This window comes from Arthrobacter sp. Y3221087, assembly GCF_059089905.1.
In genome coordinates, this window is the sequence record NZ_JBNHFE010000010.1 from 1 (window position 1) to 55,852 (window position 55,852).

54 protein-coding genes and 2 pseudogenes (1 of these 56 cut by a window edge) are annotated in these 55,852 nt (G+C 65.1%); 35 read left to right on the top strand and 21 right to left on the bottom strand.

Features of this window, described 5'->3' with window-relative positions:
* Positions 1-195: 195 nt before the first annotated feature.
* Entirely contained in the window at positions 196-696 is a 501-nt protein-coding gene (locus AC5RUO_RS18655; protein WP_494104298.1) for a DUF3592 domain-containing protein, read from the top strand.
* Here the strand turns inward: AC5RUO_RS18655 and AC5RUO_RS18660 are convergent.
* Positions 684-2,255: a serine hydrolase domain-containing protein gene (locus AC5RUO_RS18660; RefSeq protein ID WP_494012082.1), complete on the bottom strand. Its 1,572-nt coding sequence runs from the start codon at positions 2,253-2,255 to the stop codon at positions 684-686. The genes AC5RUO_RS18655 and AC5RUO_RS18660 overlap by 13 nt on opposite strands.
* Before the next feature lie 392 nt (positions 2,256-2,647).
* Between AC5RUO_RS18660 and AC5RUO_RS18665 the strand changes: the two genes are divergently transcribed.
* The 3 genes from AC5RUO_RS18665 (at position 2,648) to AC5RUO_RS18675 (ending at position 5,426) form a co-directional block, all read left to right on the top strand.
* On the top strand, positions 2,648-3,910 hold the full coding sequence (locus AC5RUO_RS18665; RefSeq protein ID WP_494012081.1) for a GmrSD restriction endonuclease domain-containing protein: 1,263 nt from the start codon (positions 2,648-2,650) through the stop codon (positions 3,908-3,910).
* A 70-nt stretch (positions 3,911-3,980) separates the two neighbouring features.
* Complete coding sequence (locus tag AC5RUO_RS18670; RefSeq protein WP_494104299.1) at positions 3,981-4,730, top strand: excalibur calcium-binding domain-containing protein; 750 nt, start codon at positions 3,981-3,983, stop codon at positions 4,728-4,730.
* Between the two features lie 54 nt (positions 4,731-4,784).
* Positions 4,785-5,426: a hypothetical protein gene (locus AC5RUO_RS18675; RefSeq protein ID WP_494012079.1), complete on the top strand. Its 642-nt coding sequence runs from the start codon at positions 4,785-4,787 to the stop codon at positions 5,424-5,426.
* 48 nt (positions 5,427-5,474) lie between these two features.
* Here the strand turns inward: AC5RUO_RS18675 and AC5RUO_RS18680 are convergent, their stop codons facing one another.
* On the bottom strand, positions 5,475-5,621 hold the full coding sequence (locus AC5RUO_RS18680) for a hypothetical protein (RefSeq protein ID WP_494012078.1): 147 nt from the start codon (positions 5,619-5,621) through the stop codon (positions 5,475-5,477).
* 83 nt (positions 5,622-5,704) lie between these two features.
* Between AC5RUO_RS18680 and AC5RUO_RS18685 the strand changes: the two genes are divergently transcribed.
* From AC5RUO_RS18685 to AC5RUO_RS18705, 5 genes are all read left to right on the top strand, one after another.
* The gene (locus AC5RUO_RS18685; RefSeq protein WP_494012077.1) at positions 5,705-6,031 is read left to right on the top strand and encodes a hypothetical protein; all 327 of its coding nucleotides are present in this window, start codon (positions 5,705-5,707) and stop codon (positions 6,029-6,031) included.
* Positions 6,032-6,253: 222 nt separating this feature from the next.
* Entirely contained in the window at positions 6,254-6,475 is a 222-nt protein-coding gene (locus AC5RUO_RS18690) for a hypothetical protein (RefSeq protein WP_494104300.1), read from the top strand.
* 81 nt (positions 6,476-6,556) lie between these two features.
* Positions 6,557-7,342 carry a DinB family protein gene (locus tag AC5RUO_RS18695; protein WP_494104301.1) on the top strand — a complete coding sequence of 262 codons (786 nt, stop codon included), beginning with the start codon at positions 6,557-6,559 and terminating at the stop codon, positions 7,340-7,342.
* On the top strand, positions 7,329-7,835 hold the full coding sequence (locus AC5RUO_RS18700) for a mycothiol transferase (RefSeq protein WP_494012074.1): 507 nt from the start codon (positions 7,329-7,331) through the stop codon (positions 7,833-7,835). The genes AC5RUO_RS18695 and AC5RUO_RS18700 overlap by 14 nt, the downstream gene beginning before the upstream one ends.
* A 42-nt stretch (positions 7,836-7,877) precedes the next feature.
* Positions 7,878-8,321, top strand: a complete 444-nt coding sequence (locus tag AC5RUO_RS18705) for a VOC family protein (protein ID WP_494052502.1) — start codon at positions 7,878-7,880, stop codon at positions 8,319-8,321.
* A 4-nt stretch (positions 8,322-8,325) separates the two neighbouring features.
* On the opposite strand, the gene AC5RUO_RS18710 is transcribed toward AC5RUO_RS18705, so the two are convergent.
* The 3 genes from AC5RUO_RS18710 to AC5RUO_RS18720 form a co-directional block, all read right to left on the bottom strand.
* Positions 8,326-9,393 (bottom strand): glycerophosphodiester phosphodiesterase family protein, encoded by a 1,068-nt coding sequence (locus tag AC5RUO_RS18710; protein WP_494012072.1) that lies wholly within the window; start codon positions 9,391-9,393, stop codon positions 8,326-8,328.
* Between the two features lie 688 nt (positions 9,394-10,081).
* A complete protein-coding gene (locus AC5RUO_RS18715; RefSeq protein WP_494104302.1) occupies positions 10,082-10,861 on the bottom strand; it encodes a methyltransferase family protein in 780 nt (259 codons plus the stop codon).
* Between the two features lie 123 nt (positions 10,862-10,984).
* On the bottom strand, positions 10,985-11,719 hold the full coding sequence (locus AC5RUO_RS18720; protein WP_494104303.1) for a hypothetical protein: 735 nt from the start codon (positions 11,717-11,719) through the stop codon (positions 10,985-10,987).
* Between the two features lie 182 nt (positions 11,720-11,901).
* Between AC5RUO_RS18720 and AC5RUO_RS18725 the strand changes: the two genes are divergently transcribed.
* The 6 genes from AC5RUO_RS18725 (at position 11,902) to AC5RUO_RS18750 (ending at position 19,185) form a co-directional block, all read left to right on the top strand.
* Positions 11,902-12,546 carry a DUF1295 domain-containing protein gene (locus tag AC5RUO_RS18725; RefSeq protein ID WP_494104304.1) on the top strand — a complete coding sequence of 215 codons (645 nt, stop codon included), beginning with the start codon at positions 11,902-11,904 and terminating at the stop codon, positions 12,544-12,546.
* Positions 12,547-12,627: 81 nt separating this feature from the next.
* Positions 12,628-12,963 carry a cupin domain-containing protein gene (locus AC5RUO_RS18730; protein WP_494104305.1) on the top strand — a complete coding sequence of 112 codons (336 nt, stop codon included), beginning with the start codon at positions 12,628-12,630 and terminating at the stop codon, positions 12,961-12,963.
* A gap of 390 nt (positions 12,964-13,353) precedes the next feature.
* A complete protein-coding gene (locus AC5RUO_RS18735; RefSeq protein WP_494104306.1) occupies positions 13,354-14,310 on the top strand; it encodes a glycosyltransferase family 4 protein in 957 nt (318 codons plus the stop codon).
* A 107-nt stretch (positions 14,311-14,417) separates the two neighbouring features.
* On the top strand, positions 14,418-15,470 hold the full coding sequence (locus AC5RUO_RS18740; RefSeq protein ID WP_494104307.1) for a 3-oxoacyl-ACP synthase III: 1,053 nt from the start codon (positions 14,418-14,420) through the stop codon (positions 15,468-15,470).
* Positions 15,464-18,154: an alpha/beta fold hydrolase gene (locus AC5RUO_RS18745; RefSeq protein ID WP_494104308.1), complete on the top strand. Its 2,691-nt coding sequence runs from the start codon at positions 15,464-15,466 to the stop codon at positions 18,152-18,154. The genes AC5RUO_RS18740 and AC5RUO_RS18745 overlap by 7 nt, the downstream gene beginning before the upstream one ends.
* The gene (locus AC5RUO_RS18750; protein ID WP_494104309.1) at positions 18,151-19,185 is read left to right on the top strand and encodes an NAD-dependent epimerase/dehydratase family protein; all 1,035 of its coding nucleotides are present in this window, start codon (positions 18,151-18,153) and stop codon (positions 19,183-19,185) included. Before AC5RUO_RS18745 ends, AC5RUO_RS18750 begins: the two co-directional genes overlap by 4 nt.
* 7 nt (positions 19,186-19,192) lie before the next feature.
* On the opposite strand, the gene AC5RUO_RS18755 is transcribed toward AC5RUO_RS18750, so the two are convergent.
* The 3 genes and pseudogenes from AC5RUO_RS18755 to AC5RUO_RS18765 all read right to left on the bottom strand — a co-directional run.
* A complete protein-coding gene (locus AC5RUO_RS18755; protein WP_494104310.1) occupies positions 19,193-20,377 on the bottom strand; it encodes a metallophosphoesterase family protein in 1,185 nt (394 codons plus the stop codon).
* A 175-nt stretch (positions 20,378-20,552) separates the two neighbouring features.
* Positions 20,553-20,911 (bottom strand): annotated as a pseudogene (arr, locus tag AC5RUO_RS18760) (NAD(+)--rifampin ADP-ribosyltransferase).
* 138 nt (positions 20,912-21,049) lie between these two features.
* Positions 21,050-22,699: pseudogene (locus AC5RUO_RS18765) on the bottom strand (LuxR C-terminal-related transcriptional regulator); the annotation flags it as partial.
* 115 nt (positions 22,700-22,814) lie between these two features.
* Here AC5RUO_RS18765 and AC5RUO_RS18770 point away from each other — a divergent pair.
* A complete protein-coding gene (locus tag AC5RUO_RS18770; protein ID WP_494104311.1) occupies positions 22,815-23,201 on the top strand; it encodes a hypothetical protein in 387 nt (128 codons plus the stop codon).
* A gap of 307 nt (positions 23,202-23,508) precedes the next feature.
* Positions 23,509-24,189, top strand: coding sequence for a DNA alkylation repair protein (locus tag AC5RUO_RS18775; RefSeq protein WP_494104312.1), 681 nt, complete (start codon positions 23,509-23,511; stop codon positions 24,187-24,189).
* An 8-nt stretch (positions 24,190-24,197) separates the two neighbouring features.
* Here AC5RUO_RS18775 and AC5RUO_RS18780 read toward each other — a convergent pair whose 3' ends face one another.
* Complete coding sequence (locus tag AC5RUO_RS18780) at positions 24,198-25,067, bottom strand: alpha/beta fold hydrolase (RefSeq protein WP_494104370.1); 870 nt, start codon at positions 25,065-25,067, stop codon at positions 24,198-24,200.
* Between the two features lie 98 nt (positions 25,068-25,165).
* Positions 25,166-25,816, bottom strand: coding sequence for a TetR/AcrR family transcriptional regulator (locus AC5RUO_RS18785; RefSeq protein ID WP_494104313.1), 651 nt, complete (start codon positions 25,814-25,816; stop codon positions 25,166-25,168).
* A 63-nt stretch (positions 25,817-25,879) separates the two neighbouring features.
* Between AC5RUO_RS18785 and AC5RUO_RS18790 the strand changes: the two genes are divergently transcribed.
* Together AC5RUO_RS18790 and AC5RUO_RS18795 are read left to right on the top strand one after the other, a co-directional pair.
* The gene (locus tag AC5RUO_RS18790; RefSeq protein ID WP_494104314.1) at positions 25,880-26,329 is read left to right on the top strand and encodes a nuclear transport factor 2 family protein; all 450 of its coding nucleotides are present in this window, start codon (positions 25,880-25,882) and stop codon (positions 26,327-26,329) included.
* A complete protein-coding gene (locus tag AC5RUO_RS18795) occupies positions 26,326-27,216 on the top strand; it encodes an SDR family oxidoreductase (RefSeq protein WP_494104315.1) in 891 nt (296 codons plus the stop codon). Before AC5RUO_RS18790 ends, AC5RUO_RS18795 begins: the two co-directional genes overlap by 4 nt.
* Here the strand turns inward: AC5RUO_RS18795 and AC5RUO_RS18800 are convergent.
* A complete protein-coding gene (locus AC5RUO_RS18800; protein WP_494104316.1) occupies positions 27,213-28,118 on the bottom strand; it encodes an MBL fold metallo-hydrolase in 906 nt (301 codons plus the stop codon). The genes AC5RUO_RS18795 and AC5RUO_RS18800 overlap by 4 nt on opposite strands.
* The gene (locus AC5RUO_RS18805; RefSeq protein ID WP_494104317.1) at positions 28,108-29,181 is read right to left on the bottom strand and encodes a Gfo/Idh/MocA family protein; all 1,074 of its coding nucleotides are present in this window, start codon (positions 29,179-29,181) and stop codon (positions 28,108-28,110) included. Before AC5RUO_RS18805 ends, AC5RUO_RS18800 begins: the two co-directional genes overlap by 11 nt.
* Positions 29,182-29,372: 191 nt before the next feature.
* Here AC5RUO_RS18805 and AC5RUO_RS18810 point away from each other — a divergent pair, with 191 nt between their 5' ends.
* The 8 genes from AC5RUO_RS18810 (at position 29,373) to AC5RUO_RS18845 (ending at position 35,561) form a co-directional block, all read left to right on the top strand.
* A complete protein-coding gene (locus tag AC5RUO_RS18810; RefSeq protein ID WP_494104318.1) occupies positions 29,373-30,434 on the top strand; it encodes a Gfo/Idh/MocA family protein in 1,062 nt (353 codons plus the stop codon).
* 116 nt (positions 30,435-30,550) lie between these two features.
* Complete coding sequence (locus AC5RUO_RS18815) at positions 30,551-31,435, top strand: ABC transporter substrate-binding protein (protein WP_494104319.1); 885 nt, start codon at positions 30,551-30,553, stop codon at positions 31,433-31,435.
* Positions 31,432-32,250: an ABC transporter ATP-binding protein gene (locus AC5RUO_RS18820; RefSeq protein WP_494104320.1), complete on the top strand. Its 819-nt coding sequence runs from the start codon at positions 31,432-31,434 to the stop codon at positions 32,248-32,250. The genes AC5RUO_RS18815 and AC5RUO_RS18820 overlap by 4 nt, the downstream gene beginning before the upstream one ends.
* Positions 32,237-33,043 carry an ABC transporter permease gene (locus tag AC5RUO_RS18825; RefSeq protein ID WP_494104321.1) on the top strand — a complete coding sequence of 269 codons (807 nt, stop codon included), beginning with the start codon at positions 32,237-32,239 and terminating at the stop codon, positions 33,041-33,043. The genes AC5RUO_RS18820 and AC5RUO_RS18825 overlap by 14 nt, the downstream gene beginning before the upstream one ends.
* A 64-nt stretch (positions 33,044-33,107) precedes the next feature.
* The gene (locus AC5RUO_RS18830) at positions 33,108-33,932 is read left to right on the top strand and encodes a GntR family transcriptional regulator (protein WP_494012049.1); all 825 of its coding nucleotides are present in this window, start codon (positions 33,108-33,110) and stop codon (positions 33,930-33,932) included.
* Positions 33,919-34,656, top strand: a complete 738-nt coding sequence (locus AC5RUO_RS18835) for an amidohydrolase family protein (RefSeq protein WP_494012048.1) — start codon at positions 33,919-33,921, stop codon at positions 34,654-34,656. The genes AC5RUO_RS18830 and AC5RUO_RS18835 overlap by 14 nt, the downstream gene beginning before the upstream one ends.
* Positions 34,653-34,988: a hypothetical protein gene (locus tag AC5RUO_RS18840; protein WP_494104322.1), complete on the top strand. Its 336-nt coding sequence runs from the start codon at positions 34,653-34,655 to the stop codon at positions 34,986-34,988. The genes AC5RUO_RS18835 and AC5RUO_RS18840 overlap by 4 nt, the downstream gene beginning before the upstream one ends.
* A gap of 129 nt (positions 34,989-35,117) precedes the next feature.
* On the top strand, positions 35,118-35,561 hold the full coding sequence (locus AC5RUO_RS18845; RefSeq protein WP_494012046.1) for an SRPBCC family protein: 444 nt from the start codon (positions 35,118-35,120) through the stop codon (positions 35,559-35,561).
* A 109-nt stretch (positions 35,562-35,670) separates the two neighbouring features.
* Here the strand turns inward: AC5RUO_RS18845 and AC5RUO_RS18850 are convergent, their stop codons facing one another.
* Positions 35,671-37,257 (bottom strand): SulP family inorganic anion transporter, encoded by a 1,587-nt coding sequence (locus AC5RUO_RS18850; RefSeq protein WP_494104323.1) that lies wholly within the window; start codon positions 37,255-37,257, stop codon positions 35,671-35,673.
* A gap of 300 nt (positions 37,258-37,557) precedes the next feature.
* On the opposite strand from AC5RUO_RS18850, the gene AC5RUO_RS18855 reads away from it, so the two are divergent.
* Positions 37,558-37,878 (top strand): GYD domain-containing protein, encoded by a 321-nt coding sequence (locus tag AC5RUO_RS18855; protein WP_494012044.1) that lies wholly within the window; start codon positions 37,558-37,560, stop codon positions 37,876-37,878.
* Between the two features lie 71 nt (positions 37,879-37,949).
* On the opposite strand, the gene AC5RUO_RS18860 is transcribed toward AC5RUO_RS18855, so the two are convergent.
* Positions 37,950-39,047 (bottom strand): LacI family DNA-binding transcriptional regulator, encoded by a 1,098-nt coding sequence (locus tag AC5RUO_RS18860; RefSeq protein ID WP_494104324.1) that lies wholly within the window; start codon positions 39,045-39,047, stop codon positions 37,950-37,952.
* Between the two features lie 364 nt (positions 39,048-39,411).
* On the opposite strand from AC5RUO_RS18860, the gene AC5RUO_RS18865 reads away from it, so the two are divergent.
* The 5 genes from AC5RUO_RS18865 to AC5RUO_RS18885 all read left to right on the top strand — a co-directional run bounded on the left by AC5RUO_RS18865 (position 39,412) and on the right by AC5RUO_RS18885 (position 46,893).
* Entirely contained in the window at positions 39,412-40,692 is a 1,281-nt protein-coding gene (locus AC5RUO_RS18865; protein ID WP_494012042.1) for a sugar ABC transporter substrate-binding protein, read from the top strand.
* A gap of 78 nt (positions 40,693-40,770) precedes the next feature.
* Positions 40,771-42,387: an ABC transporter permease subunit gene (locus AC5RUO_RS18870; RefSeq protein WP_494104325.1), complete on the top strand. Its 1,617-nt coding sequence runs from the start codon at positions 40,771-40,773 to the stop codon at positions 42,385-42,387.
* A 119-nt stretch (positions 42,388-42,506) separates the two neighbouring features.
* Positions 42,507-43,316, top strand: coding sequence for a sugar ABC transporter permease (locus AC5RUO_RS18875; protein ID WP_494012040.1), 810 nt, complete (start codon positions 42,507-42,509; stop codon positions 43,314-43,316).
* A complete protein-coding gene (locus tag AC5RUO_RS18880) occupies positions 43,313-45,166 on the top strand; it encodes a glycoside hydrolase family 13 protein (RefSeq protein WP_494104326.1) in 1,854 nt (617 codons plus the stop codon). Before AC5RUO_RS18875 ends, AC5RUO_RS18880 begins: the two co-directional genes overlap by 4 nt.
* Complete coding sequence (locus AC5RUO_RS18885) at positions 45,163-46,893, top strand: glycoside hydrolase family 13 protein (protein WP_494104327.1); 1,731 nt, start codon at positions 45,163-45,165, stop codon at positions 46,891-46,893. Before AC5RUO_RS18880 ends, AC5RUO_RS18885 begins: the two co-directional genes overlap by 4 nt.
* A 294-nt stretch (positions 46,894-47,187) precedes the next feature.
* Here the strand turns inward: AC5RUO_RS18885 and AC5RUO_RS18890 are convergent, their stop codons facing one another.
* Together AC5RUO_RS18890 and AC5RUO_RS18895 are read right to left on the bottom strand one after the other, a co-directional pair.
* Positions 47,188-48,846 (bottom strand): thiamine pyrophosphate-binding protein, encoded by a 1,659-nt coding sequence (locus AC5RUO_RS18890; protein ID WP_494104328.1) that lies wholly within the window; start codon positions 48,844-48,846, stop codon positions 47,188-47,190.
* Between the two features lie 118 nt (positions 48,847-48,964).
* The gene (locus AC5RUO_RS18895) at positions 48,965-49,468 is read right to left on the bottom strand and encodes an Lrp/AsnC family transcriptional regulator (protein ID WP_494104329.1); all 504 of its coding nucleotides are present in this window, start codon (positions 49,466-49,468) and stop codon (positions 48,965-48,967) included.
* Positions 49,469-49,561: 93 nt separating this feature from the next.
* Here AC5RUO_RS18895 and hisC point away from each other — a divergent pair, with 93 nt between their 5' ends.
* Together hisC and AC5RUO_RS18905 are read left to right on the top strand one after the other, a co-directional pair.
* Positions 49,562-50,659 carry a histidinol-phosphate transaminase gene (gene hisC, locus AC5RUO_RS18900; protein WP_494104330.1) on the top strand — a complete coding sequence of 366 codons (1,098 nt, stop codon included), beginning with the start codon at positions 49,562-49,564 and terminating at the stop codon, positions 50,657-50,659.
* 57 nt (positions 50,660-50,716) lie between these two features.
* Positions 50,717-52,129, top strand: coding sequence for an amino acid permease (locus tag AC5RUO_RS18905; RefSeq protein ID WP_494104331.1), 1,413 nt, complete (start codon positions 50,717-50,719; stop codon positions 52,127-52,129).
* A gap of 64 nt (positions 52,130-52,193) precedes the next feature.
* On the opposite strand, the gene AC5RUO_RS18910 is transcribed toward AC5RUO_RS18905, so the two are convergent.
* The 5 genes from AC5RUO_RS18910 to AC5RUO_RS18930 all read right to left on the bottom strand — a co-directional run.
* Entirely contained in the window at positions 52,194-52,475 is a 282-nt protein-coding gene (locus tag AC5RUO_RS18910; RefSeq protein WP_494104332.1) for an HPr family phosphocarrier protein, read from the bottom strand.
* Positions 52,476-52,528: 53 nt separating this feature from the next.
* The gene (gene ulaA, locus AC5RUO_RS18915) at positions 52,529-54,022 is read right to left on the bottom strand and encodes a PTS ascorbate transporter subunit IIC (RefSeq protein ID WP_494104333.1); all 1,494 of its coding nucleotides are present in this window, start codon (positions 54,020-54,022) and stop codon (positions 52,529-52,531) included.
* A 75-nt stretch (positions 54,023-54,097) separates the two neighbouring features.
* A complete protein-coding gene (locus tag AC5RUO_RS18920; protein WP_494104334.1) occupies positions 54,098-54,370 on the bottom strand; it encodes a PTS sugar transporter subunit IIB in 273 nt (90 codons plus the stop codon).
* A 40-nt stretch (positions 54,371-54,410) separates the two neighbouring features.
* Complete coding sequence (locus tag AC5RUO_RS18925; protein ID WP_494104335.1) at positions 54,411-54,869, bottom strand: PTS sugar transporter subunit IIA; 459 nt, start codon at positions 54,867-54,869, stop codon at positions 54,411-54,413.
* Positions 54,870-54,985: 116 nt separating this feature from the next.
* Positions 54,986-55,852 carry the 3' portion of an ROK family protein gene (locus AC5RUO_RS18930; RefSeq protein WP_494104336.1) on the bottom strand. 372 nt of this gene lie beyond the right edge of the window, so 867 of the gene's 1,239 nt are visible here — the last part of the coding sequence; its start codon lies beyond the right edge, outside the window — the gene reads right to left on this strand; the stop codon is at positions 54,986-54,988.

Consider the following 55,852-nt stretch of genomic DNA (forward strand, 5'->3'; position numbering starts at 1 on the left):
CGGAAGCTAAGACCCACAGCGCCGATGGTACTGCACCCGGGAGGGTGTGGGAGAGTAGGACACCGCCGGACAACACATCACGGTCGAGGCCCCAACCGCAGGTTGGGGCCTCCCGCATTTAAGCCTCCCGCATTTAAACAACCAACCGCATTTGGACCACCATGGGGATGGCTTTCATCCGGCAGAATGGGGCGAGTGAATGCCCGCAGAGCTGCCGTGAAATCGAGAATGTCGTCCCTGAAGCAGGTGCTCCGTACGCTGGTGGGCGTGATGGTCCTCCTCATCGGTCCAGCAATGTTTGTCCTTGGCCAGTACTTCATCAATATCGACGAAGAACTGGCCCTGACCGGGACGCAGACCACAGGCACCATTGTCGATTTCGACGACGTCAGCAAAGCATCGGATCGGGATATCGAGGTAGAGTTCATATCCCTTGACGGGGCCTACCACTACACCTGGGCACCGGTGGACCATGACCAGCACCCCGTTGTGGGGGAGGACGTCACGGTCATCTATAGAGAGCAGGATCCGGGCCATGCGATCGTCTCGGGTTACGAAAGCCAAGGCGTATGGCTCCGCGGCGCCGGCACCGTAGTTACGGGAATATTGGTGTTGATCGCTTTGCTCGTCGCAGTGCCGTTACTTTTGGGCAGGTTCAGGCACAGCAAACAAACCGAATCCCGTCAGGCCGGGTGAGCTGGTCCAGTGGGGTTCTCTGACACACGCGCCGACCGAATCAACAGCCAGACGGTCCGGGGGATCGGCCAGACGATGGCCAGGGCGAGTGCCGGCACCAGGAACAGGCCGACGTCGGGAAACTGCCGGATGACCACCAGCAGATGCGTATCGAACCTGGCCGGGGCATAGTCCAGGCTCAGCCACAGGACAAAGGCGTCGAGGGCCAGGGCGGCCACCACATAGGCGGCGGGAAAGCGCGCAGGTCCCTGCCGGAGCAGGAACCGCGCGCCCAGCCACAGGCTCAGTAGCTCCGCGAGCAGCAGTCCCAGGGCCACCGCCCAGCTGTACCGCTGGAGCCAGTCCTCGTGGATGACGGCCGGCACCGGTTCCTGGCCGTGGAGGATCCGGAGGATGTTCGTGTCGATGGCCTTCAACCGTGACGGTGCAGCGGCGTCGTTGGCATTGATGACCAGCGCGAGGCCCAGCCCCGAGGACGGGACCATGCCCAGGTAGGTGTGGCTGTTGCCCCACTCCCCCTGGTGCTCAAGGAGTCGGGGCAACGCCTCCTCGGGGACGGCCGGACCAGGGCCGGCGGACTCTACCAGCGGCCGGGTGAACCAGCCCATGGCGTACTCCTTCGAGCCTTCAACTTGCACGCGCGGCTCGAACATTGTCTCCACGCTCCCGGGCCGGAGGATCTCCGACGTACCGTAACGGCCGCCGTCGAGCAGGGCGATCAGCTCATGGCCCAGGTCCTCCGCGGAGGAGTACAGCGTGGACGAGGGCATCCCGGACGAGGGAGCGGGCACGTCCGTCTGGCGCCAGAAGGAGCCGAACCAGCGGGAGTATCCTGCGGCGGCGTTGCCGGCGCGGGCGGCGGCACGGGTGGGGTGGGTGTGCGCCATGTCCAGCGGCTCGAAAACGTGGTCCTCCAGGTACCGCCCGAACGGTTGCCCGGAGACCGTCTGTACCAGCAGGCCCAGGATGTTGTAGTTGGCGTTGGCGTAGTGGAATGCCTCGCCCGGCTTACGAGCTAAGGTGGCGTCAGCCAATGCCCGGACCTCTTCTTCCAGGGCCTCCGGGCCCTGGTCGAGGGAGGCTTCGAACGCGGTGTCCCTGGACGCCATGCCGCTGGCCTGGTGCAGCAGGTGCCGCACCGTGATGGACGGGGAACGGCTGTCGTCAAGCGTGAACCAGGGCAAGTAGGCCTGCACCGGCTCATCCAGCCGCAGCCGGCCGGCCTCCACCTGTTGCATCACCGCGATCGCGGTCAGTGACTTGCTGGTGGACGCGAGCAGGACCGGCGTCTGGACCGTCATGGGCCGTCCGGAATCATCGGCGCGGCCGAACGCAGCCGAGTGCACCTGCTTCCCGTCCTGCACGACGGCGACGGCGGCACCGGGGATTCCGAGGGCGTTGATCTGCTCCCGGAGGAAGGCATCGAGGGCGTCGTAGGTCTGCTCCTCGGTGGCGCGATCAACAGCGGGAGCCGAGGCGGCAGGGGAGGGGACGGCAGCAATGCAGGCAGCCAGCAAGCACAGCAGGAGGCAGCGTGACCACACCTCACGAGTCCGCATGCCTGCACCTGCACTTCGGCCGCTTTTCCCTTCACGGTAGGGCGGACAAAAGGCGAAGACAAGCATCGTCCGGTTCAGCGGATCCCCCAATTGTTAAGCCGAATAATTCAAGTGCGACAGGCAGGCTCAAGATCTGCTCAAGTGCTGCGCAATCTTCGGCGAGGAAAGCCGGAATGCGGAACTTCCGTGCAGCCGGACTAATAGGCTCAACCACGAATCATTTGTCGCGTTTAGCAGCAAGCCCGGCAATTGCGGGGCCTTTTCGGGCTCAGATAGCTGGGGAAATGATGTCCGAATACCAGGCCCTGAGGGGTCCTTACCAACCTGCGCCCAAACCGCCGCGCAAACCGCTCGCTTCCACAATCATTGTCGGAGTCCTTACCGCTCTTTTCGTGCTTTTGGGGTCGCTGAGCAGCGGACTTGGCGGTGCGCTGGTGTTCCTGGCCATCTCGGCCGGGCTCACAGGCCTGTACGTCCTTCTGACCGGACGCCGGTCCTGGGCGTGGCTGCCTGCAAAGCGGAAGGCGGGCGCCGTTGCACTCGCCACATCGTTCGCCCTCCTCGTCGCCGGCGGCGCAACCATGCCGCGGGTTTCCACCGCGGACCTGGAAGCGGCCGCCTCGGGAAGCACGGCGCCGGCCGCCACGGCCACGGGGAGGCCAACCACCACAGCCAGTGCGACGCCGTCGTCCGCCCCCACCGCGAAGGAGACAGGCGCACCGCTGGATCCCGAGACGCCGCACCTGGTGGCGCACGGCACCCCTGTCACCGCTCCGAAGGAGCAGCCCGCGTTCGCCACCCGGGCGGTCGACCTGCTGGCCACCCTTCCCATCAAGGGCAGGGCGCCGAAGACGGGGTACGACCGGGCGCTGTTCGGCCAGGCGTGGGCGGATGTGGACCGCAACGGCTGCGACACCCGCAACGACATGCTCAAGCGCGACCTCGCAGCTGTCAGCTACATGAACAGCGTCCCCTGCAAGGTGAAGTCGGGCATGCTCAACGATCCGTACACGGGCACGAGCATCAATTTCCTTCGCGGGCAGGCCACCAGCAGCGCCGTCCAGATCGACCATGTGGTGGCGCTCAGCGATGCGTGGCAGAAGGGCGCCCAGCAGCTGACCACGGAACAGCGGACTGCGTTCGCCAATGATCCGCTGAACCTGCAGGCGACGGACGGCCCCACCAACCAGAAAAAGGGCGACGGCGACGCCGCCACCTGGCTGCCGCCGAACAAGGGCTTTCGGTGCGAGTATGTCGCCCGGCAGATTTCCGTGAAGGCCACCTACGGGCTGTGGGTGACCCAGGCGGAGCACGACGCCATGGCCCGGATCCTGGCCGACTGCAGCGGACAGCTGGCGCCGACAAACGCGGAGCCTCCAGCTCCGTCGCCGGCACCGGTCGTGGCGGAGCCTGCACCCGCGCCTGTGGCACCGGCTCCCGCGGCCCCGGCTCCTGCTCCGGTTGCGCCCGCACCTGTCCCGGTTGCTCCGGCACCCGTGGCTCCGGCGCCCGTTCCTGCTGTGCCGGCTCCAGCGGCTGCCTACTACGCCAACTGCACGGCCGCCAGGGCTGCCGGCGCGGCTCCGCTCTACGCCGGGCAGGCCGGTTACCGCGCCGGGCTGGACCGCGACCTGGACGGCGTGGCCTGCGAGTAGCGCGCCTATTTGTCTTGGGGTTCCGCACGTCCCAACTGCATCAACATCACAACCATTCCTAGGGGGAAAAATGACCTTCAATCCACAGGCTCCGAGAGGAGCCATGAAGAAGACGCTGGCAGTTGTTGTGCTTGCCGGCCTGATGCTGACGGGCTGCGGCAGCAAGCAGGAGGCAACGGAACCGGCGTCGGCGGCAACTGCCGTGGCCACGGCTGCGGCAAAAGTCACCGTTCCCGGAGTCGTCGGCCTGACGCTCGATAAGGCGACGGAGCAGTTGGAAGACCTCGGATTTGAGGTTGAGGCCAAGGACGCGGTGGACGGCAAGTCGATCTTCAAGGAGAGCAACTGGCAGGTGATCTCCCAGGACCCGGCGGAAAATGCCCAGGCTGAAGAGGGCTCCACTGTGAAACTAGGGGTCAAATCCCTTGAGAAGATCGAGGCGGAAAAGGCCGCCGCCGAGAAGGCCGCCGCAGATAAGGCGGCCGCCGAGCTGGCTGCGGTTCAGAAAGCAGCAGCTGAAAAGGCTGCTGCGGACGCTGCTGCTGCCGCACAGGCCGCAGCGGAGCAGGCTGCACGGGACGCCGCAGCCCGCCAGGCCGTACCGGTACCGGCACCGGCACCTGCCGCTCCTGCTGCACCCGGCCCGGCGCCGGCTCCGGCGGCTCCCGCTGCACCGGCCCCCGCGGCACCCGCGGCGTCTGCTCCCTACTACCAGAACTGTGATGCGGTTCGAGCGGCGGGGGCAGCGCCGCTCTACGCTCATCAGCCTGGCTTCAGGCCTGCACTGGACCGCAACAACAACGGGGTGGCGTGCGAGTAGCGGTACCGTCTGCCGCCTGCATATCACCCATCTGAGCCTTGACCGGAGAACACCTTGACAAACACCCCTACGAATCTGTTGTCCCAGGACAACACACAACAACCGCAAAACAAGGTTTGCCGCAAGTGCAGTGTTCAGAACCTCACTACCGGTGGATTTTGTCCGAACTGCGGCACATCCTATGAAGTTCGTTCACGCTGGGCAAAGGTGAACAAACGTATGGCCCTGATTGCAGCAGCGGTCGTTATCGCGGTAATCGCCGGAGTCCTAATCACGCTCAACGTACAGCGCACAAACGAGATTCAGGCAGAACAGGCTGCAGCAGCGGCGGCGGCCGAGACGGAGAACAAGAGGCAAGCCGAGGCAAAACGGGCCGAAGCGGCAGCGGCAGCAGCTAAAAAATCAGCGGATGATGCGAAACGCACGCAGCGCAAGGCGATCATCGTCGCTATGGAAGAATCGATTAAGAAGGACGCTGAATCCCGTGTCACTGAAGGGGTTTTGGACGGGCCAATCACAAGGGCGTCATGTACACCTTTGGGCGGGGGATCATCAGACGACTTGACGGCCCTGACCGGAACGTTTAAATGCATCGCCGTGAACAAAACGGAACCGGATGGATCCTCCTCCGGCTACCGTTTCTCGGCAACCGTCAATTGGAACGACGCGAGTTACTCATGGCACTTAGGTAGCTAGAATCACGAATGCCGTGGATACCAGCAAAGGTATCCACGGCATTCGTCGTTAGAGCTCGTTCCGCACTACCGCTCCCTGCGCCACCACCACCCGCACCTGCTCCAGCGCCGAGGCACTGGCAAGCGGGTTGGCGTCGAGCACGATCACATCGCCCAGGCCTACTCCCCGGTAAGCGGCCGAAGTCCGGGATCCCAAACACAAGTTGATCCCGGAAAGGGCCCGCTTACCGCAGTGATCGGGGCTACCGCCTGCCAGGCTGGACTCCTAGGGTGGGAGCCATGGCTGATACTTTCGGGTCCCTGATCGAATCGTTCAAGAACATGGGCGTCGCCCGGGCCTACGGTGCCCCTGTCCAGCTCGGAGGGGAAGAGGTCATTCCGGTGGCCCTGGTGTCCTTCGGCTTCGGCGGCGGCGGGGAGGCCGGGCAGGAGGGCGCATCCGGCGGTGGGGGCGGCGGCATGGTGCTGCCGTTGGGCGTCTACCGGAATGTCGGCGGGCGGGTGGCGTTCCGGCCGAACACTGTGGTGGCCCTGGTCTGCCTGGTGCCGGTCATCACCGCACTGGGTGGCGCAGTCCGGAGGGCAATCCGCGCGGCCAAAGCGTAAGGGAGGGAGCACTCTCGAACCCCTCGAAAAGAGGGGAAAGGGCAGGGCAAGAAGGGGGTCTTTGTCCCTTGTTCGCCATGATGCCGGTTGGTAACTTTTCCATGACGGGCGCCCGGACGAGAGCGGCTTCGTCCGTACTGCAGGGATTTGCTGGGAATCCAGTTCCTTCCGCCCCACGCTATGGGCGGTCCAGTCATCCCTGTGTCCCATCCAGGAGACAAAATGTTCAGGCGCATTTTGACAATCCTCGCCGCCCTTTTCACCGCAGCCTTCCTCTTCGCAGGGGCCGGCGGACAGGCCACCATCCCAGCATCCGAGGGCGCAGCCGTCCCCACCACCTACCCCGACTGCCCGCTCGAACGCATCGGCACCCAGCTTGTGCGCTGCGACAATCTGACGGGGGCCGGAGTGGAGGGACCCTTCTGGATTCCGGAACAGAAGTAGACACCGGAAGGCGCTGCAGGGATCGTGTCCGTGGGCTGAATGGTGCTTGAAGCGCGGGGATCCAGCGTGAAGGATACCGTCATGGCGACTTTCACCGGATCCGATGACCTGCAAGGTGCCGAGTTCCTGGATGTGGACCTGCGCGGGGCCCGCTTTGTACGGTCCAGCCTGTCCGGCGCGGTGATGCGCGGGGCGGACGTGGACCGGGTGGACATCGACTCTCCCTGGCTCCTGGAAGGCGGCGGCTCCCTGCTGGTAAACGGCGTGGACGTTGCCCCGTTTGTCGAGGCCGAACTGAACCGCCGCTTCCCCGGACGGGAACTGCGGCACGCCACGGACCCGGAGGGACTGCGCGAGGCGTGGGCGGAGGTGGAGCGGACGTGGTCCGCCACTTTGCAGCGGGTCGAGGAGATGCCGCCCGGCACCGTTGACGTGAACGTCGACGGCGAGTGGTCTTTCGCGCAGACGCTGCGGCACCTGGTCATGGCTACCGACAAGTGGCTCCGCGGCGCCGTGCTCGGGTATGGGCAGCCCTACCACCCGGCGGGCCAGCCGAACACCGAGTACGAGACGGACGGCCTGGACATGTCCGTCTTCTCGCCAACCCCGCCGCCCTATGAGGAAGTGCTCGAGGTCCGCGCCGGCCGCGTCGCCATGGTCCGGGACTACCTGGCCGGCGTCACGCCGGAGGATCTGGGCAGCAAGCGAAAAAACCCGGACGATCCCGGCTACGAGGAAACCGTCCTCTCGTGCCTGCACACCATCCTCCAGGAGGAATGGGAGCACCACCGTTTCGCCGTCCGCGACCTGGACGCCACGGCGGCCGGGAACAGCCAGAAGAAAGAGGGGGCCCATGAAAACCAGTGAGCTGCTGCTGGATGCGTTCGGCAGGATCCGGGAGACCGTGGAAGCCGCGTTGGAAGGGCTCGACGGCGGTTCCCTCACCGAGCGCCCGTCCGGCACCGGGAACTCCATCGCCTGGCTCATTTGGCACCTCGGCCGGGTGGAGGACGCGCAGGTCGCTGAGGCGGCCGGGCTGGAGCAGGTCTGGACGGGGCAGGGGTTCGTGAAGCGGTTTGGCTTACGGCTGCCGGAGCGGGACACCGGCTACGGCCACTCGAGCGAGCAGGTGGACGCGGTGCAGGCGGAACCGGCTCTGCTGCTCGAGTACTACGACGCCGTGCACCGGCAGACCAAGGGCTTTCTCGAAGGACTCCGCGACGAGGACCTGGACCGGATCGTGGATAGGCGCTGGGATCCGCCCGTCACGCTCGGCGTCCGGTTGGTCAGCACACTGGCCGACTGCCTGCAGCACGTGGGCCAGGCGGCCTATGCCAAGGGGCTCCACCAGCCCCGGTAGGCTGGCGGCATTTACGAACAGCAACCAAACCAGGAGGCCCGGATGGCAGTGGTACGGCGTTTTGACCATATCGGCATCACCGTCGCCGACCTGCAAAAAGTGACGGACTTCTTCGTGGGGCTGGGCCTCGAAGTGGAGGGCGGGCCGATGGAACTGGAAGGCGAGTTCCTGGACACGGTGTGCGGCATCCCCAACTCCCGCACTGAGATCGTCATGCTGCGGCCGCCCGGCGGCGGGACCGGGCTGGAGCTCGGGAGGTTCATCCGGCCCGACCACCAGCCCGGCTCGCCCAACGCGATGGCTAACGAGCTGGGCCTGCGCAACGTCTCCTTCGAGGTGGAGGACCTCAGGGGGACGGTGGACCGGCTGGCCGCGGAAGGTTACGGGCTGGTGGGCGGCATCGGCGAGTACCAGAACACGTGGCTCATGGCCTATGTGCGTGGCCCGGAGGGCCTGATCGTCTCCCTCGCACAACGGATCGGCTGAAGAACTACCCCTGGACCCCGTACGCCTTCGGCAGCTTCAGCCCGCGTTCCGCCATGAGGGTGCGCAGCCGCGTGGGGTAGTCGGTGATGATGCCGTCCACGCCCAAGTCCATCAGGCGCTCCATGTCAGCGAGGGTATTCACGGTCCACGGGATGACGGGCAGGCCCAGCTGGTGCGCCTCGGCGATCATCTCGGGGGTGACCGAACGGAACGTGGGGGAGACGACGTCGTACCCCTGCGCGGCTGCCGCCTTGGGAAGCGAGCCGTCGTAGTCGTCGATGTCAATGCCGCCCAGATTGCGGCTGGCGCCGGGCTGGCCCACACCCATCCAGGCGTCGCCGCTGGAGAGTGCCACCAGCGGCAGCCCGGGCGCGAGTTCCTTGGTGAGGTTCAATGAGGACCAGTCGAAGGACTGCAGGGTGGTGCGGTCGGCCATGCCGGAGGCCTGGATCTCGGCCACCACGGCGCGGGTGAGGGACTCCATGCCGGCGCCGCCCACCTGGCTGCTCTCCACCTTGGTCTCCACGTTGAAGCGGACCTTCCCGGCGTCGGCGTCGCGGACCAGCTGGTAGACATCCTTGAGTTCGGCGATCCGGTTGCCCTCGATGACCTCCTGCTCCGGGTAGCCGGCCAGCTGCACGTAGCCGCAGTTCAGGGTCTGGAGCTGTGCCAGGGACAGCTCGGCCACCCGGTCGCCTACGTACGGGAACTCGGGGTCGCCGGCGGTGGCGGGTGCGGTGTCCATGCACTTGGCGGCCTGGATGGTGTCGTCGTGCCAGACGATCACTTTGCCGTCCTGGGTCAGGTGCGTGTCCAGCTCAAGGGTGGTCGCGCCGAGCGCCAGCGAGTTGGCGAACGCGGCCAGGGATTCCTCGGTCCATTCACCGCGGCCGCCGCGGTGGCTCTGCAGGTCGAATGAGCCGTTGCGTTCGTTCACCTTCAGTGCGGAGGTGGCGGTGCCGGCAGCGTTCGACGACGGCGTGCCGGCCTCAGCGTCGGGGGCGGCGACGGCGGGGCCCGCCAGGGCGGCGATCAGCGCGGCGGCTGCCGCAGCGGTCAGGACTGTACGCATGGGTGGTTTCCTCCAGCAAGAAACGGGGCGGCCTGAAGGGCCGTTGACCCGTCCACGCTAGGGAGGGCAGGTTGCGCGCTTGGTCCCCGGAGTTGGAGAGAAAGTTAACGCAGGATGGTTGCCTGGAGACCTCAGCTGCTACCCGAGAATCAAGGCCACCCAATGCCCATATCGCTGCCGGCAAAAGCCGGGAGTCCGCGCTTGGCGCTGCAGACCGCGCATTTGGTGCTGTATTCCGTCTCCCGGACCCACTGGTGGAACGCTTCCAGCCTGTACTCGTACCGGAACCCAATTTTCTGGAGTTCATTCAGGGCCCGGCTCGCCGTCTCCCATGAGCTCCAGCGGCCCACCACACGGCACTTGTCCCTGATGACGTTGCACCCGCCATCCCCAAGTTCTGCGGTGCGGTCTTTTACGGCTGTGCGGCTCACTGCTGCCGTGCACTGCCTTGTACTCCTCTACCGTCGCCACGGTTCCTCATTTCCTCATCTGAGCCATTGCCGGTCCGGCCCCGCAAGCGGAGGACCGGACGCACTTCTAAAAGGATGGCAACTGTTCCCAACCACCTGTAGGGCAGAAAGTCCCGTTATAAGCGGACGCAACATGGCGCGTGATCCTAGACAGGGCCAGGGCTCAGCTGGAGAAGTCAGCGCCCATGCTTAGACTCTCCGGAAAAGCCCGTGGAACGCTAGGTTGTGCTGCGCTTCCTGAGCCTCGACTTCAGGATGATGGCCGTGAGCCAAGTGACGATGCTGCAGGGGGCGGCGCCCCAAAGGATGTCAGTAATGACGACGACGGCCGTGAAGTCCTTGAGCACGGCGAACCCGGTCAGCCAGTTCCGAAGGCTGGTGTTCATGCGGCTCCTTGGCTCGGCGTGGTGGGCGCACCATTGATGACGGGTGCGTCTGACTCTGCGTTCGGAGCAGCCGGAGAGGTCGGCAGATGGCTCTGCTCGTAGCGGCCTACGCCCGCGGCAGCCCGAGGTAGCGCGGCACCATTTCCGCTTGACGCGGTAGGAGGCTCCGAAGAGTCCGGCCAGCGTGGCCTCTTCGTCCACGACAACGGGGTGTTCCACCAGCAGTTCGGCCGGCATTGTCACCAGGACCCAGGACGAGCCGGCCAGAGTTCCCGCGCCCAGTTCGATGAGCAACCAGCCCACGTACATGGGATGGCGGGTGAACGCGTACGGGCCGGTGGTGACCAGTTCCTCCGGCCGTTCGAGCGCGAAGGGGCCCGGCGAGCGGCGCCGCCGTTCGGCCAGCGCCCAGATATTAAGTCCGAAGCCGGCCACCACCAGTGTGGCCCCTGCTGCCCGGTGCAGGGCCCGCCGTCCGGGCAGCGGCATGGGGCGGAGCCGGGCAAGGAGCAGGTCCGCGGCCATTGCGGTTACGACGGGGAACGGCAGTGGCAGGTTGTCGTAGGTCGCCTTGACCCGGCGGGCCAGGGAGCTGATGGCATGTCCGGCCACGATCAGGAGGTTTCCGCGGCGAAACCCGCCAGGAGCAGGGCGCTGTTGGCCGGCCGGCCGATAGGCGGCAGGTCCCCGATTTGGACGGGCGCGTCTCGGGTGCTCATGGGGATCAGGGTACCGTCAGAACAGAGGCTGGGAACTCAGACGTCTTATGGCTGGCGGGCATGTTGACGGGTCAAAGGAGTATCCCGGAAACCCGCCCCAGGCCACGGAAAGCCTCAGGTACTGCACGAGGGTGATGCCTGGTCGTCCAGCGACGCCGGATAGCAGCGGATCGCCGCTGCTATCCGGTAATCGTATGTCATGGGTGCCTCCGCTGATGTTTGCCTTGTGGAGTTCATCCGGTGCAAAGGGAAAGCTCCACCCTTCCAGGTCCTCTGGACCGGTCTCCAGGGAAGCAAACTCCCATTCGAGGGAATCAACGCCGGGCAGATAGAGCGGATCCGGGTAGTCAGGTCCGGGCGGCATGGACGATACGGGCGTGTTGGAAGTGCCGTAGTAGGAGAGGCCAATGGAAGGCAGATCTCCGAGCAGCGATACTGCACCTATTTCCGTCATGCAGGCCCTAAGAGCAGAGGGAAGAGGGCCCATGGAGGCTTCTGCATTCCGGAGCCGGCCCGCTACATCGGGCGGGGATGGTTCGATAAGGGATGTTGTGCCTGACGCCGGCTGAAACCCCCAAGCCAGGAGAAGGTCGATAATGCGCTCGATTTGCACGGCAGCCCTTCGCATCGTCACTGATGCGACCTCGTTCACTTCTTCCCGCTGCGCCGCGGGAACGGGTCCGCGCCGGTGGATCTCATCCCAGACGCCAGCCCACTCGCCATCGTTGTATCGTGCGACGAGGGATGCCATGCACCAAAGGCTACTTGACCCTGTGCAAACCCTCGGATGCCTGGGACGTGGTGGACGGGACCAATTGCGTGCTTCCGGACGGCAGCAACTGCAGCTTTCGATGCCGGGCAATACAAGCCGGCTCCCGCTCCGAAGACTTGGTGGGCAGTGTGCCGCGCAGTTCCAGGGGAGGGTCCGATCGTATGAAGGACGCAGACCGTAAGGCGCTCATTATCCTGCTGGTTGCAGTGGTGGTGGGGGTGCTCGTCGCCGTTGCGGGGAGCCAGGGCGGCGCCACGGTGGGCGGCTTTCCCCTTTTCGCCTTGGGGGTGGCGGCCGCGTTCCTGGTCCAGTGGCTGGCGTTCATCCCGGCGTTCAAGGCCCAGACCGAGACGTACTACGACCTCACCGGCGCCCTGACCTACATTTCCATCACTGTCCTGCTGGTCCTGCTGACCCCCGGCGTGGATGCCCGGGCGCTCGCCGGCTTTGTGGTCTGGGCCGCCGGCTTCGGTATCGAGATTGTTGCCGACAACCAGAAGCGGCGCTTCAAAGCGGACCCGGCCAACGAGGGGAAGTTCATCTCCACCGGCCTGTGGTCCAGGTCCCGCCATCCCAACTACTTCGGCGAGATTGTTCTCTGGATCGGCGTGCTGATCATCGCCGTTCCCGTGCTGCAGGGCTGGCAGTGGGTGGCCCTGCTGTCTCCGGTGTTTGTCGCGTTCCTGCTCATCAAGGGCAGCGGCATCCCGCCGCTGGAGAAGAAGGCGGACAAGAAGTGGGGCGGCCAGTCGGATTACGAGGCCTACAAGAAGAACACCCCGGTGCTGCTCCCGGCAGTCCGATAGTCCGGCGCCCCGGCACAGATCCTTTTCTGCCGTATGAGCCAGCCTCTGGCCCCGGCCCCGCCGCATGGGTACGGTGGCCGCATGCAGAAGATATCGATTGAGGCTCTGGCCCGCCAGCAGCTCGAGGCAGCCGTGGCGGTCTCCAGCGGGCGGGCATCGGACACAGTGTTCGGCGGCCACGAAAAGAGGCTGCGGCAGACCGTCATGGCCTTCCGCGCCGGCACCCAGCTGAGCGAACACCAGAACCCCGGCGAGGCCACGGTCTACGTAATCAAGGGATCCGTGTGGCTCAAGTCGGGCGGCGAGGCCTGGCAGGGCAAGGCCGGGGACCTGCTGATCGTCCCGGACGGCCTGCACAGCCTGGAGGCCGAGGAGGATTCGGCGGTGCTGTTCACGGTGGTCAAGACGGACAGGTGACAACAGTACGACGGCGGCGCCGGCCTTTCGCTTACCCCGTCACCGCTGCCGGGACCTTGTTGAGCCCAGGAGCGGGCTGATCCAGGGGGCCGCCTCATGAACAGCAAAACCCCATCCATTCAGGGTGAATACCAGCCAAAAGCGCTTAGCATCAGGGAAAAGCAGTAGGCACTTGTTCAGGATCCGTCGACGGATACTGGTCCGCGGCCGTCGCAGGGACGGCCCGCTCGCTTCAGGGAGGAGGCCCGGGGAATGGAGAAGGAGACTATTCACTGGCTTGGACGACTTGAAGGATGCAGCGGGTTTGCGGTTGAAGGCAGAAGCTTCGTCAATGCTCTCCGGCAGGCCGGTTACCACGTTCAAGAAACTTCGGTTTCCTCCCGCCCGGACATGGGTGCAGGACAAGGCACTGAGCCGCTTCACCGGTCAGGGCCCGGGCTGACCATCGTGCACCTGCCCTGGCATGACTACGGGTGGGAGAACCTGACCGGGCAAGTGGTGTGGCGGGCGATGTTCGAAACCGCTTCGGTGCCCGCTGAATGGCTTCCGCGCCTGGCAGAAGTGGACGAAGTATGGGTCCCGTCCCGCTTCAATGCCGGGACTTTCGCTGACGCCGGTGTGGATCCGGACAAGCTCAAAGTCGTCCCCGAATTCGTGGATAAGAATTGGTTGCAGCCGGCGGTCCGCGCTTATGACGGCCAGGGTAAATTCAAATTCCTTTCCGTCTTCCGGTGGCAACAACGCAAGGGATGGGATGTCCTTCTGCAGGCGTACCTGGAAGAGTTCAGGGCCGCCGATGATGTTGAACTCCTGTTGCGGGTGGACCCCTTTGGCCCCGGTACCGCCGACGTTCCTGCAGCCATAGCCGAAGTGGTCCGGAAAGTCAGGCCGCACCGCACCCCGACGGTGCGGCTGCTGCCGTTTCCGCTCTCGCAGACAGGGATGCAGAAGCTGTACGCCTCGGTGCACGCCTTCGTGTTGCCCACCCGGGGGGAGTCCTGGGGGCGGCCGTTCATGGAAGCTATGGCCTCGGGCCTGATCACCATCGGTACAGCCTGGGGCGGCCATCTTGATTTCATGAACGCCAACAACGCCCTCCTCATCGACTGCGAGCTTGTGCCCGTCCCGGAGTCGGCAGCGCTGGAGTGGCCATTCTTCCGCGGCCAGGTGTGGGCCGAACCGTCCGTAGCGAGCATCGGGTACTGCTTGCGGCGGGCGTACGAGGGAGGCCCAGCCATCGAACGCCTCCGGCAGAACGCGGCGGCTGCGATCAGGGAGCAGATTGTTCACGGCCAGGCTCAGGAGGCCCTGCTCAAGGAGGTGCGGAGGTTGCTGAAGAATGGCTAGCACATGCGCGTAGTGCCAAAGATGCGCGCGGTGCGCCGATTCGGTAAGGCAGGCGCCACAAAAGTTAGGCTTTGAACTTGCGGGTAAGGGGTACGGACACCCCATGCATGCAGGATCAGAACGAACAGGGGCTTGATTTGGCAGGGAATGCAACCTTCCGGCACAGCAACACCGCACTGCTTTCGGTGTGCAGTGTCGAGGCTCCGAGGATCGTGAGCTCCACGGAATTCGACCGCCGGTTGGCGCCCACCCTGCAACGGTTGAAGTTCCCGCCCCGTCTGCTTGAGCGGGTTGCCGGTGTCACGCACCGCCGCTGGTGGGCGGCAGGGACATCGTTCGATGATGCTGCCGCCGAAGCGGGCGCCAAGGCCTTGGCCGAGGCCGGCATCGAACCGTCCCAGGTCGGCCTGCTGATCAACACCTCGGTGACGCGGCGCAACCTGGAACCGTCCGTCGCCGTGAAGATCCACCACCGGCTCGGCCTGCCGTCGTCGGCCATGAACTTCGACCTCGCCAACGCCTGCCTCGGGTTCGTGAACGGGCTGACGTTGGCGGCAAGCATGATTGATTCCGGCCAGATCAAGTACGCGATGATCGTCAATGCCGAGGATGCCCAGGCGACGCAGGAGGCCACGCTGGCCCGCCTCGAGCGGCCGGAGACCACGCGCGAGGACTTCAGCCGCGAGTTCGCCACCCTCACTCTGGGTTCCGGAGCTGCCGCCGCCGTCCTGGGCCCCGCGGACCGGCACCATGGTGGGCACCGGATCGTCGGCGGCGTCATGCGCGCGGGTACGGAACACCATGAGCTGTGCGTGGGCGGCGTTGACGGCATGGCCACGGACACGAAAGGCCTGCTCGACGGCGGCCTGCGGCTCGTCGTCGACGCCTGGCACGAGGCGCGGCCTGAGTGGGACTGGGCCGCCATGGACCGGTACGTCACGCACCAGGTGAGCAATGCCTACACCCAGGCGATTATCGAGGCCATCAACCTGGATCCTGCCAAGGTCCCCCTCACGTTCCCGCACTGGGGCAACGTGGGCCCCGCTTCCCTCCCCATGACCCTCGCCGCCGAAGCGCAGTCCCTTGAAGCGGGGGACCGCGTCCTCTGCATGGGCGTCGGATCCGGGCTCAACACGGCCATGATGGAAATCGTTTGGTGACCGCCACCTGGCCCGGCGTCGATCCGGAATGGCCGCGCGAGATCGAGGTCCCCTCCACCTCCGGCGCCGACGCGCCGGGCACGGTGCGCCGCTGGCACCTGCTGGACAACGGCGCCCAGCTCGCCCGCCGGGGCCTGGTCCCCGCCGGTACATTGCTGTGCGTGCACGGCAATCCCACGTGGTCGTATCTGTGGCGAACACTGCTGGCAGCAGGGGCGCATCCGGACCACCCTTGGCGTGTTGTGGCGGTTGACCAGCTGGACATGGGCTACTCGGAGCGCACCGGCACCTTCCGGCGGCTGGCGGACCGCATCAATGACCTGGGCGACCTTACGGACGCCCTCGGCCTGGAGGGGCCCGTTGTGACCGTGGGCCACGACTGGGGCGGCGTGATCAGCCTGGGCTGGGCCCTGGCGCACCAGGAGCAGCTGGCCGGGGTGGTGCTGACCAACACCGCTGTCCACCAGCCGGCCGGTGCGGCGATCCCGCTGGCGCTGCGCCTTGCCCTGCACCCCGCCGTACATAAGTGGGGAACGACGACGTCGGACGTGTTCCTGCGCGTGACGCACTCGCTGGCCCACCCTCCGCTGCCCGCCGGCGTCCGCGAGGCCTACATGGCCCCCTACCGTGGAGCCCGGCGCCGGGCCGGGGTGGGGAACTTCGTGGCGGACATCCCCGTGGACGCCTCGCACCCGAGCTTCGCCGCGCTGGACCGCGTGGCGGAAGGTTTACGCGGGTTGAACGTCCCGGCGCTGATGCTCTGGGGCCCGCGGGATCCCATCTTTTCGGACCGGTACCTCAAGGACCTCATCGGCCGGCTTCCGCACGCGAAGGTGCACCGCTTCGAAGGCGCCGGGCATCTTGTGGCGGAGGACCGGAACATTGCTGCTCCGGTTTTCCAGTGGCTTGCCGGCAACGTTGGTGCCGGCAAAAGCGCATCCCCGGAAGCCGAAGCCACATCCGCCGGGGGTGAGGGGCCGGACGCCGTCCAGCCGTCGCCGTCGGAATTCCGGCCCCTGTGGGACCTGCTCGGCGAGCAGGCGGCAGGGCCTGCGGGAGACGATACCGCCGTCGTGGAAATGGCGCCGGGCGGTACGGTGGCCCGCTCGCTTAGCTGGCGGCAGCTGGACCGTAACATCCTGGACCTTGCCGCCGGGCTCATGGAAGCCGGAGTGGACAGCGGCAGCCGGGTGAGCCTGATGGTTCCCCCCGGGGTGGACCTGACCGTCACCCTGTACGCCTGCCTGCGGCTGGGCGCCGTGGTGGTGGTGGCCGACGCCGGGCTGGGAACCAAGGGCCTGAGCCGCGCCGTGAAAGGCGCTACCCCGGACTTCCTGGTAGGAATCGACAAAGCGCTCGCCGCAGCCTCGGTGCTCGGCTGGCCCGGCAGGCGGATCAGCGTGCGGGACCTCCCGGCCGCCAGCCGCCGTGTTCTGGGAGTGAAGGCCTCCCTCGAGGCCCTTGCCCGTTCCGGTGCCGGCCACGGTCTGGAGCTGGCGGCCAGCGTGAATCCGGATGCCCCGGCCGCCGTACTCTTCACATCCGGGTCCACCGGCCCAGCCAAAGGTGTGCTCTATACACACCGGAAGCTGGCCGCGATGCGGGACACCGTGGCCGCAACCTTCGGGATCCGTTCCGGTGCCCGGCTGGTGGCCGGCTTCGCACCCTTCGCCCTGCTGGGTCCGGCGCTGGGAGCAGTGTCGGTGACGCCGGCCATGGACGTCACGGCGCCCCGCACCCTGACGGCGGGCGCGCTGGCCGACGCCGCCGCGGCAATTGACGCCACAGTGGTCTTCGCTTCGCCGGCCGCGTTGCGCAATGTCCTGGCCACCCGGGACGGCGTGAGCGCCGCAGGGTACAAAGCGCTGGAAGGTGTTGAGTTGCTGCTGTCTGCGGGCGCGCCCGTCCCGGAACCCCTCCTGGCCGAAGTTCAGCGGCTGCTGCCCCGGGCCTCGCTGCGTACGCCGTACGGGATGACCGAGGCGCTGCCGGTTACGGACATCAGCCTCGAACAGATTCACGCCGCCGACGCCGATGCTGCCTCCGGAAGCATGGCGGGGGCAGGCAACGGCGTATGTGTAGGGTGGCCGGTGCACGGCGCCCGGCTGGCCGTTGTCCCGCTGGCGGTGGATGGGACGGCGCCGGGGTCCAATGCCGTGACGAAACCTGGTGTGACGGGTGAGATCCTGGTCAGCGCCGCGCACGTCAAGGAAGCGTACGACAGGCTCTGGCAGACCGAGCAGGAGAGTTCCAGCCTGCCCGGATGGCACCGTACCGGCGACGTGGGGCATTTCGACGCCGCGGGCCGGCTCTGGGTGGAGGGCCGTCTGGCCCACGTCGTCACTGCCCCCGGCGCCGTAGTGACGCCCGTGGGCGCCGAACAGGCCATCGAACGCCACGACGGCGTCCGGCTTGCGGCGATTACCGGCGTCGGACCGGCGGGCACCCAGGCCGTGGTCGCCGTCGTCGAGACCATCCCGCCAGCGCGGAAAGCAGGTCCTGCTGCGCCTCAGCTTGCCGGGGATGTCCGCAGGGCCGCGCTTGCGGCCGGCGTCCAGGTCTCCGCCGTGCTCGAGGTTCCCGCGCAGCCCACCGACATCCGGCACAACGCCAAGATCGACAGGACACGCCTGTCCCGCTGGGCTTCGCGGGTGCTGGCCGGCGGCCGGCCCGGGAAGCCATGAGGGTCCTCGTCACCGGGGCCAGCGGGTTGCTCGGGGGAGAAGTGGCCCGGCTGCTGGTGCGCCAGGGCCATGACGTGGCCACCTTCCAGCGCCGCCCGTCAGGGATCGACGGCGCCACGGACTTCTGCGGGTCCGTCACGGATGCTGAAGCGCTCCGGCGGGCAGTCGAAGGCGCCGAAGGAATCATCCACCTGGCCGCGAAGGTTTCCTTTACGGGCCGTGCCGCGGAGTTTGACGAGGTGAACGTCGACGGGACCCGGCGCCTGCTTCAGTGCGCCAGCGCGGCCGGGGCGCGGGATGTGGTGTTTGTGTCCTCCCCGTCCGTGGCCTATTCGGGCGCCGCCATTGCCGGGCTTGGCGCGGAGCCGGCTGACCCGCAGCATGCGCACGGCCACTACTCTCGTACCAAGGCGCAGGCGGAGCTGCTGGCACTGGCAGCCGACGCTCCGGACTTCCGGGTCGCGGCGGTGCGCCCCCACATCGTCTGGGGTCCCGGCGATACCCAACTGGTGGAACGGGTCCTGGCCCGGGCCAGCCGCCGTCGAATGCCGCTGCTCGACGCCGGCGCCGCCCTGATCGACACCACCTACGTGGACAATGCCGCCGCGGCCATCGTCGCCGCGCTGCGCCGCATGGACCACGCCCACGGCAGGGCCCTGGTGGTGACCAACGGGGAGCCCCGCCCGGTGGGCGAGCTGCTGGCAGGAATCTGTGCGGCGGGAGGCGTCCCCGCGCCGTCGTGGTCTGTGCCCGCCAAAGTGGCGCGGGCGGCGGGAGCGGTGGTGGAGAAGGCCTGGACCTGGGCCGGGCGGGATGAGGAGCCGCCGATGACCAGGTTCCTCGCCGAACAACTCTCCACCGCCCACTGGTTCGACCAGCGCGAGACCCGGGAACTCCTCGACTGGACACCTGAAGTCTCTCTTGACGAGGGACTTGCCAGGCTGGCCGAACACTATGGTTTCCGGCCGACCGCGAGGCCGCTTGTGCCGGCGGACCGCCGTCGTAATGTACGACGGCGGCACCAGCTTTAGCGGGCCCCTACTGCTGCGCTGGGCCCAGGGGATCGGGACTGACCGGCTGGTCGTTGGCCGTCAGGTCGATGCCGAAGTCCTTGGCGAAGACCAGCCGGGTGGACTTGTAGATCCCGGTGTGGTTCTCGTCGAGCTCGAAGACGCGGGCGCCGCGGAGCCGGTTCCGGTCGGCACCGGGCAGACCGTACGCCCCGAAGCCGGTACCCGGGCCGTAGCCGAGTTCCACACCGTAGTAGTTGCCCACGTAGGTGTTGACGTGGTCGTGGCCCACAAAGTAGCCGCGCACGTCCCCGCGCTCCAGAAAAGCGTTGAACAGGCCGGAGTTGAACGGGCCCGGGCACTCGTCCTCGTTCCGCTCACCCACGATGTTGTGCTTCTTCACGGCGCGCTGGTGGTCGGCGTCCGTCCGGGAGTCCAGGCTTGCGAACCACATGTTGCGGTGCTCGTGCAAGGCGATGTGGCCCCACATCAGGGACGGAATCTTCCGGCCGTACTTCTGCTCGGTGGCGATGGAGAGGTTCCGGTACCAGGTCACCTGGTCCATCCGTACCCAGTCCCAGTCCGGGTAGCCCTCGAAGTCCTGCCCGTTGATGCTATCCGGGGCGTAACGGCCGGTGTCAATGAGCCACAGTCCGAAGGCGGGATCCTTGGACTTGGAGGACTGCACCAGCAGCAACGAGTTGGAGGTGCCGGTGACTCCTTCTGTGGCGTTGCCGTTGACGTTGTACTCGTAGCTCTGCAGGAACTGCAGCATCCTGGCTTCGGTCATGCCGGTCTTCGCCGCGGAGTCTTCGTCGTGGTTGCCGAACGTGACGGCCCAGGGGATTTTCCGGCTTTCCATCGGCTTCACCACCTGGTTCAGCGCCTGCTTGACGTGTAGCTCGGTGTCGCAGCCGCCGTTGATGACATCCCCGTTGATCACCACGAAGTCCGGCTGTTCCGCGTCAAGCGTGCGGTCCATGAGCTCGATGGTGCGGCGGTCGGTCTGCTCGTCGTCCTGGGTGTCGTTGAACTGGACCACTTTGAACCGGCCGTCGGGCCGGAACGCGAGGGTGGGCTTGGGTGCCTTGGCCCCCGGGGCGGCGGTGGCTCCGGTGCCCGCGGCCACCGCGGCACCCAAGGCACCGAGGGCGCCGGCGGTGGCCAGGGCTGCCCTCCGGCTGAACGTGTGCTGGTCAATCTTGATGGTCATCGCTGCCTCTTCCGCGTCATGCGCGGCGGGAATCCCGCCGCCGTCCCAGCGACTCTAGGAAGCCACGGGAACCGGTTCCCAAACGCAGGGTGAACAGCTGCGGCTATGTGCGCAAAGGAGACACGGAACCGCCGCGGTCCATTTCCCACCCGGACGACGGCGGCGGCTGGCGGCTTCAGTCGATGGCCTCGATGCCCTGCCGCTTCAGTTCCTCCAGATGGTTCAGCATGTGCTGCAGCACCTCGGGGGAGTGCGGCTGCCAGTCCGTGACTTCGTCGAGCACGCGGAGGGGGTCGCGGGTGCGGTAGGACCGGGTGGGATTGCCGGGGAACTTCTTGTCAGTCAGGTTGGGGTCGTTCTCGAACGGGCCGGTGGGTTCCACCCGGTAGATCCTGCCGGTTCCGTCACCTGCGCTGAGCTCGGCGCCCCAGGTGGCCGCGTCCAGGGTGGCCGTGAAGTAAATGTGGTTCGCGGTCTTCCGTCCCCCGTAGTTGGGGAGGCGTAGCCCGGAACCAGCAGATCCCCGGGCTGCAGGTCGGCTTTGGTGCCGTGGAAGAAAGGTCCTGCATCGTTGGGGTTGGCCGTGTTGTTCTTTACTTCAGTACGGCGGGTTCCGGAATCAGGAAGTCCTGATGACGTGCTGATGATCCCGCGGCCGACGGCGTGCGTTGCCGCCTGGGTCCGGGAGTTCACGCCGAGCTTGTCGAATATGTTGCTCACGTGGCGCTGGACGGTTCGCTCGCTGAGGAACAACTCCGCGCCAATTGCCCGGTTGGTCAGGCCCTGCACGATCAACCGGAGCACTTCGACCTCGCGGGGAGAGAGGCCGGGCTGCGATGGAAGGTCGGGGTGCAGGAGCATGCCCTCGACCACCAGCAGGTCGGGACGGGCGCCGAGACGGGTGAAGACCTGGCGCGCCGCTTCGAGCTCAAGGTTCGCCGCCTCATCGTCCCCCACACCCCGGTACGCGGTGGCCAGGAGCACGCAGCACCGCGCCGTCTCGTAGGGGATGTCAAGGTCCCGCCACAGTCCGGCGGCCCGTCGTAGCTCGGGAAGCGCCTTCTGCCACTCCTCGTTGGCAAGAGCCAGTTCGCCAAGGGCGCGCGCATGGGCGGCGCGCACGCTGTCGGAAGCGAAATGCTCCGCGAGGCTGCCCAGCTCGGCTGCAGCGGCCGCGGCTTCCCTCGCATCCTTTGCCGAGAGGAGGACGGTCACTGCCGCAGGCAGCAGCTCCACGCGAGCACTCGGCCCCACGGACTCGCCGAGCGAACGCCGGATTCCTGCTGCTGCGGCGGGCACGTCACCAAGGGAGAGTCTGAGCAGGGCGAGCCCTGGCTGCGTGGGGCCTCCGGCGAATGCCGCCGCCCGGTAGGCTGCCTCTGCCCCGGGGACGTCACCCAAAAGCCGGAGCGATTCACCGAGCTCGTAGCGTGCATGGCCAATCAGGCGAATGCCTGCTCCCTCGGCCAGGCTCCGGCACGCCTCTTCCAGTTGGGCGAGGGCAGCCGCCCACTGGCCTGCGAGGCGGAGGTGGACGGCCCGGTAGGTCAGGCAGTTGCCGTAGAAGGGCCCGCCGAACGGAGGTACCGAATCCAGCCACTGCCCGAGGGCAGCGCTCCATTCCCGAACCCGGGAGACATCGCGGGCCTCTATCTGGCAGGTGCCGATCGCTGCGCAGAACAGCAGGCTCGTGACCCGTGGCGTCGTCTCGCCCGCCAGTACGCGGAGCATCGCATCGTCGAGCCAGTCCAGCCCGTCCGCGAGGCGGCCCGACTGGACCAGGGCACGGCCGGTGAGGAGCGTCGAAAAAGCGAGCTGGTCGCCGTCGTGCACCTTTGAAGCCCTCTCGCGGGCGCGGGCGAGGAGCATGACAGCCTCGTCATAGGCACCCGCGGCGATCCGGCCGTACGCCGTGGTGATGAGCAGCCAGCCGGGCTCTTCGCCGGCGTCGTCCGGGCCGAGCTCGCGTGCCCGTGCCATCCAGCCGTTGGCCTGGGCGAACTCGCTGTTAAGGTTGTAGGCCTCCCACAGCCAGAAAGCGGAGGCGAGCGCGGGACGCACCTGGCCGTTCGCGGCCCGCACCTCGAAGGCATGCACCAGTGCGGCAATCGCCTCGTCGCGCAGGCCTGCGATTTGTGCACACTCGGCAAAGCACTCGACATCATCGACCTCAAGGCCCGCGAGCCCGCCGGCGGCGCGGAACTCGTCGCATGCCTGCCGCCACGCGAACGCCGCGTGGAACGCACGGGCCCGCGCGAGGTGATTTGCGTCGTCGGCCACGTCAACCTCCTGATCACTACTATGCATCGTTGGACTGGGCATAACTACCCAGTGGCGGATGCCGAAGTTGGCGGGACCTGCCGATGTCTGCGCGGCGCGCCGGCGGGATCCTGAAGGTGATCCGCATGGTGCGGGTCACTTGGTTCAGGAGGCCATCATGTACGAGCCGTTTGTCTACTTGAGCACTTATACCGTGCGCGCCGGGCACCTCGATGAAGCTCTGGAGGCTTGCCGCGAGGTGGCCCGCCTCGTGGAAAGCCGTGAGCCCAGGATGCTCGTGTTCCAGTTCTTCGCCGATGAACCTGGCCGGCAGATCACCTGCCTTCAGGTCCATGCCGAACCGGAATCCATGGCCAACCACATGGCGGTGATCAGCGAACACCTGGCACAGTCCGGGACGTGGCTCGAGTCGTTCAGCAACGCGATGACCCTGGGTCAGCCCCCGGCGGTCGTGACGCAGTGGTATCGGGAGGCGGGGGAGGACCTGGCCCAGTTCCCGCGGCACGTGGCGGGGCTCATCAGGGTCGGGTCGCCTGTTGGATGAACTGAGCCGGATATGAGTCCAACTCCGCGAAGGTCCGCAAGCCCGGCACCGCCGTCGTACGCTGAATTTCAAGGGTGACGGGGAAGCAGTGCTCTCGTGAAGTGGGCCTACGCCTGGTCCTGGTAGCGGCATAGTCCTCACCGCATGACCAAGGACGGGGAACGGACGGCCCTCGTTGCGTTTCTGGCTCAGGCTGTGCTCGCCGGCGGAAACGCCGTTGGCATTCGCTTCAGCACCCGCCGGGTGCCGGAAGTGCGCTGCCGCCGTCGTACGCTGAAACCCAAATGGTGACGGACGGGGAGGCAGAGTGGCGGAAACGACGGCGGCGACGCAGCTGGACGAAGTGCTGGCCGAGCTGGCCGGGCTCGAGGACGCGAAGATGCGCGAGGTGAACGAGCGGCACGGTGATGACCACGGCGTGAATCTCAGCCAGCTCCGCGCGGTGGCCAAGCGGCTGAAGAAGCAGCAGGACCTCGCGGTCCGGCTGTGGGGGACCGGCGATACCGCGGCGCGGCTGCTGGCGCTGCTCATCTGCAAACCCAAGGCGTTCGGACGTGACGAACTGGACGCGATGCTGAGGGAGGCGCGCGCCCCCAAGGTGCACGACTGGCTGGTGAACTACGTGGTGAAGAAAAGCCCGCACGCCGAGGAACTGCGCGCCGCCTGGCTGGCCGACCCGGACCCGGTGGTGGCCAGCGCGGGCTGGGCGCTGACCTCTGACCGGGTGGTGAAGAAGCCCGGGGGCCTGGACATGCCGGGCCTGCTGGACACCATCGAGGCGGAGATGAAGGACGCCCCGGACCGGCTGCAGTGGGCGATGAACACGTGCCTGGCGCAGGTCGGGATCGAGCACGCGGAGCACCGTGAGCGTGCGCTCGGCATCGGGGAGCGCCTGGAGGTGCTCAAGGACTACCCGACGCCGGCGGGCTGCACGTCGCCGTTCGCGCCGGCATGGATCGGGGAGATGGTGCGGCGGAAGGGGGAGTAGGGGCCGGTTCAGGCGAGTGAGTGCAGGAACGCCGCAGCGTCCGCGGCCACCCTCTCCGGGTGCTCCCACAGGACCAGGTGCCCGGCGTCGGGATAGACCTTCAGCACGGCGCGCGGAATCCGGGACGCGAGAATCTCCTGGTCCTGCAACGGCAGCAGGTCATCCCTGCTGCCGTAGATGATCAGCGTTGACGCCCGGACGGCGCCGGCTTCGGTGGGCGGGGCAGCGGACGTCAGCCCGGCCAGGATCTTCTTCCACGCGTGGGCAGGCATCCGGACGCCGTCGCGCACCCGGTCCTCCAGGTACCAGCCGGGAACGGGCTGGTGCAGCGTGAACCAGGAGAGTGACCCCCGGACCCAGTCCTCATCGATGGGGTCGGCCAGCAGGTCCACCTCGTCGGCGAAAGCCGGCCGGCCCTGCAGGCTCAGCGGCGACCCCACCAGGACCAGCGCGGCCACCCGCCCGGGATGCGCCGCGGCCAGCTGCTGCGCAACGTAGCCGCCGCTGGAGGACCCGAGGACGAACGCCCTCTCCACCTCCACGGCATCCAGGATCGCCGCCGCGTCATCGGCCTGCTCCGCCAGCGAGTAGCCGTCCTCCGGTTTGTCAGCATCGCCCTGGCCGCGGAGGTCCGGCGCATAGACCCGGAAGCCGGCCAGACCGGGCAGCAGGCGTTCGAAGCAGCGGCCGGATTCGCCCCATGCGTGCAGCAGGAGCAGCGGCTTCGCCTCCGCGTCGCCCTGGATCAGGCACGGCACCGTGACGCCGGTGCGCAGGTACAGGGAACGGACCTCGGGTTCCATGGCATCAGGGTACGCCTGGTGATGCGGCCCGGCGCTTGCGGCGGGCGGCTTCAGGCACGACGGCGGCTCCTCCATGAAATTCACACCACAAATCTACTCATGGGTAGAAAAACGATACTCGAGCTCTTACTAAGTTCGAGGTCAACGCTCTTTCCGAGAAACATCCACGGCTCTCATGGGTGCCCCTCGGGGAGCAGGGAGACGATCATAAATTGGGTGACGTACTGGGCGAATCTTGGCAGTGACCAGCCCCGCTTCAACACGAGCAGTTCGTAGAGCTCCGCCGAGCTGCAAACCCAGAGTATGTCGGTCGCCTCACCCAGGGAGACGCCCTCGCGGAGGTAACCGCGGTCTTTAAGGTACCGGGCGTGGTGGCGCATCCGTTTGAGGCGCTCGCTCTCGATGTCTTCGAGCAGGCTTGCCATCTCCTGATCGCTAACGGCGGCAGAACGCATCCAAAGTCGGATCGGGGTGACCAGGGAAGCCACCTCGGCAGTCAGGGCCCCCCAGTTCCGCATGACCGTCGTCGGGTCGCTCTCACGTTCCCGCATCTCGTCAGATCGAGCGTACGCAGGGACGGGTCCGGCCCCAGCAAGCCCACGCTCGTAGAGGGCGCGCACCAGCCCCGCCTTCCCGCCGAACGCCTTGTAGACAGTCTCGACCGAAACACCTGCCTCGGAGGCGATGGCTGCTAGCGTTGCGCCCGCGTACCCGCGCTCACCAAACTGCCGCTCGGCGGCCTGGAGGATGGCATCCCTGTTTCGCCGTGCCTGCTCTAATCGTCCGCTGGAGTCGTAGCGGCGCTTACTCTTGACGTTTCCCAATATTCGTTCCATGCTTGAGTATCAGATACAGATGACTGTATCAGAATCATTCGGGGAGTTGGAATGATGGGCAAAGCAGATGCTGCCGGAGAATTAGTGCAACGGTTGCTCAGCGCGGTGAACGCCCACAAGTTGGACGATCTCGTGGCGTGCTTTGCCGAAAACTATCTGAATGAGACACCCGCCCACCCCCAGCGGGGCTTCCGGGGACGAGATCAAGTGCGCCGGAACTGGACAGAGATCTTCTTGCGGGTCCCGGACATTCATGCACGAGTGCACAGCACGGCGGATAGCGGCGACGACCTGTGGACCGAGTGGGAGATGTCCGGGACACGAACCGACGGAGCCGCGTTCCTGATGCGGGGAGTGGTCATCTTCGGCGTCACAGACGGAGTAATTTCCACGGCCCGGTTCTACCTGGAGCCGGTGGAGGATGTCAGCGGCGACGTCAATGCAGCAGTGAGCCGGGTGCTGGGCAGCGATTCAGAACCCCCAACAAAGGAAACATCATGATTCTTGTCGTGGGGGCTACCGGCCAGCTCGGTGGTCTTATCGCTCAGACGTTGATCAATGAGGGGTTTGCGGTGCGCATTTTGGTGCGTGAAGGGTCGGCGTACGAAACTCTCGTTACGGCGGGCGCCCAGCCTGTCTTCGGTGACCTTAAAGATCCCGCGTCACTTGCAGAGGCGTGTGCCGGCGTCGACACAGTGGTGACCACAGCCAACTCCTCCGCACGGGGCGGCGAAGACAATGTGAATTCGGTGGATCGCGCCGGCAATCGGAACCTGGTCGGTGCCGCCGTGAATGCGGGCATCCGCCGCTATGTCTTTGTTTCGAACCTCGGCGCCAGCCCGGACAGCCCCAATCCCTTCATGGCTGCCAAAGGCGAGACGGAGCAGCTGCTTCGCGGCAGCGGGATGTCCTGGACGATAATCCAACCCAACCTCTTTATGGATAAATTGCCGGTCATAGTGGTTGGTGGGCCGGCTCTCGCAGGGCAGCCGGTCACTCTCGTGGGGGAGGGAAGGCGCGTGCACTCCCTGGTGGCAATGCGGGACGTGGCACGGTACGTGCTTGCCGTGATTGAGCATCCGGAGTGGGATCGCCAACTGCTTGTTGTCGGCGGTCCGGAGCCAATCTCCTGGCGGGATGTGGTCACTGCATTCGAGCTCGAACTGGGACGGCAAATTCCGGTGCAGACAGTTGCTCCGGGACAGCCGATTGCGGGTATGCCGGACTTGCTCAGCGGCTTCCTTGCACTGCTGGAGACCTACGATTCAAGACTCGACATGGGGGACCTGCCCGCTCGCTACGGAGTGCAGCCCACTACTCTTCGGACCTGGGTGCACGACTTCGTGCTGGAGGTTTCCAGCACCCCGACCCGCGCACGCAGAGGCTAGGACAGGTCGCAGACCTGCAGCAGGTCAGTTCCGACAATGAGCTCGCCGTGGAAACTCTCCTGGACAATTTCACGCCATTTTTCTTCTGGCAGGTTGCCGGGGATGAGGTGAGTCAGTGCGAGAAGGGATACTTCCGCGGCGGCAGCCACGCCTCCCAGGTCATGGACCGACGTGTGGTACTCCGGGATGCCGTAACCCGGAAAGAGTGCCTCATGGATCAGCACATCGGCACCGCGGGCGGCTGCAATCAGCTTGCGGGACGGCCGGGTGTCACCGGAGATCGCAAGCGAATGGGCGGCGGTGCGGAACACGTATCCGAAGGCGTCCTCCACAGGGGAATGTTCCACCTCCACAGCAGACACCTGCCATCCACGAAAGCCCAGGATGAGACCGTCCTGGACTTCGACGACGGGAACGCTGAGCTTTTCAGGGTCGTAGCCGTGCGGGAGCCTGGCCCGGATGTCGTAGTCGTGAGCGGCGAAGATCCGATTGACGTATTCAAGTGTGCCGGGGGGACCGATGACGGTGGGCACCTTCTTTTGAGTTCCGTGGATCCAGGGCGCCATGATGAGAAAGCCCAAGTCGGCATTGTGGTCAAGGTGGTTGTGGGTGATGAGCACATGGGTCACATCCTCCGGGCGCCAGCCGAGGCGGAACAACTGGTAGACGCAGCCGTTGCCGGTATCAACCATGACCACGTCGTCGCCGATGGCAAGAACGGTCGAGGGGCCGTAGCGGCCGTCGACCACCGCCGGGGTACCTGTCCCGCTCAACCAGCAGCGGAGCCGCATCCGCTCGAGCTTGGTTGGCTCTGCCTGGGCCTGGGCACGCCGTCCGCGCGCGAGTTGTTCGCCTGACAGGTATCCTTCGAGGAGCGACTCGGGCTGATAGTTAGACGCCATTGTCGTTCCTGTCTTTCGTTCCAAGGCGAGCTGAGGTCATGTCCGAGGGGCGCAGGGATCGGCCCGACGCCGCGGACTGGTAGGCGGCGAGTATGGTCTTCAGGCTGCTGAGCAACCTGGTCGGGCTTGCCTCCGGTTCGCTTCCAGTTCTTATGCACTGGACAAAGTGGCTCATTTCCTCCGTGAAGCCCATTGAACTGTTGCCATCCTCAACGGTTGTCTGCCTTCCCTCGACTGCGTAGCTGACGCGGCCGGACCAGACGTCCAGCTCCAGCGAACCCTTGTCGAAGAACAGTTCCAGGCCAAGACGCCGAGGTCCCAGATGCCTGGAACGCGCGGTGAAAACGAGCGAGCCCAGCGTGCCGGATTTGAACAGCGCGCTGACCACAGCCGTACTTTCCAAAGCGCCGTCGGGCGCTATGTCGTCAGTACTGGTGTAGGCCGAAACTTCCTCAAAGGGCCCAACCATGGCTTCAGCCAGTGCCACCGTATGGATTCCGGCCTGCATCAGGTATCCACCTCCGGCGGTGTCGGGCGAAAATGTCCAGGCAGGAGCCCCGCCTTCCGACGACACGTAAAGTGAACTTTCGTGCCTGGCCTTTATCAGGAACGGCTGCCCGAGGGCATGCTTGCGGATAATTTCTTCAGCCCGACGGCGGGCGCTCGAGAACAGCCAGTTCTCCGCCACCATCACCGTTTTGCCACTTGCCTCTGCCGCCCGCGCAATGGCTTCTGCATCGTCCAGGTTCGTCGCCATTGGTTTCTCGACCAGCACGTGGAGACCTGCACCTAGAGCGCTGAGGACCATGGGGGCGTGCAAATGCGGTGGCGTGCAAATGTCCACAGCATCAACTTCGCCCGATCCGAGAACTTCCTGGAGGTCCACTGCGCAGTTGGGGATCCCGAACCTGGCGGCTATTCGTTGAGCGCGCTCCTGGTTGGGGTCCACCAGCACATCCACTCGGGCATCATTTGCGGCTGCCCACGCTGGCAGATGTGCCACTTCAGCAATTTCGCCTGCGCCTACGAGCGCGACGCGTACCGGTTCATCGTTGGCTGCCATAGCCTCCGCCTTTCGGCTTTTCCGCCAGTGAGAAGATGCGACAACCGTACCGCAGGCAGGACTTTTTCGGAAGGCTTTGTCTGACTAAAAGAGGGCCTTGACGACCAACTTCAGCAGAAGTTAGTCTGACTAATGAAGCGGACGACGGAGTGCGACCCGCGGAAAGACGGCCGTGACCAAAGGGGGTCGCAGTGCAGCTAGGAATGATCGGAAGCGATCTGCTCCACGCTCTGGAGTACACATCTATTCTCAACGCGCGCCCAGGGCCGGCATTTCCGAAAGCCAACGTGGACCATTCGGCGGCAGTCGGCGGCATGCCAGCGCCGCAATTCCGTTGTCCGGGGGCTTGGGATCCGGCCCTGCCCTCAGCCGACGAGATTCTGGCCGACAGCGCTTTCCATGACGTCAAGGTCACCTCGTGGTGGGGCCAGGACAGCGCGACAGTCAGGAAATGGGCCGGCCAAATGGGCGTGCAACACGTCGCCAAGACTCCGGAAGAGCTGCTCGGAAGAGTTGATGGGGTCCTGATTTGCACGTGGCACGGCAGGGACCATGCAGCGTTGGCCCGCCCCTTTGTGGAAGCCGGGCTGCCTGTGTTCGTGGACAAGCCCTTCACGGAAAGCTCCCAGGAGGCAAAGGAACTCCTCAGCCTGGCCGAGAAGAGTGGCTCTGTTGTCTTTTCATCTTCACCCTGGAAGTGGTCGCCAGCCATCCTAAATCTGATGGCACAGGCTCCCAATCTCGGGGACATCAAGACCTGTATTGCCAGCGGCCCATACCTGGATAATCCCTACTTTTATACAACCCATATGGTCGAGACCGGGCAGGCGATACTGGGCCCGGGTGCCGTATCAGTCCAGGCCCGGCACACATCGCAGGCGCGGGTGATCGTCGTGACCTACGACGACGGACGCATGCTCGTCGTGAATGCCCTGCAAGGAGCAGCAGCCACGCGGCACGTGGTGCTCTACGGCTCGAAGGGATACCTCGAGGCCGATGTAGGTGAGGCACAAAAAGAAGCAGGGATGGTGGAGACGCTCGCCAGGTTCCTGCGCGGGGCCGCCGAAGGTAAGGCGCCTCTTCCCTATACCTATCCCTTGGAAGCCACAGCAGTAATGGAGGCAGCAGAGGCCTCCATCGAAGCCGGCGGAAGGCCGGTGCACCTGGACACCATCCTGGATGACAGCATCAGCGGCCAGGAATTCACGTCCAGCGCAGTCTCACCACCCCTCAAGAAAGAAGGAACATCGTGAAAGATCTTAATTCCGGACGTTCCGGACTCATTGGACTTCTGTGTCTCGCATTTGCGTTCGTCACCACAGGCTGCGCGGGAGACACCCAGCAGCAAGGCCAGGGCGCAAAAGTCCCCATGACTTTCACCGGGGCGGGAAACCTGTCCTGGCTCAACGTCTTCGTGGCCGAGGATGAGGGCATCTTCGACAAGCACGGCATCGAATCCACCGTGCGGGTTTTCGACGTCGGGTTCCTGGGAACCGAAGCTGTCCTGGCCGGCGAAGCCCAAACTGCAGGTTCAGTGGAGTTTCCGCTCCTCGGGCTCCTTGGCCAAGGGGCCGGCCTGGTGGTACCTGCAGTAGTGGCCACCGCTGAGGATCAGCGCATTGTGGTCGACGATTCCATCCAGAAACCAGAAGACCTGCGTGGAAAGAAAATCGGGCTGATCGGCGGTTCCGCCTTCGAATACTCCTTCCAGGAGTATCTGAACCATTTCAACATCCCCAGGGAAGAAGTGGAATTCGTGAATGTTGATGCTGCCGAGCAGGTTGCTGTTATGGCACGCGGTGACATCGACGGTTTCCTGAACGTAGAGCCCGTTGTGACCCGCGCGCTTAACTCCCTGGGCAATGCCCACGTCCTTGAGCCGGGCACGGAAGAGGTGTACACCACGCGCATCCTGCTGCAGATGAACAAAGAGTGGGTGGATGCCAACCCCGACGGTGTGAAGAAGGCACTGGCCGCCCTGATTGAAGCAAACGACTTTATCAAGGCGAACCCGGAAAGGGCAGCTGAAATCGGCGCGAAGTGGACGAAGTCCGAAAAAGCGACCGTGACGTCCTTCCTTGAGGACGCAAAGTTTGACTACACCGTGCACTATGACGCTGCGGCCCGGGAAAGCATGGAAAAGATCGCTAACTGGATGATGGAAAACGGCAAGCTGGAAAAGATGCCTGACCTCGACGAGGTGTTCGTGACCGATCATCTGCGGGAAGTCGCGCCGGGGCAGGTGAAGGAATGATGAAGCGCGCAGAAGACGGGACCAGAACCGCCATGACAGGAATCGAGCTGCAGAAGGTCACGAAGCACTTTCCAAGCACACGGACCACGGCCGGTTACACGGCAGTCCGCGATGTTGACCTCGCTGTACGCCCGGGAGAATTCATGTGCATTCTGGGCCCCAGTGGATGCGGGAAGTCCACCCTGCTGCACATGATGGCCGGATTCGAGAAGCCCAGTGCCGGAGCGATACTCATCAACGGACATCAGATTGTCCGCCCTGGTGCAGACAGGGGGGTCGTTTTCCAGAATGAGATCGCGCTGTTTCCGTGGCTGAATGTGGAACGGAACGTGGAATACGGGCTCAAAGTTCGCGGCGTGGACAAGCGGCAGCGGCACGCCGCCGTCGATGATGCCCTGTCCCTGGTGGGCCTGGACCAGCATCGACACAAACTGCCAAGGGAACTCTCGGGCGGCATGAAGCAACGGGTCCAGATCGCCCGGGTCCTGGCCAACGACCCCGACGTCATGCTGATGGATGAACCCTACGGGGCGCTTGACGCCCAAACGCGGATGAGGCTCCAGGACGAGTTGGTCGACGTCTGGCAGCGGAAATCGAAGACCGTCGTGTTCGTGACGCACGACGTTTCGGAATCCGTCTACCTGGCTGACCGGGTGGCAGTGATGACAGCCGGGCCGGCAGCACGCATTAAGAGCGTTCTGGAGATTGATCTGCCTCGCGTAAGGAATCGCACCGATTCGCAATTTGTGGAGTTGGCGTCGGCATTGACGGCGGAACTCCAGCACGGGAAGGAACACGACGATGGCAATCACTGATGTCCATGTGACACATCCGCCCGCAGAGTCAAGGGGAAAGCTTGAAGGACGGCCCTGGATCACGTACACCGCCGTAGTCATTGCTGCCTTCGTGGTTTGGCATCTGCTGTCCCTGGTTGTGAACCCCCTGTTTCTGCCCAGTCCATTACGGGTCGGCGCAGCAACCGTTGAACTAATCGCCTCCGGGGAAATGCTCCAGCACGTCTCTGCCTCATACGGCCGGGTCCTGTCCGGGTGGTTCATAGGGGCTGCCCTGGCCATCCCTCTGGGATTGCTGGCAGGGCGGGTGACACTGCTGCGCGTAGCGTTGGAACCGTTCCTGAACTTCTTTCGGTTTGTTCCACCGATCGCCTTCTTGAGCCTGGCCCTGATCTGGCTCGGCATTGGCGAGACCTCCAAAGTCGCGCTCATCGTATATGCCTCGTTCTTCATCGTCTTCCTTAGCGCGGTCGCCGGGGTCCAGGGTGTCGATAAGGAGAAAATTCATGCCGCCCAGTGCCTGGGGGCCAGCAGGAGGCAGGTGATAACCACCGTGGTGATGCCTGCGGCAGTTCCGGAAATCGTTACTGGCCTGCGCACAGCCATGGGCATCGCCTTTATGACCGTGGTGGCAGCCGAACTCGTGGCAGCGGAGAGCGGCATCGGATTCCTCATTTACAACTCCCGCCTGTTTGCCCGTACCGACATCGTGTTCGCCGGCATCCTTGCCCTGGGTGTCATGGGCCTGACAGCGGACATCCTGTTCCGGCAGCTCACGCGCCCGATCCACTACCGGTATGCGCTTCGCTTCTGATCCACACACTGTGAATATTGTTCGTGGCGCTGGATCTTCCACTGCCAAATCTGGAAGGAGACAAATGGGTGCGGCCAGCAGGGCAGACCAAACGTTCGAACAGCTGGAGAGGCTCATTGTGGAGCTCAGCAGGCAGGACGTGGACCGGTTGCCACCCGAGACGGAGCTCAGCCAGAAATTCGGCGTTTCCCGGGCAACGGTCCGGGAGGCGCTGGGCCGGCTTGAAGCTGCTGGAAGGGTGCAGCGAAAGCGGGGAAGAGGGACAATCCTGGTGCCGCTGGCGCGGCCGGCCATACGCTACCCGGCCAATATCATCGGCTCCTTCGCCGACTTCCTCAAGGAATCCGGTGTGGAACACAAACTCCTGGAGTTTTCCGTGACACATGTGGAGCTTGAGGATGAAATCGTCAGGATGTTTGATGAAGGCAAATTGTCGAATTCAGGCTTCCGAAGTGTCAGGTGCTACGCCCTCGGCGACGTGCCGGCCGCACTCCTGTACCACCTTCTCCCGGCAACAATCCAGGGACAGCCACTTTCGGTGGAGAAGCTGCGCGGCGACATCGTTCCCTTCCTCGAGTCCGTGCACAACGTGCAGATCGACAGCGTCACCAGCGCAATCACGGCAGAGGAAGCTTCCGAGGATGTCGCCAGGCAGCTGGGCCTCAAACCAGGAAGCGCCGTGCTGGTGATGTACACCCGCGTCATCGACAGCGAAGGCGCAACACTCGCATTGGGCGCGCTGGCATTTAATCCGGCGGTTGTCACTCTCGGAGTGGAGGCCCTGGAGCACGTAACTGCAGGCGGCCAGTTGCAGTTCCCGACTGGATGGCTGCAAGGCAATATCGCCACCCGAAGTCCCGCAAGGAGGGAAAAGAATGAAACACATTGATGTCCACCAGCATCTTGGTCCTTGCAACGTATTCGATTTGGAGGTCACGAAAACCCAACTAGCGGCCGCCATAGACGAGACGCCGCTGGAGGGTTGCATTGTTCAGCCTTTCCCGGGAGCTGCTGACGCTCCTTTGCAGCATGACGCCATCGCGGACCTGGCCAGGACGGCTCCCTTCAAAATCTGGGGCATCGCCAGCCTCAACCCGCATATTCCTGATGATGCGTACCGCAGCGAGATCCGCCGCTGCGTCCAGGACCTGGGTTTTGTCGGGGTGAAGCTCCACTCCATCGGCCACGCTGTCCATCCGGGCAGCAGGGATGGGCGCAAGGTCTTCGAAGCCGCCCAGGAGCTGGGCGTTCCGGTCATGGTGCACACGGGGGATGGGGTGCCGTTTGCGGACCCGACGGCGGTCCTGGGTCCGGCACAGGAGTTCCCTGATGTAACCATAGTGTTGGCGCACGCCGGCATGTCCACCTTTGCCGGCAACGCCATCGCTGTGGCGCGCGTCTGCCCGAACGTTTACCTCGAACCTTCCTGGTGCAAGACGCCGGAGATCGGAGCCATGATCCAAATCCTGGGGGCGGACCGGGTGATGTTTGGAGCCGACCTGCCCTACAACGTCAGGCCGGAAACAGAGAAATTCCAGGCCCTTGGACTGTCACAGCGCGACCTGGAAGCAGTCATGTGGGGCACAGCCTCCGACGTTTTCAAACTCCAATGACAGACGTGATGGTGCGGGTCAGCGTCATGATGATTGTCGCCCCGAAGGAAACCGAGGAAGTGATTCGCCGGTTCCATGACTCTTTCCACCCGGCGATCTGCCGCCAGGACGGGTTTCTCGAATGCATCCTGTTGCGGGAGACAGACCGCAGCGATATCCACGGGGATCAGCACTTGCGCATGGATATCAGCTTTCGCAGCGAGCGGGAGAGGCTCAACTGGGTGGAGACGGACCTGCACGATGAGGTGTTTGGGCTCCTGGTGGAGAACGTTGCCAACTACAAACCGCTGCACTTCTCTGCCGTATCAGCGCCGGGAGGGGCGGACGGTTGATCGTGGATTTGCCGAATGAGCTGGGGGTGTCATCGCGATCGCCTTGCCCGTTCCGGCGGAGCGCGCCGAATCAACGTGGACCGGGCCTCCATCACACGGCATGCTTCCGCCCCTGAGAGAGGACAGCTCATGAGAAGGCTCCAACTGGAAACGATTACCGAGTTGCAGGCACCGGCCTCAAAAGTCTTCGACTTCGTCGCGGACAACACCAACGCCCCCAAGTGGCAGAGCGGGATCGAGGAGATACGGCGTATCACTCCAGGTCCTCTCGGCGTAGGCACGGAGCATGAACTGACGCGGCGCTTTGCCGGGATGAAGATCGTGGGACGAAACCGCTTCACGGCCTACGAGCCGGGCCGCTTCGTAGCCTTTGAGATCCCGTCGGGCAAGATGGACGGAGTGGCCTCCTATCTGGTTGAGCCCACCGGCCCCGACTCATGCCGGCTCATCAGCAACGTGGACTTCCAGGTGGCGGGCTTGGCCCGGTTCGCCGTTCCCCTTCTGAAGCTGATCTTCAAGCGGGACGACGAGAAGGCCCTGGCCAAGCTCAAGGTCCTGATGGAGCGCCCCTGATCTCCACCCACACCAGCGGACTCTTGCGGTGATCCGGCAGGTCGCCGACTCTGCACCGAGTGCGCGGGCCGCTGAAGTTCATCTCGGCGCGCGGCTCTGGGTGCGGCGGCTACGCCTCCCGTTCCTCCCGCTGGAACGCCCGCACCGCCTCGCCCACGGTGGGGTAGAAGTGTTCGGGGGAGAAACGGGCGCCCATGCCGTACCGCAGCAGCCTGTCCTTGACCGGGCCCTTCATCTCCGCGAACACCAGCTCCACGCCGTGCCGGTCCAGCCATTCGTCCAGCTGGATCAGCTCGTCCAGGGCGGTGGTGTCGATTCCGGTCACGGGCTCGGCCGCCAGCACCACGCGTTCGGTGCCCGGCGGGGCCTCGTCCAGTGCATTGCGCACGAAGGAGCCCAGGAGCGCGCCGTTGCCGAAGAACAGGGGTGCGTCGAAGCGCAGGATCAGCAGGCCGGGGACGCGCTCGCCGTCGGGGTGGCGGCTCAGGTCGTGGTAGCCGGGCATGCCGGGCACGTCCACCAGTTCGGCACGGTAGGGGTCCCAGGCCCGCCGCAGGAAGTCCAGGATGGCCAGGCCGACGGCGACGACGATGCCGGCCGCTGCGGCGATGACGATGGCGGCCAGGGTGGTGGACGGCAGGAACTCGGTGACCCCGGGCGCCGCAAGCATGAAGCCGAGCACCAGGACGGCCCCCACCACGCCCGTGAGCTGGGATTTCGCCCCCGACTCCACCGCCACCGGGGTGCGGGAGGTGCTGGCCGAAACCGGGAAGCCGCCCAGCAGGCCGCTGGCCGCGTTCGCCGCGCCCAGGGCCGCCATCTCATGGTTGCCGGAGACCTTGCCGTTCCGCGCCGCGGCCAGGGACTGGGACAGGGTTCCGGTGTCGACGAAGACGATCAGCGCGATGCCCGCGGCGGCGGGCAGCAGTGCCAGGACGTCGGCCCAGCCGATCCCGCCAAGGGCCGGCGCCGGCAGCCCCTGAGGGAGGGCCCCGGTCACGTCCACGCGGTCGCGGAGTCCCAGCAGGGCCACGGCGAGGCAGGACACGACGACGGCGATGAGCACGCCCGGGACCTTCCACTGCAGCCACCGCGGCACCAGGATGAGCGCCAGCGAGGCCAGCCCCAGCAGCAGTGCCGCCATGTTGGTTTCGCCGGCGAGCACCTTCGGCACCGCGGCGAAGAGCTTGTCCCAGGGCGTCTCGCCGTCGACCGAGATCCCCAGGAACGTGGGAACCTGGGAGGCCACCACCAGCAGGGCGATGCCGTTGAGGTAGCCAAGCCGGATGGGTTTGGACAGCAGTCCCGTGACGATGCCCAGCCGCAGCGCCGAGCCGACCAGCATGATGGCGCCGATCAGGATGGCCAGCAGGCCCGCCAGCGCCACGGATCTCTGTTCATTGGCCGCGGCCAGGGGAACGAGGGCCGCCACGATCATGGGGGCGAGTGCCGAGTCCGGGCCCAGCACCAGCACACGTGAGGGCCCCACGGCCGCGTAGGCGATCAGGGGCACGACGGTGGCGTAGAGGCCGGTGACCGGAGGGAGGCCGGCGGCCTGCGCGTAGGCCATGCCCGCGGGGACCAGGACCGCGAAGAGCGCGGCGCCTGCCACCAGGTCTTGGCGCAGCCACTCAACTTTGTAACCGCGAAGCGACGGCGGGATCCACCAGGATCGACGCTTTCCGGAGCGGTGCATGCACCGATCATGGCCCATCCTGTCCTGGCCCGCCATTGTGCACCGCCCTGAAGGCGGCGGCATTAGGTGTACCCGCATATTGACTGCCCGCGGCCGGAGGAATAGCTTCTGCGGTAACGGGGTTGGCTGCCCCGTTTCCATGGGATTTAGGGGCCGGATCTGGGCCGCTCCTGCACGGCAATGGAGCCAGGTGAGGAGGATTCTGCGCGGACGCCATCCTGCTTCAAACGTACCCGTGCTCCGCGGGTACCTTCCGGATGGCCACAGAAATCGGGTTAGGGATCCAGGGAAGGAAAGACCATGCCGAAGTATCTGTTTGAAGCGACGTACGTGGGCCAGGGCATCAAGGGGCTCATGCAGGAGGGCGGTACCGCACGGCGTGACGCCCTCACGGAGGCCTTGGCCTCGGTGGGAGGAACGCTGGAGTGCTTCTACTACGCCTTTGGTTATTACGACGTCCTTGGCGTTTTCGAGGCGCCGGATGATGCAAGTGCCGCAGCATTGTCGCTGCTGATCAATTCGACGGGGAACGTCAACGTCCGCCTGAAGCCGCTTTTGTCCGTGGAGGACATTGACGAAGCCGCCAAGAAGACGCCGTCCTACCGCGCGCCGGGACAGTAGTAGGGCGCCTGGCACCGTGGCCAGCGGGCCGCCGTCGTAACCTACGACGGCGGCCCGCTCGCTGCCCGGTTTTATGTGCGGCCAGGGACCAGGTCGCTGGAGCGTGGAACGGCAGTACTGCTACGGACGATGAAGTCGGTACTGATGAGTTCGTGAAGCTTATCCGGGGGCGGGGACTCTTGAACGCCGGGCATGGCGGCAGGGCCACTTTCAGCCGCACCGTTAGTAGGCACCGCCGTCTCCGACAACTTCTGCAGGAGCCGCCGTGCCGCCAGCTGTCCTTGCTTGCGGGGAAATTGCTGGATGGTGGTCAGCCCGAAAGTCTCGCCGAGTTCATGCCCGTCGATGCCCACCACGGACAGGTCCTGCGGCACCTGGAGGCCAAGGTCCCGTGCAGCAAGCATCACGCCGATGGCCATCTCGTCGGAAGCGGCAAAGACAGCGGTGGGGCGTTCAGGCATGGCGAGGAGCGTCCGGGCTTTTTGGTAGGCATTCTGCAGGGTGAAGTCCGACGCGATGATCCACTCTGGCCGGATGGGTGTCTTGGCTTTTTGCATCTCGTGTTCGAAGCCGGCCTGGCGCTGGTCCGTCAGTTTGAAGTCGCGGTAGGGGTCGGTTCCTCCGCTCACATGGGCGATTTTCTGATGGCCAAGGCCCAGAAGATGCCCGGTGGCCAGGGAAGCTGCGGCGAAATGGTCGATCCCGATGGTTGGGACCCCCGGCATGGGTCCGCCGATGCCCACTACCGGGCGGCGGATTGACAGCATGCGCGTCAGTTCCTCTGTTGTCAGCTCGAGTGAGACCGGCAGCACCGCGTCCAGGCGCTGCCTCATGAGGAAATCCCCGAGCACCGCGTCCTGATGATCGCGGTCGCCAAAAATGTTGTACAGCGCCAGATCGTAGCCCACCGTAATGAGTTCCTCGCCAATTCCTGCCACCACTTTTGCAAAGTACCAGCGGTCAACCGACGGCACGATGACGCCGATGATGCGGCTGCGGCCTGTAACCAGGCTCGAGGCGTTATAGGAACGAACAAAGTTGAGCTCCTTGGCCGCGGCCAGCACCCGGGCCCGGGTTGCGGCTGCCACCGAGCCGTTGCCACTGAGCGCGCGGGAAGCGGTGCCCACGGAGACGCCGGCGCGGGCAGCAACTTCCTTTATGCCTGTCACGGTCAACTTTCCTCACCTTGGAGCCGCGCCTGTACGGCGCAGGGAGCAGCCGCTATGACTCCTCGTCTTTTCACGGTAGTGGAAAGACTGCCCTTCCGCAGAAGGCGGCACAGCGGCCAACGGCTCCAAGTGCGGCTGTCCAGCAGCGAGCTAAGCCTCGTTCCTCATGAATAGTGTAAACGTTTCTATCTCTGAAGTCGCCCTGTTTTCCGCGGATCTTTCTCGGTCAATGCCGCTTTTATACGCTACTTGAGCTGCTGCTAGACGCCGGGATTGGAAACGCTTACACTAGTTCGTGACACAGGTCACGCTCGCCGCCTTGCTGAGGCAGGTGACGCGCATTCCTCTTTCAAAGGAGAAACAGATGAGTAGGATTCAGGGCGCCCTCGCGGTTACCGCCACCGCGATGCTGCTGCTTACCGGGTGTGGAAACGCTACCCAGGCAAACCAGCCGGCCACATCATCACCGGCTGCGGCGGGGTCCACCGCAGCCCCGGAACGGGCGGACGCCGATCTGGTGATTTGGACCGACAACTTGAAAGCCGATTCGGTGCGCGCCTTCGCGGACGATTTTGCGGCCGACAACGGCATCAGCGTGGCCGTCCAGGTGGTGTCAGGTGAGTTCCAGACTGCCCTTGTGACAGCAAACGCTGCGGGCAACGGGCCCGATGTGTTCACCGGCGCACATGACATGATCGGCAATCTCGTGCAGAACGGCTCCATCGATCCACTGCAGATAGCACCGGATCAACTCAAGGGCTACACCGAAACAGCGGTCAAGGCCGTGACCTACAACGAGTCCGTGTACGCGCTGCCGTACGGGATCGAAACGCTTGGTCTCTTCCGCAATACAAGCATCGTCCCGGAGGCCCCGGCGACTTTGGAGGATGCCTTCGCCACAGGCGCGGAGGCTGTGGCTGCCAAGAAGGCAGAAGTTCCATTCAGCCTGCCGCAAGGGAACAGCGGTGACGCCTACCATATGCAGCCGTTGTACACCTCGATGGGTGGCTATCTCTTCGGTGCAACAGCCCAGGGCGACCCGAATCCCTCCGACCTGGGCGTCGGAGGTGAAGGTTCCGTGGCCGCCGCCCGGAAGATCCATGAACTCGGGGAGGCGGGAAGCGGCGTCCTGAAACGCTCTATCAGCGTGGACAATTCGATCTCTTTGTTCGCTGACGGCAAGGCCCCCTACCTGGTGGCGGGCCCTTGGGCCCTGAACCAGGTGGAGAAGGCGGGAATCCCCTTCGAAGTAACACCCATCCCCGGCTTCGAGGGACAGGCTGCTGCCCGGCCCTTCGCCGGCGTCCAGGGCTTCTATGTGGCATCGAACGGAAAGAACGAAGCCTTCGCCCATGAGTTCGTGGAGAACGCGATGAACACCGAAGAGGGCATGACGCGGATGTTCGAAGGAGCGAAGCTGCCGCCCACCATGACGTCCGTTCGGGAGAAAGTCGCGGGCCAGAATCCTGCCATTGAGACGTTTGCCTCCGCAGCGGAATCCGCCCAGCCTATGCCGGCGATTCCGGAAATGGCTGCCGTTTTCGCACCCCTTGGCCAGGCCTTCGCGGCGATCGTTGGCGGCGCTGAGCCGGAAAGCACCATGCGCGCGGCTGGGGAAACCATCGCTGCTGCAATCGGCAAGTAGGAAACGGACCCGGGGGCCGATGCACATGTCTTCGGCCCCCAGGGCCATGCTGCCCGGATTGGAATCCAGGAGAACCCCATGATCGAAACACTTAAACGCCTGCAGCGCCCCTCGTCGCCTGCATCAGAGCAGTCCGGCACAGGCCGTGAACGTACCACCACACCTGTGGCCCTCTTCGCCAAAATCCTTGCACTGGGCACTGTTGTTGGCTCAGCCGCTGCCCTCACCCCTGCCCTCATCGCTACAGGGCGGTGGGGATTCCTCGCAGCAATCTGGGTCGTCGCCGGGGTTCTGCTGCTGACCTACATCACCGGTCGTGGGGTGCCGGCCAAGTATCTGGTGCCCGGAACACTCCTTCTGGTGGTCTTCCTGGTGTATCCCATCGTGATGACGTTCCAGATGTCGACGACGAACTTCGGCGATGGAACACGGACGTCAAAAGAAGAAACCATCTCCCAAATCATCGGCGCCTCGGTGGTCCAGAGCCCTGACTCCCCGCGCTACAACCTCTCGATAGCCACTGAAGGGAACCCCACCACGGGGCCGTTCGCTTTTCTCCTCGTTGAGCCCAAAAGCGGAAATGTGTTCCTCGGTACTCCTGATGACGGGCTTCAGGAGCTTGACCCGGCAGACGTTACCGTTGCCGGCGGGTTCGTCACCGAGGCGGACGGTTACGAGCTCCTGACACCGCAGCAGGTCAACAGCGTGAGCGAAGAGCTCAAGGAATTTGCGGTCCCCACCGATCGCGGTGCCATCCGGCAGCTGGGCATCCGCCAGGCGTTCGAGGGCGCTTCGCCGCTCAAGTACGACCAGGCGCGCGACGTCATCGCCAACACCGCCACCGGTGTGGAATACACCCCGGTCAAGCAAGGCGACAGGGAGTACTTCGTTGACGCGGAAGGTAAGCGGTTGTCCGACCAGTCCTGGCTGGCCAACGTGGGCTTTTCGAACTATCTGCGCGTCTTTTCGGACCCAAGGATCAGCGGGGACTTCCTGCAGATCTTCGCCTGGACCTTCATCTTCGCAACAGTGTCGGTAGCAGGAACGTTCCTGCTCGGGCTGGGGCTGGCTACCGCGCTCAACGATCCGCGGATCAAAGGACAACGCTTCTACCGGGCCATCCTCATCCTGCCCTACGCGATCCCGGGGTTCATCGCCCTGCTGGTCTGGTCCAGCTTCTGGAACAAGGACTTCGGCCTCATCAACAGCGCCCTGGGCCTGGACTTGAACTGGCTCGGTGACCCCTTCCTGGCGAAGGCGGCCATCCTGCTGACCAATTTCTGGATGGGGTTCCCTTACATGTTCCTGGTTTGCACCGGGGCCCTCCAGGCCATCCCGGCCGACCTCAAGGAAGCATCACGGATCGACGGCGCCAGCGGTTTCCTGGGCTTTCGAAAGATCACGTTCCCGCTGCTCCTGGTGACTGTTGCCCCGCTGCTGGTATCCACATTCGCCTTCAACTTCAACAACTTCAACGCCATCTATCTGCTGACAGAAGGCGGACCGTTCGATCCCGCGAACCCGACGGCGGGAGCAACTGACATCCTGATCAGCTACACCTACCGCCTGGCCTTCGGCGGGCAGGGCGCACAGCTCGGTTTTGCCGCGGCCGTGTCCGTGCTGCTGTTCGTTGTCACCGGCATCATCGCCGCCATTCAGTTCCGTTTCACGCGCACCCTGGAAGAGGTGAACTGATGTCGTCTTCCCAGACACGTCTTGCTGAAGTACCGGTTCAGGAGCCGCACCGTACCCCCGAATCCCGGCGCAGGCAACACCGCAGCCGATGGTTTGCCGAAGTGGGGTGGCGCCACCTCGTGGCAATTGCTGCGGTGTTCATAGCCCTGTTCCCCGTGTTGTTCATTGTCTCGGCGGCGCTCAATCCGCTGGGCACCGTAGCCTCCACCAGCCTGATCCCGCGGGAAGTGAGCCTCGTGCATTTCCAGGCCCTCTTCACGGACCCTAACCGGCCTTACCTGCGGTGGTTCGCCAACACGCTGATCATCAGTACAGTGGTCACGCTGGGGCAGATCCTGTGCAGCGCCCTGGCCGCCTACGCCTTCTCCCGGTTCCGCTTCAGCGGCCGGCGGATCGGCTTGCTCAGCCTGCTCCTCATCCAAATGTTCCCCCAGTTCCTCGCTGTAGTGGCGTTGTACCTGATGTTCACTGCCATCGGGGAGGTCATTCCCCAGCTCGGCCTGAACACCCTCCTGGGTTACGGACTCCTGCTCATGGGCGGGGCGCTCTCGCAGGTGTGGCTGATCAAGGGATTCTTTGATTCGGTGCCGAAGGAACTGGACGAGGCGGCCACCATGGACGGGGCGGGCCACGCCACGGTGTTCTTCCGGGTCATCTTTCCGCTGATAACGCCGATCCTTGCAGTCACCGGCCTGTTGTCCTTCATCGGTGTGCTGGGCGAATTCGTCCTGGCATCAATCTTCCTCACCGATAACGACGTCAAAACCCTGGCCGTCGGCCTGTACGCCACCATCGACGCCGACCGGTCGGGCAACCTGGGCGTCTTCGCCGCGGGGGCCCTCCTGACCAGCCTGCCCGTGGTGCTGCTGTTCCAGTTCCTGCAGAAGTTCATCACCGGGGGACTCACCGCCGGGGCGGTCAAGGGATGAGCACAACACAGCTCTGGGACCAGCCGCATCATGACGGCTCGGCGATGTACGTTTCCAATCCCAACCCTGAACTGGGGGAGACGGTCACGGTGTTCCTTCGGGTTCCCCGCGCCAGCTGTGTAACGAAGGCCCTGCTCCGCGTGTGTATCGACGGCGAACAGGCCCTCCTGGCGGCGGGCATTGACCGGGAAAACAGCCATGAATTCTGGCTGCGTGCTGATTTCCCCATGGAGAACCCGGTTGTGAACTACCGGTGGCTGCTTGACGGCCCGCCCAGCGGTTACCAATGGTTGAACGGGACCGGCCTGCACACCGGTGACGTCACGGACGCCAGCGATTTCCGTATCACCGCGTACGCCCCGCCGCCGGCCTGGGCGAACAGTGCAGTTCTGTACCAGATTTTTCCGGACAGATTCGCAAAATCCGTCGACCGGCCGGCACCCGATTGGGCCATCCCCGAGGACTGGGGTAACGAGGTCATCGGCCGCGGACCCGAGACCCCCTACCAGTACTTTGGCGGAGACCTCGACGGGATCACCGCCTGCCTCGGGCACATTGCGTCCCTGGGGGTGGACACCGTCTACCTGACGCCGATCTTCCCTGCACGGTCAAACCACCGGTATGACGCGTCCAGTTTCGACCAAGTGGATCCGCTGCTTGGCGGCGACCAGGCGCTGCAGCGACTGTCCCGTGCTTTGCATGCCCGGGGCATGCGCCTGCTGGGCGACCTGACCACGAACCATTGCGGGGATGCCCACGAGTGGTTCAAGACCGCGGTTGCGGATCCGGACAGCGTCGAAGCAGGATTCTTCCTCTTCACCAACCACCCTGACGAGTACGTGTGCTGGTTCGGGCACAAGTCCCTTCCCAAGTTCAACCACGCCAACCCGGAACTGCGCCGGCGCCTCTACGAGGGCAAGGAATCCGTGGTGGCCCGCTGGCTGGGGCCGGGCGGGCTTGACGGGTGGCGCATCGACGTCGCCAACATGACCGGACGGCACGGGACCACCGACCTGAACCACATGGTGTCCACCACTCTCCGCCGCACCATGGCCGAAACCGAACCGGACGCGCTGTTGCTGGCTGAACACAGCCACGATGCATCGCAGGACCTGCAGGTGGATGGCTGGCACGGCGTGATGAACTATGCCGGTTTCACCCGCCCGGTATGGCAATGGCTGAAGCCGGCAGCCCCCGTTCCGTTCGAGGAGGGGCCGTTTGTTGCCATTCCGCGGCTCTCGGGGACGGACATTGTGGGCTCCATGCGTGCCTTCGCGGCGGCCGCCCCCTGGCGGGCCACTGCGCACGCCCTGAACCTGGTGGGTTCCCATGACACCTTCCGGATCAGCACCATGCTCGGTGACGCGGGCCTCGTCACGGTGGCCTTTGGCCTGCTGGCCACCATGCCCGGCATCCCGATGTTGTGGGCGGGAGATGAGATCGGGCAGGAGGGCGAAAACGGTGAAGACGGCAGGCGCCCGTTCCCCTGGGACAACCTTGGCGAGTGGGACCATGACCGGCTCGCCGCCACCCGTGCCCTTTTCCAGGCGCGGAAGCAGTCCGAAGCCCTCCGGCAAGGCGGACTGCGGTGGCTCACCATCGGCGAGGACGCCTTCACGTTCCTGCGTGAATCGCCCCATGAAACGGTCCTGGTCCATGCAGCCCGGGCGGACCACGCCGCCATCAAAATGCCGGCCCGCGTTGTCGGCCCCCACCTTCGCGGGCTGGCTGGAACCCCCGACCTCCACGCGGACACCGAAGGAACCATTACCCTGCCCAGCCGCGGGCCCGGCCTTGCCATGTGGCGCTGCGATGCGCCAATGACAGGATTCGAAAGGAACCATCAATGACTGTCTCATCCCACTCGCGGCAGAAGACCCGCCAACTTTCCCCGGCCCCCGACTGGTGGCGCCAGGCGTCTGTGTACCAGATCTACCCGCGCAGTTTCCATGACAGCAACGGGGACGGACTGGGCGACCTGCCCGGTATCACGGCCAAGGTGCCCTACCTGAGGAAGCTGGGCATCGACGCCGTATGGCTGAGCCCCTTCTATCCCTCCGCGCTCGCGGACGGAGGTTACGACGTCGACGATTACCGCAACGTGGACCCCCGGCTGGGCACCCTGGCCGACTTCGACGAGATGACCGCGGCGCTGCACGAAGCAGGCATCAAATTGATTGTCGACATCGTTCCCAACCATTCATCCGACCGCCACGAATGGTTCTGCGAGGCACTGGCTTCCCCTGTCGGTTCTCCGGCCCGGGACCGCTACATCTTCCGCGACGGGCTGGGACCCGGCGGGAACGAGCCGCCGTCGGACTGGCAGTCGATCTTCGGCGGTTCCGCATGGGAACGAATCACGGAACCGGACGGTACGCCCGGGCAGTGGTACCTCCACCTGTTCGCCAAGGAGCAGCCTGACTTCAACTGGGACAACCAGGAGGTCCGCGAGGACTTCCTCACCACGCTCCGGTTCTGGGCCGACCGCGGTGTCGATGGGTTCCGCGTGGACGTGGCGCATGGCCTGACCAAGCACCTTCCCGAGACCCTTCCGGCTGAGATCGAGATGCCGGGCATGGCCTCGGAACACGGGCAGCACCTGTTCTGGGACCGTGACGAGGTCCATGACATCTATGCCCAGTGGCGGCAGGTGTTCAACGAATACGATCCGCCGCGGATGGCCGTGGCGGAAGCGTGGGTCCACCCGTCCCGGCGTGCCCGTTACGCCAGCCCGGAAGGACTGGGACAGGCCTTCAACTTCGATCTTCTGACGGCGGACTTCGATGCGGCGGAGTTCCGCTCGTCCATCACCAGAAATCTCGCTGAAGCTGACGCTACCGGGGCCTCTTCCACCTGGGTGTTCTCCAACCACGACGTGGTCCGCCACCCCACCCGCTACGGGCTCTCTGCAGCGCCGGTGCCTATGGCAGCCGTGGAGACGGAGACGGGCACGCCGATGGCTGGCGGAGCACATGATGGCAAAGCGTGGCTGCTGGCCGGCGCGCCGGAGCACGAACTCGACCGCGACCTGGGACTGGCCCGTGCAAAGGCCGCCACGCTGCTAATGCTGGCCCTTCCCGGATCCGCCTATCTGTACCAGGGGGAGGAGTTGGGGCTGCATGAGGTGACTGACATCCCGGATGAGCATCGGCAGGACCCCGCATTCTTCCGCAACCCTGGCGTGGATATCGGACGGGACGGTTGCCGCGTGCCGCTTCCCTGGGACGTGGATCACACCGCGTTCGGCTTCAGCGCCACCGGGGCGCACCTGCCCCAGCCGCAGTGGTTCAGCAAGGTGGCAGCAGAACTGCAGGAAAGGAACCCCCGATCAACCCTGAATCTCTACCGGAAAGCCCTCTGGCTCCGCGGGATTCTGCAGGGGCCGGAGGAACTGCAGTGGATTGAGGAAGATGACCCGCAGGTCCTTCACTTCGCCCGTCCGCAGGGCTGGCACAGCGTCACCAACTTCGGCGACAAGCCGGTGCCGCTTCCCGCGGGCCTGGTGCTTTTGTCCAGTGGCGTCCTTCCACCGGACGGAACGTTGCCGCCTGCCACAACCGTGTGGCTGACCCGCTAGTTGGGCAACCCTCTCTCACCTCTTGCAGTAAATTGGGCAACCCTCTATCACCTCCTGGATCTGCTTAAGCTACCGGATGCACGCTGCCGCGGCAGCACCGCCGCCGGACTTCATAGGGAAGTGATAGAGGGATGCGTAAAAGCTGCAGGAGCTGATAGAGCGTTGCAGGAAAAGCTGCAGGAGCTGATAGAGCGTTGCAGGAAAAGCTGCAGGAGCTGATAGAGCGTTTGGAATGCCGGGTTGGAAAGCGGCGGATCCGCAGGCACCCAGGCACCTGCCGCTTGCAGCGCCTGGCTAGCTGGCCACCGCAGCCTTCGCCGCCTTCGAGGCCGCCATCCACTCGCTCAGCCACGGGGCCCGGACGCTTGCCGTGATCCGGCAGTCGGCCACAAAGGTGCCCTTGGCGCCGGCGTCGATCCAGTCCTGCAGCGCGGCAAGGTCGGACAGGGACCGGATGACCGCCGACTCGGCCCCCAAAGCCCGGGCAACGCCGCTGAAGTCCACCTCGGGGATCAACATGGGCTTTTCGGTCAGGCCCTGGGAGCCGTACTGATGGATCTCGGCCCCGTAGGCGGCATCGTTGTAGATCACGACGACGGCGCTCTTTGCCGCGCCGATGAGCGATTCGAGGTCGGACAGGCCCATCAGGAAACCGCCGTCGCCCGAGGCCAGCACCAGGGTGCGGCCGTCCTCCAGTGCACGGGCCGCCCCGACGGCGCTCGCGAGTCCCAGCCCGATGGACTGGAAGGCGGTCCCCACCATCACCAGGTCCTGCGGCCGCGGAATGTTCCAGTACATGGGTGCCCAGCCGATGAAGTGCCCGCCGTCCTGGACCACCGTCCGGCGCTCAGGCAGCACGGCATTCAGCGCCGTGGCGAGGGCGCGCGGGTCCAGCCGGCCGTCCTCGGCCATCTCCGAGCCGGGGTGGTGCGCCGGCCCCTCGGCCAAGCGACGGCGGGCCTCTGCCCGCCAGGCGTCTCCCACAGACGGACCGTCCACCAGCTGGAGGAGACGTCCCGCGGCGGACTTCACGTCGGCGCTGACGAACAGGTCCACCCGCGGGTTGGTCGGCTGCAGGGCGGTGTCGATCTGGATGACCGTGCTGTCCGGACCCAGCAGGTGGCCGAACCGCATGGTGAAGGGGCTCAGGCTGGCCCCGGCCACCAGGACCACGTCGGCCTCGCCCATGAGGCCCGCCGCGGTGTCAGTGCCGAAACCGCCGGCCACGCCCAGGTACCCCTCGCCATTGAGGAGGTTGAGCGCAAGGGCGGTTCCGGCGGTCAGTGCGCCGAGCCGGTCGGCGAGTTCGCGGAGTTCCGGGCCGGCACCGGCGAGGTGCGCGCCGCGTCCGGCGAGGACCAGCGGCCGCCTGGCACCGGCGAGCAGGCGGGCCACCTGCCCAAGGTCCGTGCCGCCGTCGTGCGTCACCTGGGGCGCGGTCGGCGCGGGAAGGTCCTCGTCCGCAGCCTCAAGTGCCGCGAGGTCGTAGGGGATGGCAAGCACGACGGCGGTGCGCCGGGTGAGCGCGTACTCCACCGCCTGCCGGGTGATGGCACCCGCGGCGTCGCGGGTGACGGTGAAGGTGGCCGCGCCGAGGCCCGCGGCGATGGCCGCCTGGTCCACGTCCCAGGGCCGGGCACCGCTGGTGGGAGCGTCGCCGGTGACCAGTACCACGGGGATCTGCGCCTGGACCGCCTCCGCGAGGGCGGTGAGCGCGTTGGTGTAGCCCGGGCCGTAGGTGGTGGTGCCCGCGGCGAGGCGTCCCGAGGCCCGGTAGTAGGCGTCGGCCGCGGCGATGGCGGCACCCTCGTGCCGGACGGGGGAGAAGCGGAGGCCCTGCTTCTCCGCGGCGTCCAGGAAGTAGGCGTTGCCGTTGCCCATGACGCCGAAGACGTCGCTGACATAGCTGCTGAGAACCTGTGCCACGCGGCCTGAGACGGTAAGTGAAGTCATGCAGGAATCGTGAGGCACGGCCTGCGGATAGGCAACACCTTCAGATTCTGCTGGGACTTTTGGCAGCCAAAGCGGGAGGAAGTGACAATCTGCCAGCTGTGGGCGGCGTCACTTGCCTTTAGCCCGAGGGGCGGCCTTCCTGCTCCGACAGGCGGCTGATGAGGCCGTCGTACCGGGGCGGCATGAGTTCCATGACGGAGATGGCCGTGCTGGTCCGCTGGATCCCGTCGATTTCCAGGATCTGGTTGGTGATGCGGTAGAGGTCGGCGGTGCCGCGGGCCACCACCTTGGCCATGAGGTCCGCGTCGCCGGTGGTGGCGTGCACCTCGATGACCTCCGGGATCGCGGCGAGGCCGGTTTCCACCGAGCCGAACCGCGTTTGGCTGATTTCCAGGGAGAGGAAGGCCATCAGCTCGTAGCCGAGCGCCGCGGGGTCCAGCCTGCGGCTGAAGGAGCGGAGCGCGCCGCTGCGCTCCAGCCGCGCCAGCCGGGCGTGGACGGTGTTGCGTGCGACGCCGAGTGTCCGGGAGAGTGCCAGGGCGCTGGCTTCGGGGTCCTTGTCGAGGGCCAGGATGATCCTGCCGTCGAGGGAATCGAGGGTGCGCGAGTTCGTGATGGTCATATTTTCACCAGAGCTACTAGAAGTTGAGCAGAAGTCCCAATGGCTAGAGCGTATCTTGCAGTGTGGGCGGGGTCACAATCATGATCGGTCTTCATGAGCCCTGATCAACTCCTGGCCGAACCCCGGACCGCGCTGCCCACCCTTCGCGGCGCTGTCACCGGGCTTCCGTCCTACGTCCCGGGCCGCCGGGGCGCCGGTGCGGATATCGCAGCCTTGGCCAGCAACGAAAGCCACTACGCGCCGCTGCCCGCCGCCGCGGCTGCGGTGGCCGAGGCGGCCGGCACCATGAACCGCTACCCGGACAGCGCCGCCGTCGAACTCCGCGAACGGCTCGCCCGGCACCTGGGCGTCACCGCCGGGGAGGTGGCGGTGGGGCCCGGCAGCGTGGGCGTCCTCCAGCAGATCATCACCGGACTGTGCGACGCCGGGGATGAAGTGATTTTCGCGTGGCGCTCCTTCGAGGCGTACCCCATCCTGGTGGAGCTGGCGGGCGCCCGGCCGGTCCGCATCCCGCTGGACGATGCCGAGGGCCACGACCTCGGGGCTATGGCCGCTGCCGTCACCGACCGTACCAAGGTGATCCTGCTCTGCACCCCCAACAACCCCACCGGCGTGCCGATCAGCCACGACCGCATCGAGGCCTTCCTGCAATCCGTCCCGTCTGACATCCTCGTGGTGATCGACGAGGCCTACGTGGAATACGCCGACGCCGGCAGCGGCCCCGACTCCCTCGCGCTCTACCGCGAATACCCGAACGTCTGCATCCTGCGCACGTTCTCCAAGGCCTACGGACTTGCCGGCCTGCGCGTGGGCTACGCCGTGGCGGCGCCAGCCATCGCCGAAGGGCTGCGCCGCACCGCCCTTCCCTTCGCCGTCAGCGCGCTGGCCCAGAAGGCGGCTATCGCATCACTGGACGCGGGGGAGGAGATGGAAGCGCGGGTGGCCGCTGTCCGGCAGGAGCGTGTCCGGATGGCTGCGGAGCTGGAAGCCCTGGGCTGGAAACTGCAGCCGAGCCAGGGCAACTTCCTGTGGATCCGCGCCGATGACACGCTCCGGGCACGGCTGGTGGACGCGTTCGACGCCGCCGGCATCCTGGTCCGGGCGTACCAGGGCGACGGCGTGCGGATCACCGTTGCCGACCCCGCCTCCAACAATCGCGTGCTCCGGCTTCTCGAAGCCCACGCGGCCTGACAACCGACTGACCCTAAATCCCCAACCCCGTTCCACCTACACCTAAGAGGAATCCCCATGGAACAACAGACAAAGACGTCTGCCCGCGCCCTCGGCGCCGCGCTCAAACCCCGGCAGCTGACCATGATGGGCCTGGGCAGCGCGATCGGCGCGGGCCTCTTTATCGGCTCCGGCGCCGGCATCCAGGCTGCCGGCCCGGCGGTGCTGATCTCCTACCTCGTGGCCGGCACCCTCATCATCCTGGTGATGTGGGCGCTCGGCGAGATGGCCGCCGCCAACCCGGACAGCGGCGCGTTCTCCGTCTACACCGCCAAGGCCTACGGGCCGGTGGCCGGCGCCACCGTGGGCTGGCTCTGGTGGCTGCAGCTCGTGGTGGTCATCGCGGCCGAGGCGCTCGGTGCAGCAGGGCTGCTGGCCACCATCTTCCCGGCCCTGCCGGTCTGGCTGATGGCCTTTGTGTTCATCGTGGTGCTCACCGCCGTGAACCTGACCAGCGTGAAGAACTTCGGCGAGTTCGAGTTCTGGTTTGCGCTGCTGAAGGTGGCGGCAATCGTCGCGTTCCTGGCTGTCGGCGCTGCCCTTCTCTTCGGCTGGCTGCCGGGCGTGCAGTCGCCGGGCCTGTCCAACTTCATGGGTGACGGATTCGCGCCCAGCGGGTTCGCCGGGATTGCCACGGCGCTCTTTGTGGTGGCGTTCGCGTTCGGCGGCACCGAGATTGTGTCAGTGGCGGCAGCCGAGACCGCTGAGCCTGCCCGCAGCGTGAAGAAAGCTGTCCGGACGGTGCTGTGGCGCATCCTGGTCTTCTACATCGGCGCGATCTTCATCATCGCGGCTGTGGTTCCGGTGGGTTCCGAGGGGCTGAAGAGCCCGTTCGCCGCAGTACTGGAGGCCGCAGGCATGCCCGGCGCTGGTACCGCCATCACTTTGGTGGCCGTGGCGGCACTGCTCTCCGCCCTCAACGCGAACCTCTACGGTGCCTCCCGGATGGCGTACTCCCTCGCGGAGCGGGGCGAGGCGCCCCGCCTGCTCGCTTCGGTGTCCAAGGCCCGGGTTCCGGTGGTCGCGGTCCTGGCCAGCGTCGCCTTTGGCGTTGTCACGGTGGTGTTGGAGATGGCCTTCCCCGAAATGGTGCTTGGCGTCCTGCTGAACATTGTGGGGTCCACCTGCCTGCTGGTGTGGACGTCCGCACTCTTGGCCCAGCTCGCGCTGCGCCTCCGTGCCGACCGCGAGGGAACCCAGCTTCCCCTGCGGATGCCCGGCTTCCCGTGGCTCACTTCCCTTGGTCTGGTGATCCTCGCTGCGATCTTCACGGTGGGCTTCATCGGGGAGGATTCCCGTCCCCAGCTCCTGAGCACCTTCGGACTCGTGGCGCTGCTGGCGGTGGCGAACTGGCTGAACCACCGTAAGCGGGACGCTCGCCCGCGTGTCGAAGCTACGGACGGAGCCAAGCAGCCGGCGCTCATCGACTGACAGGATCGGGGGTGGCGTGCACCTTGTGCGCGCCACCCCCGACGGTTCTAACGTCCTGCTGGCTTTAGGCTTCTACATCGTGGTCCGTTTCCAAGATCCCAACCAAGTGGTTGAGGGCTTGATCCGCGCCCGGGCCGTCGGCGCGAAGTACTACGACGTCGCCGTGCGAGGCGCCAAGGCTCATGAGGGAGAGGATGCTGGCGGCATCGAGAGCTTCGTCGGGGCGTGCGCCTTGGGAAGCGATGGTAACGTCCAGTTCCAGTTTGCTGACCGCCTCAGCGAAGACTGACGCGGGGCGGGCGTGCAGGCCTACGCGGCTGGCGATCATTGCGGTACGTTCGGGCATCTGGTTCCTTTATCTGCGTGTTTGGCCGTGGTCGAGGAAGACCGGGAATCCCGTTATGCTGCGGGACTCTCTTGCTTGGCTTTCGTCTTATCGTTTTCCTGGGCTTCGGCGAGCCAGGCGTCGCGCTTCGCACCCGGAACCCATCCACGATCGACAACCCGCCGTTGGAAGACGATAGCGGCCGTCACCAGGGCAGTGGCGATAAGGATGGTCAGGACGGTGCCGATCGCAGGACCGCCGCTGAGACTCACGCCGATGAGGGTGCCGAACCAGCCGAAGTCGGCGTCCCCGAAGGTGCTGTTGGCGAGACCGAACTGGCCCAGGACGAGCAGCAGAACGGCGGGCAGGATAGTGATGATGATGCCGTTCACGAAGCCGCCGAGCATGGCTCCTCTCCGTCCGCCAGTTGCGTTGCCATACACACCGGCGCCGCCGCCGGTGAAGAAGTGCGGGACCATTCCCGGGAGGATCAGGGCCAAGCCGAAGACGGGGTTCAGCCAGAGGGCGAGGACGCCGAGGGCGATCAGGCCTCCGGTGAAGGAGCTCAGGAAGCCGATGAGCACAGCGTTTGCTCCGAAGGGGAAAACGATGGGGATGTCGAGTGCGGCCTTGGCGCCGGGGACCACCTTGGCTGCGATGCCCTGGAAGGCCGGGACGAGCTCGCCCAGTACTGTGCGTACGCCGTAAAGGATGACGGCCACGCCGACGCCGAACAACAGCGCCTGTTCGAAGCCCGCCATGATGAAAGCTCCCGCATCAGGGACGTCAAAGATTGCCAGCGCTTCAGTAAGCGGGAGTGCGATAAGTCCCCAAATGGTGAAGACCATGTAGATCAGGACCATGGACAGTGACGTGGCCACCATGGAGTCGCGGAGGAACTTCAGCCCCTGAGGGAACTGGATCTCTTCGGCTGACTTGCTGCGCTTGCCCGCGGCCTGTCCAACTGCGCCTGCTGCGATGTAACCCAGAGACCCGAAATGTCCGATCGCAATGGTGTCATTGCCGGTGATTTTCTTCGTCCACGGGTGAAGGAACGCTGGCATGACCACCATGATCACGCCCAGCAGGACAGCCCCGAGGAGCACCACCAGCCAGTCAAGGCCTTGTCCCAGGCCGACGGACAGAATAACCGTGAGCATTGTGGCCATGAACACCATGTGGTGGCCGGTCAGGAAGACGTACTTCAAGGGAGTGAAGCGCGCCAGGAGCAGCATGATGAGGAAGCCGAAGGTCAGGACGTAGGCGCTTTGGGCGCCGAACTGTTCCTGGGCCATTGCTGTGATGACCTCGTTCGTCGGGATGACCCCCTGGGCGCCGGTAACGGTGAGGATGAGTTGACCGAGGGGATCCAGTGATCCGGTAACGACTGTGGCGCCAACGCCAAGAATGAAGAAGCCCAAGGTTGCCTTGAGCGCGCCTCCGATGACCTGGCCCGAGTTGCGCCGCAAGGCGATAAGGCCTGCTGCGGTAATGATGCCGATCAGGTACGCGGGCACATTAAGAATCTGCTGCCCTATGAAATTCAGTACTACTACGAGCCAGTCCATGCCGTAGGCACTCCCTTATTGCTGAAATGTTGGTTGGTCTTTTGGTGTTGCAAGTGGAGGAACCACCGGCGTTGACTATCGAACCGCGGCAGACAGTTTCCTGTGGATTTCATCAAGGTCAAAAAAGTTTTCGATGACAATAACCTCTGCCGGGACATCGCCAATTTCAGGTGCGAGCTCGTCGGAAGTAAGCACGATTTGCGCGGTTTGCGCCGCGCCCCGGGCGACCCCAATGTCAGCGGCCTCAATTTCGGCGTCGATGCCGAGATCCTGGAGAACTTTTTCTGCGTTCATCTTCAGAAGCACTGATGTCCCAATGCCCATTCCACATACAGCGACGATCTTCATGGTTCGTTGCCTTTCAATTCAGAGGTGATATTGGAGTTACTTATTTCGGGGAGGCCGCGCACGCCAGGAGGGAACGAACTTCTTCCGGGCTCGCCGCGGCGTCAAGGCCACTGCGGGTGGCCGGATTCGAAAGGATCCCGGCGACTGCCCTGAGGACTTCGATGTGGGCAGTGTGGTCAAGTGCTGCGAGGCCTATAACCAGGGAGACGGGGTCGTTGGATTTGTGCCCGAACTCCACAGGGGAGGCCAGGCTGACCCAACTGAGCCCTCCCTTTTTGACGGACTCGGAGGGGCGTGCGTGGGCGAGGGCGACGCCGGGGGCGATAACGATGTAGGGGCCGTGCTCTTCGACGGCCGCGATCATCTGTTCCGTGTAGTCCTCTGTGGTGACTCCGCCTGCCACCAGTCCATCACCTGCCCGGCGGATGGCTTCCCTCCAGTCGGAGACAGCGACATTGGTGGTAATGGATGAGAGTTCTTCAGCAAGGTTTACGGCCACGGTGGGGATCCTTCAGTCAACGGATCACATCACGGCGATGTGAGTTCGATCACCGTAGCAAGGAATCGGACCTTAAGTCTACAAGTAGACCAAAGTATTTCAGTTGGCAGATCTCGTCAGGTGGATGCCAAAGCAAGAGAGTTTGCTCCGCTGTGGGTGAGCCGACTGATCCTGTCAGGCGCGAAGAGTGCGTCCTGGGCAAGCAGCGATGCCCCTGTCAGGCCGGCCACAGCCCCAAGGCCGGACCGTTCAACGGCGAGGTCCTGGGTGGCAAACTCACGTGCCCCCGCATAGATGGCTTCGCGGATGGGTGTGAGGAAGGGTTCGCCGGCTGCGGCAAGACTCCCGCCAATAATCACCGCGTCCGGATTGATCAGTCCAACGATGTCGGCCAGCGTCTGGCCAAGGGCTGTTCCCGTTTCCTCAAGGAGGGTCAGCGTTCGGTGGTCCCCGCTTTTCGCAAGCTCAACGATGTCGGCTCCTGTCCTGACTTTGTAGCCGCGGGCCACCAATTCGGCGCGCACCACCGCTCCGCTGGCTACTGTTTCGAGCCGTTGGAGGCGCCCTCCACCGATCCGCGGTCGGCTCAGGTCCCCCGCTCCTCCGCGCGCGCCACGGTACACCGCGCCGTCCAGCACAAACCCGAGCCCGATCCCGATGCCGGCCTTCACGCCCACGATGTCCCGGTACCCGATTCCTCCCCGCCTGGCTTCGGCGAGTGTCATGACATTTACGTCCCGGTCGACTGCAAGGACAGCATGTCCGTATCTGCTTGTGAAGTAGTCGCGGACAGCGACGCCATCCCACTGCTTGTCGACCTGCGGTGATGCCAGGCGGCCGGTTGCGATGTCAACAGGACCGGGGACGCCGACACCGATCCCCAGGACGTCGGCCCTGGTCTTTCCGAGGCGTTGCAGCATGTGGTCGAAGACCTGGCCCGCCCATTCAAAAATCTCAGCCGGCCCTTCGCTGGGACCGATGTC

Coding starts and splice junctions, on each gene's coding strand:
- AC5RUO_RS18830 (WP_494012049.1), top strand. CDS start 33,108: ATGGGTGCGGCCAGCAGGGCAGACCAAACGTTCGAACAGCTGGAGAGG.
- hisC (WP_494104330.1), top strand. CDS start 49,562: ATGAGCCCTGATCAACTCCTGGCCGAACCCCGGACCGCGCTGCCCACC.
- AC5RUO_RS18700 (WP_494012074.1), top strand. CDS start 7,329: ATGAAAACCAGTGAGCTGCTGCTGGATGCGTTCGGCAGGATCCGGGAG.
- AC5RUO_RS18660 (WP_494012082.1), bottom strand. CDS start 2,255: ATGCGGACTCGTGAGGTGTGGTCACGCTGCCTCCTGCTGTGCTTGCTG.
- AC5RUO_RS18770 (WP_494104311.1), top strand. CDS start 22,815: ATGTACGAGCCGTTTGTCTACTTGAGCACTTATACCGTGCGCGCCGGG.
- AC5RUO_RS18740 (WP_494104307.1), top strand. CDS start 14,418: ATGCAGGATCAGAACGAACAGGGGCTTGATTTGGCAGGGAATGCAACC.
- AC5RUO_RS18690 (WP_494104300.1), top strand. CDS start 6,254: ATGTTCAGGCGCATTTTGACAATCCTCGCCGCCCTTTTCACCGCAGCC.
- AC5RUO_RS18815 (WP_494104319.1), top strand. CDS start 30,551: ATGACTTTCACCGGGGCGGGAAACCTGTCCTGGCTCAACGTCTTCGTG.
- AC5RUO_RS18685 (WP_494012077.1), top strand. CDS start 5,705: ATGGCTGATACTTTCGGGTCCCTGATCGAATCGTTCAAGAACATGGGC.
- AC5RUO_RS18750 (WP_494104309.1), top strand. CDS start 18,151: ATGAGGGTCCTCGTCACCGGGGCCAGCGGGTTGCTCGGGGGAGAAGTG.
- AC5RUO_RS18705 (WP_494052502.1), top strand. CDS start 7,878: ATGGCAGTGGTACGGCGTTTTGACCATATCGGCATCACCGTCGCCGAC.
- AC5RUO_RS18885 (WP_494104327.1), top strand. CDS start 45,163: ATGACTGTCTCATCCCACTCGCGGCAGAAGACCCGCCAACTTTCCCCG.
- AC5RUO_RS18845 (WP_494012046.1), top strand. CDS start 35,118: ATGAGAAGGCTCCAACTGGAAACGATTACCGAGTTGCAGGCACCGGCC.
- AC5RUO_RS18920 (WP_494104334.1), bottom strand. CDS start 54,370: ATGAAGATCGTCGCTGTATGTGGAATGGGCATTGGGACATCAGTGCTT.
- AC5RUO_RS18840 (WP_494104322.1), top strand. CDS start 34,653: ATGACAGACGTGATGGTGCGGGTCAGCGTCATGATGATTGTCGCCCCG.
- AC5RUO_RS18800 (WP_494104316.1), bottom strand. CDS start 28,118: ATGGCGTCTAACTATCAGCCCGAGTCGCTCCTCGAAGGATACCTGTCA.
- AC5RUO_RS18795 (WP_494104315.1), top strand. CDS start 26,326: ATGATTCTTGTCGTGGGGGCTACCGGCCAGCTCGGTGGTCTTATCGCT.
- AC5RUO_RS18790 (WP_494104314.1), top strand. CDS start 25,880: ATGATGGGCAAAGCAGATGCTGCCGGAGAATTAGTGCAACGGTTGCTC.
- AC5RUO_RS18755 (WP_494104310.1), bottom strand. CDS start 20,377: ATGACCATCAAGATTGACCAGCACACGTTCAGCCGGAGGGCAGCCCTG.
- ulaA (WP_494104333.1), bottom strand. CDS start 54,022: ATGGACTGGCTCGTAGTAGTACTGAATTTCATAGGGCAGCAGATTCTT.
- AC5RUO_RS18910 (WP_494104332.1), bottom strand. CDS start 52,475: ATGCCCGAACGTACCGCAATGATCGCCAGCCGCGTAGGCCTGCACGCC.
- AC5RUO_RS18710 (WP_494012072.1), bottom strand. CDS start 9,393: ATGCGTACAGTCCTGACCGCTGCGGCAGCCGCCGCGCTGATCGCCGCC.
- AC5RUO_RS18805 (WP_494104317.1), bottom strand. CDS start 29,181: ATGGCAGCCAACGATGAACCGGTACGCGTCGCGCTCGTAGGCGCAGGC.
- AC5RUO_RS18780 (WP_494104370.1), bottom strand. CDS start 25,067: ATGGAGGAGCCGCCGTCGTGCCTGAAGCCGCCCGCCGCAAGCGCCGGG.
- AC5RUO_RS18670 (WP_494104299.1), top strand. CDS start 3,981: ATGACCTTCAATCCACAGGCTCCGAGAGGAGCCATGAAGAAGACGCTG.
- AC5RUO_RS18735 (WP_494104306.1), top strand. CDS start 13,354: ATGGGTGCAGGACAAGGCACTGAGCCGCTTCACCGGTCAGGGCCCGGG.
- AC5RUO_RS18880 (WP_494104326.1), top strand. CDS start 43,313: ATGAGCACAACACAGCTCTGGGACCAGCCGCATCATGACGGCTCGGCG.
- AC5RUO_RS18890 (WP_494104328.1), bottom strand. CDS start 48,846: ATGACTTCACTTACCGTCTCAGGCCGCGTGGCACAGGTTCTCAGCAGC.
- AC5RUO_RS18905 (WP_494104331.1), top strand. CDS start 50,717: ATGGAACAACAGACAAAGACGTCTGCCCGCGCCCTCGGCGCCGCGCTC.
- AC5RUO_RS18695 (WP_494104301.1), top strand. CDS start 6,557: ATGGCGACTTTCACCGGATCCGATGACCTGCAAGGTGCCGAGTTCCTG.
- AC5RUO_RS18835 (WP_494012048.1), top strand. CDS start 33,919: ATGAAACACATTGATGTCCACCAGCATCTTGGTCCTTGCAACGTATTC.
- AC5RUO_RS18730 (WP_494104305.1), top strand. CDS start 12,628: ATGCAGAAGATATCGATTGAGGCTCTGGCCCGCCAGCAGCTCGAGGCA.
- AC5RUO_RS18850 (WP_494104323.1), bottom strand. CDS start 37,257: ATGCACCGCTCCGGAAAGCGTCGATCCTGGTGGATCCCGCCGTCGCTT.
- AC5RUO_RS18855 (WP_494012044.1), top strand. CDS start 37,558: ATGCCGAAGTATCTGTTTGAAGCGACGTACGTGGGCCAGGGCATCAAG.
- AC5RUO_RS18820 (WP_494104320.1), top strand. CDS start 31,432: ATGATGAAGCGCGCAGAAGACGGGACCAGAACCGCCATGACAGGAATC.
- AC5RUO_RS18865 (WP_494012042.1), top strand. CDS start 39,412: ATGAGTAGGATTCAGGGCGCCCTCGCGGTTACCGCCACCGCGATGCTG.
- AC5RUO_RS18725 (WP_494104304.1), top strand. CDS start 11,902: ATGAAGGACGCAGACCGTAAGGCGCTCATTATCCTGCTGGTTGCAGTG.
- AC5RUO_RS18720 (WP_494104303.1), bottom strand. CDS start 11,719: ATGGCATCCCTCGTCGCACGATACAACGATGGCGAGTGGGCTGGCGTC.
- AC5RUO_RS18825 (WP_494104321.1), top strand. CDS start 32,237: ATGGCAATCACTGATGTCCATGTGACACATCCGCCCGCAGAGTCAAGG.
- AC5RUO_RS18870 (WP_494104325.1), top strand. CDS start 40,771: ATGATCGAAACACTTAAACGCCTGCAGCGCCCCTCGTCGCCTGCATCA.
- AC5RUO_RS18895 (WP_494104329.1), bottom strand. CDS start 49,468: ATGACCATCACGAACTCGCGCACCCTCGATTCCCTCGACGGCAGGATC.